The following is a 57,671-nucleotide window of genomic DNA, read 5'->3' as shown; positions in this document are numbered from 1 at the left end:
AGTTCACCGTCGGCGCCCCGATGCACGCTCTGGTCGCCCCGCTGGAGTTCATCGCCGCCGGCACCTACAACGAGAACTCCCGTCGGCACCTGCTCGACGGGCTGGACTTCGCCCAGGTGGTGACCACGTCCTATCTCACCCAGGTGCTCGGGTCGCCGACGCCCGCCTTCGCACTGCCGTTCCTCACCGACGTGCCCGGCACCGAGGAGCTACGCGGCTACCTCGCGCTGCTCTACACGCAGGTCGCCGCGATGCTGCACCAGCGGGTCGTGCCACCGCGCTCGCGCCTGATCAGCAAGAACTATCTCGCGGCCGGCCTGCGTACCTCGGTGTCGGGGCTGCGCGCCCAGCTACCCCCACGCGCGCAGAGCTTCCTGCACGAGCAGCGCGACCGGATCACCGAGATCCTGCTGGCGGGCTTCACCGATCGGGTCGCGCACTCCCTCCACGCCGACGCCCTGCTGGACACGAGCCTGCGCAACCCCGCCGCCGGCAGCGTTCGTGACTACCTGCGGAACGCGCTGAGCCCGGCGGGGGCCGACAACGTGCCGATCAGTCAGAAGGACGCGGTCAGCATCAGCGGCTCCTTCGCCATGGACGACAACGGCGGGGCGCTTTCGACCCCGCTGGCCGTCGTCGAGGTGCGCCACCTGGGTGACTTCACCATGGACGAGTCGCAGCTTCACCGGCACCTCACGTCCTTCGATCACCTCATCCGCGCCGGGTACGAGCGCGAGCCGGCGGACTGGAACCGTCCCTCGGCGCTGCGGGCGCGGGTGCTCGCCGCGGTGCGCCGCAGCCAGGCGGGCCTGGCCGTGCCGGCCTCGGTCGGCCGCCTCCGCACCGCGCTGATCGACACGCCCGCGCTGGCGGCGGACTGGCTGACCTCCGACGCGCGACACCCGCAGGCCCGGCTGGCCGACGCCGACGGGGTGCTGCTGCTGGAGCTGGTTGCGGCGGCGATGGCCGGCGACGACGTACGACCGCTCCTGGAGCCGGCGCTGGCGGTGGCGCTGCGGTATGCGCGCACGCTGAACCTGGCTCGTCAGCGCGTCCTGGACCGCCACGCGGAGATGCTGGTGAACGCACGTGACCAGTGGATCGAGGTCGTCGGGGCCCTGCACGAGCACCGGTTCCCCGACGGCCCGGTCCCGGACCTGGCCGCGCTGACCGCCGACGACCCGTCGGACGACCAGATGTCCGACGACTACCTTTCCGACGACACGGTCTCCGAAGACTCGACGTCCGACGACGAGGCCAGCGACGACGACACGATGCCGATGTCCGACGACGAGGAGGCCGACGACGACCCGATGCCGATGGACGCGGACGAGGGCGCGTACACCGGGCAGACCGCCGCCGACGCGCCGCTGCGGCTGCGCGGAGGCTCCGGCGACGGCACCGACCCGTCGCACGACGACCCGGAACCCGAGGGACCCGGCACGCCGGCGGCCGACGAGCCGCCCGCCACGCTCGGGACGCCGCCCGGTGGCAGCCGGTCGCTGGAGCACACGGATCCGCTGCGCCCGCCTCAGGAGCATCCCGACACCCGCTACACCGTCGAGCAGTACCTCCAGACGTTCTGGGATCCCACTCCGCCCGCCGCCGGGGAACTGACCTCGGCGGACATCCCCGTCGTGGTGCTGCGCGAGCGGGCCGCCGACGTCGGGCCGCAGTTCGTCGAGGACCTCGCCGACCGGGGCGTGCCGGCGATCCTCGAGACCGTCGACGCCGATCAGCGGCGCCAGTACTGGGGCTACCTGCCCCTCTGGGCCGACGGCTCGCTCCAGAACCCGGTCACCGACGATCTCCCGCAGCTCGTCGAACACCTCCGCTCGCGGTACCTCGACCAACTGGCCACGATGGCCCGCGCGGTGACCGTCCGACGCCTGACGGCCGGTGAGAGCGCGCTGAGCACCGCCGACCTGTGGCGCGTCGTGCACGCCGCCGTCGACCGGGCCGGCGGTTTCCGGGTCGGTCCGATCCGGGCGGAGGACCGCCTGCTGGAGCCGGCCCTCGACGTACGGATCCTCGCGGACGGACGGGCCGCCGTCGACATCGACGAGTTCCACCCGGCCGTGGATCTGCCGCAGCGCCTCAACCGGGTGGCCGCCGAGGGTCACCGGGCCGACGTGGCCGGGCCGCCGGCCCTGATCTTCACGAACGCGACCTACGACGACGTCCACTATCTGGCCCGCCCCGGCGTCATCCTGGTCGTTCGCCAGGACGAGGGCGACGGATGGCTCGCCGTCTACCAGCCGATCAACACCGGCGACCTGGTCCAGGTGCGGAACGACGACCTACCGGCGCTGATCGACGCCACCCGGGCGGAGGAGCGACGGGACCTCGCGGGGGCGGTCGAGGAGATCCAACGGCGCGTGTGGGCGCTCGGCGGTCGGGTGCGGGTGACGCCGGAACTGATCGATCAGGCCCTCTGGACGGCCAACCGCGCGGACGACGCGCCGCCCACCGGCGCCCGCAACTACTCCTTCCTGGTCGCCGCCGGGATCCTCGACCTCCACGACCCGCGGAACGACGGAACAGGTCGGTCCTGGCAGCCACCCCGCGAGGCGTTCGTCGCGTACGGCGTCGGTGAGCACGCGGCGTTCGTCGCGGCGGTCGTGGCCGCCCGCGAGGACCTCCAGGGGTTCGTGGGCTGGACCGACGAGGAGGGGGAGATCCTCGATCAGCTCGACGACGACCCGGACGAGGGGGACGGGCTCGAGTACGGCACGGACGCGCTGGGCATCCTGGCGGCCACCGTGCGCGGACGAACCGCGTCCTTCGTCCGCGACCTGCCCGACAGCATCGTCGACCAGTACTGGCGCCGGTTGTCGGGCGGGCTGCCCGACGCCGACGCTGCCGACCCCGCCCGGTTGCGGGCCTGGCTGATCGATCAGGTCCGGGCCGACGAGCCGCACCCGGAACTCCAGCCCGTCCTGCTGACCCTCCTCGGACGCCTGATCGACCGGCCGATCCTGGTCTGGGGCCAGGCGGGGCCGCCCGCCATGTACTGGCCCCCGGGTCAAGAGGAGCCGCCGATCCATCTGGTCCGCACGCCCGCGACCAACCAGGGCCCGTGGGGCCACCTGGAGCGGTACGCCGTGGCAACCGCCCGCGGCGCCGTGTACGACGGGGAGCCGCTCAGCGCGGACGGGATGATCGAGTGGGCGGCCCGGCGGTGGGTTCGTTCGGTGACCGTGCCGATCGACCGGCTCACCGGCGCCACCACCCGCCGCGACGCCGTCATCCCGGTCAACACCCGGAACGACCGCACCGCCCGCGTCCTGGCCCGCACCTACACCGTCTACCCGGACCCGGACCCGGCCGCCGAGCCGGCCGACGACTTCCTCGACCTGGAGGGCGGGTGGGGCATCCGGGACGTCGGCGAGGGCGCGTGGGTCTGCCCGACCACCGCGGCCGACGACGCCCCGCCGCCGGTACGGGCGCGCACCATCGTCCTGGGCTCGGACGCGCCGCACGCGCCGCCGGTCCCGGACCGGATCAGGCGACGGGTGCTCAGTCAGATCCACCTTCAGGACCTGGCGGGCACGGTCGAGGTGGTCGCACCCGGACGGCCACGCTGGTGGGCCTACGTCGGCCCCACCCTGAGCAGGGTCGACGTCCCACTGGCACGGATTCCGGCGGGATTCGTGCTGGGCTCGGCCGCCGACCCCCGGATGGACGTCGCCCGCCGGCTGCCGGAGGGCGTCCGCGCCCGACTCGTCGTGGTGGGCCGGTTCGCGCCCGAGGACGTCATCGCGGCCGTGTCCGAGCTGTCCCCGCCGGAACGGCTGGGACTGGCCGTGGACCTGCGCCTCGCCGATGCCCCCGCGGCCGGACCGGGCCTGCGTCAGCTGGCCGTCGACCTCGCGTCCCGGGTGGACGTGCCGGTCGTCCTGCCGGTCGACGAGCTGGCGGCCGGGACCGGCCTGCCCGCCGAGCTGACCCTGGTGCCGACGGACCACCTCGGTCGGCGGACCTTCGCCGTGCTGGCCGCGGCGGCGGAGATCCGAGCGGTCGACTACGACGGCATGCCGGCCGACGTACACCCGATCGTCAGCGCCGAACCGACGGCGCCGGACACCTACCGGCTCTCCGACGGTTGGGAACTGGAGACGATGCCGGGCCGGCGGCTCTGGCTCCGCCCGGCCGGCACCCCCACCGCCCTGCGTGCCGCGGTGCGCGGCAGCGACGCCACCCCGCGGTTCGCGGTCGCCCACGGCGACGTGCCGGTGCCGGCCGGCGTCTGGACGACGATCGACCAACTCGCCGCCGCCATCCCCGACGCGACGTTCGAACGGATCGACACCCGGTCCGACGAGGTGGAGGTCACCGTCGACGGTGCGCCGGACCGGCCCGCCGGCCCGTGGACCCTCTACCTGCATCCGGACGGCCGCACGGTGGATCCGGACTCGACGGACGCGCTCGCGGAGGCGGTCGACGCGATCAGAGCCGGGGCTCGGGCGAGCGCGACGGAGATCGTCCGAGTCTCGATCGAGGGCGTCGGCCACCCGGACGACGACGCGGCGGCCACCGGCGCCACGGTGCGGCGGACCAACGCGCTGCGACGCATCCTCGACGAGGCGGTCGGCGATCAGCACCGCCGCCTGGTCCGCACCCGGACCCACCGCGAGGTACGCCCGGCGGGGTCGGACGCCGAGCCGCTGGCGGTGTCGGTCCGGGCCGTCCGGCACGACATCGTGGTGCGCGGCGGCCGGAGCCTGGTCGCGACCCGAGCCCCTCGACTCGGTGCCGGACTGATGCGGGCGTGGCGTCACGCCGGCGCCGGCGCCGTGGTGCTCGACCCGGGCGACGTGGAGGCGCCGGGCAACGCCGGCCGCGCCGTCGGCGACCGACTCCGGCAGATGACCGAGATCGCGGTGGCGCACCACACCGGGTCGACCACCGGCCTGACGGTGCTCGCCCACCTCGTCGAGGAGCGCTCGGCAGCGGGTCCCCCGCTGGCCGTCCTGGTCGCCGGCGGTTTCCCCTTCGCGCATCCCACCGGCCGGCAGGAGCGACTGAGCCTGCTGACCGCCGCCGACTTCCTGCGCGACGTCCACACGCTCGCGAACCTGCCGTCCTTCTTCGCGTACCGGCCCGTCCCGAACAACCCGCCACCCGGCCGGCAGGACCCGAGGCTGGCGCCGGCGCCCGGGGCGCCCGCCACCCTGCCCGCGGCCGAGGACCGGCTGACCCTGGTGCTGGTGGACGCCTCGCTGGAGGCGGTCGTGCGGTTCTACCTCACCCTGGTGCGGGAGAACGAGCTGCGGCGGCTCGCCCGGCGGCCGTTCGTACGGACGCTGACGGTCGTCGACCACACCACCGGCAACACCCACCGCTCGGTGTTCGAACCCCTCCCCCCCGATCGGATCGCCGAACTGCGCACCGCGCGACTGCTGACCCGGGTACGCGACGGGCTCGGCCTGCTCCGTCCACGGCCCGCCAGCGCGGACGCCACTCCCGCCTACCAGGACTTCGAGCCACCGCCATCGACGTCGATGTGGCCACTTCCGATCGGTGGCCGGACCGGAGAGGTGGACCCCTGGCGGCAACGGGCCCTGATGGGCGTGTGGCCGATGCCCAATCCGACCAGGCCGGTCTACCAGATCGAGGCGGAGGCTCGCTGGGTCGGCCTGCTCGCGGACGGCGTCGATCCGTCCATCGAGGTCATCGTCGTTCACCACCGGGGCCTGCCCACCGGACTCTGGGTCAACCACGCCCTCCGGGTCGGTCGGTCCCGGGCCCAACTGACCGACCATCCCGTCGTCGCGGCGCGGGAACTCCACCGCCATATCAGCGAGAGCCACGGCAACTGGACGGCGCTGGCGGAGGGACGCTGGGCAGACCACCTGGAGTCGACGGGCAACCTGGCCGACCTGCGCCTGCTCCACCGCCTGGCCGCATGGGAGGGCAACCGGAACGTGCGGCACCTGCTGCTGGACGAGCAGCACGGCGACCGGCCGGAGGTCGTGGCGGAAGCGGTGGCGGCCGGACTGCCCGGCCGGTATCCGTCGACGTTCCTCCAGGACCAACTGCTCGGATTCGTCGACGTGCTGGGCTGGGCGGCGGCGCGGCACGTCGTGGTCGAGCGTGGCGAACTCACCGCCGCCGGCGACGCGCTGCGGATCGACGGGGAGCCGCTGACCGTCGCCGGTTACCTCGACCGGTTGCCCGACCCGGCGGACGGGCGTCCGCTTCTCGTCGTACTCGCCGACGCCTTCCCGCGCGCCGCCGACGGCGGGCCGTTCGTGCGGGCCCTGAGCGAGCAGGTCCCGGTGGTGCTTCCCGCTGCCCTCTCGGTGCACGGCATCATCCTCAACGGCTGGCGCGTGCACACGCCCGCCGGCCCGGGCTGGCACGTCGTCGACAGCCTCGCCGGCGTCGCCCGGACCACGGTGCTTGCCGAACTGGCCCGGCGGGCCCGGGGCGGCAGCCCGACCGACGACGAGGTCGCCGGGTTGCGCCGGCTGTTCGCCGTCACGCCACCGGCGCCGCCCGACCGCGCCGGGCACGGTTCGCCGGAGGTCGGGATCGTGGTCGGCCGCGATCTCGCCGGGGGCCCGCAAGAGTGGCACTACTGGGTCCGCAACCTGCTCACGGTGTCGCAGACCCGCCCGTTCCTGGTGCTGGACGACCGAACCGTGTCCCCCGACGACGTCTTTCTCCGGGTGCCGGCCACGGCCGTCCGGTCCGTCGTGGTCGGTCCCGCGGAATCGGTACGCGTCGTCGACCTGCGAGCGGCGGTGGACGGCGTGGTCGATGTCGCGCTGCTGCGCACGGAACTCGCGGAGCGGCTACCGCTGTCGGACCCGTCAGCCTGGGCCCGGGCGCGGGCGGCCGGCCTGGTCGCCGCGCTGCCACCCGACCCGCCGGGCGCCGTCCATCCCGACGATCCGTCCCGCGAGGCGGTCTCGCCGCTCGTACGCCGGGCCCGCGTCCGCGCCGCGACCGTTCGCGGCGCGGCACCCCTGGTCCTCGTCCGCGCCCACGGCCACGTCGAGGGCGCCCGGCTGCCGGCCGCCGACGGCGCTCCCGAGGTGCTGATCGTCGAGCAGATGCGGGGAATAGCGGCGATGACCCGCTACCGCCGGTCGGGGACCGTGGTGACCGACCTGACGCGCGTGACGCCGTCGTCACCCCCGAACCAGGTGCTGGAGGCGCTCCTCGACCGGGGGAGCGTCGTCGTCGAGGCCGGCGTGGTCGACGGCGCCACCATCCGGATCCCGACCGGGCCGACGCTCACCGCCGAGGACTTCGTCGACGAGGTGGAGTGGACGGATTCGCCGCGCATCCTGGTACTCGCCGCACCCGTCGCCGGCGACGCGCCCTTCCTGACCAGGCTGCGCCGACTCGGCCTCATCGTGATCAACCGCGACGCCGGTGACGGCAACCCGTGGCGGGCCACGGTGCCGGGGGCGGCCGGCCGACCCGTCGACGTCGTCCACGACGACCTGTCGCGCGTCGTGCACACCGTCATCCTGCTCGGTGACGGGGACACCCACCGGCCGCTCGTGGCGCTGATGGCCGAACACCTCCCCGCCCCCGAGGGCTGGGCCAATCTCGCCCTGACCGGCGCCGAGGCCGCCCAGGTCCAGCGCGGCGAGGCCGTACGGCGCACGCCCTGGTCGAGACGGTCGCGCACCGTCGTGGCGGTCGCGCCGGAGGTCTACCGCGAGGTGCCCCTCGCCGCCGTCGACGGCGGCGAGGCCGGCCGGGCCCGGTTGACCCGTCCCCGGCCGCCGCTGACGGCCTGGACGCGCGCGTTGCCGGCGCGGCTCGACCATCGGGTCCACGTCGTCGACCCGGGTGCCGTCGACGCGGGAACGTCACCGGCGTACCTCGTGATGCAGACGCTGAGCCGGCCGCTGCCGGCGGTGCCGACGGTCGGCGAGCCGGGCGTCCCGTGGGTGGCCGTCGTGCCCGGCCAGGACCCGGAGGCGCGCACCGCGGTCGCCGCCGAGTTCGCCCGCGCGGGGATTCCGGCGGTCACCCGGGCGGACGGCACCTGGAGTCTGCACGTTCCGCCGTACCTCGATCCCCACCTGCCGGCCGGACCGACGGTCCAGGCCGGGCTGTCCCTCGCCGACGGCATCCGCACCGCCCGGCAGGCCGCCACCCGGGGTGGGAACAGGTACCAGGCCGAGGTGCACGAGTGGTTGCGGTTGTTCGCTGCGGTGGCCGGCGCGACGGCGGCGGCTCACACCACCGCTCCGTACGTGTTGCCGCACGACGATCCGACGGTCGGCCTCCAGCGCACGCCCGAGCCGTGGGAGGTGGCGCAGCGCATCCACCGGGAGCGGACCCGACAGTCGACGGAGCCGGTCGACCCCTGGACGGCCGCCGCGGAGGAGACGGTCCACGGGGGACTGCGGGTCCTGGCCGACTGGCGCGGGGTCGCGGTGCTCCAGAACGTCGCCGTCGACTGGGGACGCCTCACCGCGACCGGAAACCGGATCGGGATCGCGCACCACGGCCGGCCCGGCCCGGTCGATCTCGCGACCCACCTGGCGGCGGAGGACGCCGACGGTCGGGGCCGGGTGACGATCATGCCGCGCCTGGGCCTCCCGATTCAACGGCCCGACGTGGCCCGGCGGCTGCTGGCCGGTCTCGGCGCGGGCACCGTCGTGGTCACCTGGGACAACGACAGCCGGCGGTGGGCGGTCGTGATTCGGGCCGGGGTCACGGGGTTGTCGGAGCAACTGCCCGACGCGGCCGACCACGCATACCTGCTGCTGCTGGCGATACGAGCTGGTCAGGGGATCGGTCCCAACAGCCAGGAACAGCGCTATCTCCGCACCCGGTTCGTCGGCGTCGAACCGGACGCGGACGCCGTCACCGGCGGCGAGGTCACCGTGGCGGTGCCGACCACCGCCCACCGCGCCGGTCGTCGCCGGCGGCCCGACGGCGACGACGGCTACCTGGCCTTCGTCGAGCAGGACGGCGGGGACGACCGCACGGCGGTGCGGGTCAGCGCCGACGCCGTCCGTCGGGTCCCCTTCGGCAGCCAGGTGATCGTTCTGCTGCGGACCGCGCATCCGGGCCCGGGCGAGGCCACGGCGCGCATGCCGCACGTCCCTCCGGTCGCGCGGCCCAGGCGGGCGAGGCCGGCACCGCGCACCGATCGGGACGACCGGCCGCCGGTCCGCTTCGGCGACCTCTTCCGCGACCGGTTCGGGGACGAGGCCACGGCGGACGGGACGACGGCGCACGGGACGACGGCGCACGGGACGACGGCGGTCACGCCGCCGGATCGCCGGCCGCGGCCGTCCGGGTCCGGCGACACCCCGCAGCGGCCCGCGAAGGACTCCGCAGCCACGGAGACCCCGCCCGACGCCGCCTCGAACACGTCACCGCCACCCATGCCGGCCGCGCCGCCCCGGCCCACCGCGGCCACCCCCGGCACGCCGGCCGCGGCGCATGTCGAGGTACCGGTGCTGGGCGACGGCAACTGCGCCGACTACGCGCTGATCGTCGCCGCTCCGGAGGCGGTCCTCGGTCTGGGTGGTTGGACCCGGGAGCAGCGACGGCGGCTGCGGGGCCTGGTCACCGGTCGGCACGACCGGACCGCCCACCCGCGTGGCTTCGGCCGCGCGGAACTCGGCGACATCGCGCAGGGCCTGCGGCTCCGGCTGGTCGCCTTCATCGACCAGATGGACGACGCGACCCTGGTGTCGTTCCTGGAGGGACATCCGACGGAGGCGCCCGACCTGCGGGAGGCGCTGTCGGACGCGGTCTACGCCGACTGGCGCACCGACGACGGCGACCTCGTCATGCCGCTGATGACCCACCTGCTCCGCCGCACGATCGTCATCGAACAGGATCGGCACACCGTCACCCTCTCGCCGCCCGAGCCGAGCGCGGAGCCGCCGATCCGGCTGCGCCGGACCCACGAGACACCCGACGCGCACGCCGGACGCCGCGGGCCGGACGGGACACCGCTGCTCATCGAGCACTACGCCGCTCTGGTGCCGGCCACGCCGACCCCGCCGGCCCCGGTCGCCGACACCGACGGCGACGCCTCGGGGGATCCGTCCGGCGACGAGGGCGGACGTCCGGGGGTGGCGTCCGCCGGGCGGCTCCGCGTTCCCCTCGGCGGGCGCCCGACGGCCCCGACGACACGGCCACCGGATCCGGCCACCGCCCCGACGCCCTACGCCACCGTCGGCGACTTCTCCGCGGCCAACGTCCCGTTCGTCGACGTGATCACGGAGCCGGGCCGGATCGGCGACGACGGGATGATCCGCAGCGCACGGTCGGACGTGCCGATGGACCCGGCCGCGTACGTCGACTCGCTCGGCCCCCTGACCGGGCAGACCGTCGTACGCTTCGCGCACGCCGGGCTCCGGACGGCGGTCTTCGCCACGGCGGTCGCCCGGCGGGGACCGATCGCCCTCTCCCACTTCGTCCTCGGCGGGAACGGGCGGTGGCTCGTCCAGGTCATGGAGTACGCGACGGACCAGCTCCGCATCCTCGACGACGACCGCGCCGGCCCGGTCACCGTGCTGGCCCGGCGGATCCGCGAGGCTGACCTGACCGCCCTGCGCGACCACATGCGGCTGGAGCAGGACGCCGCGGGAGTCACCGGAGAGGTCGACCGCGAACGGGTCTTCCAGATCGCCCGCCGGCTCAACGACGGCGGGCCGCCGTTCCTGGACGCCCCTCCCCCCACGGCCACCCCGACCGAGACTCCGGCCACGTCGGCCGGCACCACGGCCGCCCCCGCCGAGACGCCGGCTGCCGGCCCGGCCGCACCGCCGCCGGCGGCGCGACCCCGGCCCACGCTGAGCCGCTCCCTCACGCGAGCGGCCCGGGCCGAGTACGAGACGGTGCTGGCCAGCCTGCGCGAGCACATCGCCGGCAACCGGCGGGCCGAAACCAGATCGCGGACCCTGGCGATGTACACGACCGTCGGCACGGACGACAGCGTCACCGGGATCCGGGACCTCACCGCCGTCCTCCGCCGCCTGCTCGACCGCTACCGGACGGAGGACCTCGGCCCGGCCGACGACTCGACCGCACCGAGCGGGCAGCAGCCACCGCCGCCCTGGTAGTAGGCGGGTGACCGCACCCGGTCCGGTCGGTCCTACGCCCCCCCCCGGGCCGGCCAGCGGCGCTGGCTCGTCGACAACGGCCGGCAGGCCGGCGACGCCGCTTCGTCGGCGACGTGGTGGCACGGCGCCCCACCACCCGGACGTCGACGCCGCCCTGGACCTCGCCCAGTTCGCCATCGTCCCCGATCCCGGCAGCGGCCAGATCGACGTCACCGCCCACGCCGACGCGCTCCGCCGGCCCGGCTACGACGACGAGCCGGAAGGCGACTTCTTCCCGCACACCCTCAACCGCGTCCTGCGCTGGGCCGGCCGACTCCCCCGGGCGCCCGACCGCACCCTGCACATCGACCTTCAGGTGCTCACCCAGGGAGGAGACAGCCCGGCGACCCTGTACCCCGACGACGGCGGCCCGGTGACACACGTCCTCGTGCTCGTCAACGGACACCTGCTGCCCACCCGGATCCGTCCCTCGACGACACCACCGCCCCGACGATCCACCCGCCCGGTGACGGTGGGACCTGACCCGGCCGTGCGATGAACCCGCCGCCCGTGCCGTCCGTTGTCAACCGGTCAGGTCCCACCGTCGCCGGGGCCGACCGAGAGGGGGCACGGTTGACCATCCCGGTACCGCTTCCGGCCCGGACGCCCGCGCCCGCAGTCGACGCGCCTCCCCCGCTCAACGACACCCCCGAGGAGCTGACGTCGCGGGCGACCGTGCTCGATCCGGGCCGGTGGGCGGGCCGGTGGGGCGGGCTGGCCACGCTGACCGGCCCGCCGACCGTGACGTCCGGCGACCGGGCGGCCGATTCCGGCCCCCGGGCGGCGACGCCCGACGCTCCGGCGCCGGCGAGCCCGGCGCGGACCGGGTCCGGTCCGCCGCAGCCGACCGGGGCCTCCGGCGTACCGCAGTGGGTGGACGCCGGCGAGTGGGACGCCGAGGGCCGCGCCCGGCTGCGGCGGGCGTTGACCGACCGCTACGACGCGTACGCCCGGGTGGTCACCCGCACCCTCGCCGAGGAGCCCGGCCTGCGCGCTGCCGGTCACAGCGCCGACCTGGTCGGCGACCTGGTGGCGCTCTGCGCCTACGTGGCGGACCCGGCGGCGGTGAACCACGCCCTGCGGGGGTCGGGCGAGCGGCCGCCCGGCGCGGCGGCGCTGCTCGCCCGCGGCGCGGCGAGCGGGCTCTGCCGCCTGCCCACCGTCATCGGCCCGGTCTACGCCACCACCAGCGCGCCGCCGGCCCTCGACTACCGGGCCGGCGACGAACTCGTCGAGCCGGCCTTCGTCGACGTGCGACTGTCCGGCGGGGCCGGTCCGGACGTCGCGGTCGAGTACGTCATCTGGTCGGTCAGCGCCCGACGGATCGACCCGTTCACCTGGCCGGCCCGGCCCGCGGCCGCCTTCCCTCCGGGCAGCCGCTTCGCGGTGCTCGCCGTCGACGATCCGGACGGCGACGGCCCCGTGCGGGTGCTGCTGCGCGACCGTACCGGGGAACGCCCCGCGGCGGCCGGTCGAGGCGAGGAGATGCTGCGGCGGCTGCGCGCGAACGCGACCGGCGCCGGTCTCCGCGGCCCGGTCACCATGGACTTCCCGATCGGCCTGGACGACCGGGGTCACCGCTTCGTCCCGGACCGGCCCGCCGACGCGACGCCGGCCCGGCTCACCGCTCCCGTTTCCGGAGGTTCGCGACGATGAATTCCAGTGTGGTGTCGGTGTCGCACACCGAGCCGGGCGGGCTGCCCCGGATCGCCGACGCGCTGGCGGTCGCCGGCCCGGGCACGACCATCGTGCTCCAGCCGGGCACCTATCACGAGGAGCTGCGGATCGTCGGGGACGTCACGCTGGCCGCCGAGGACGGCCCCGGCACCGTGACGCTCCAGGCGCCGGACGCGGTCGCCCTCTTCGTCGGCGCCGGCCGGGTGGAGCTGCGTGGCATCACCGTCGTCGGAGGTGGCGACCGGTTCCCGGCGGTGCAGGTCACCGGCGGGTCGCTGCGGATGTCGGACTGCGAGCTGACGGCCGACGGGCTGGTCGCGCTGCACGCCGGTGACAGCCGCCTGGACCTCGACGGCTGCGTGGTGCGCAACGCCGCCGGAGCCGGGCTGCTGCTGGAGAGTGGGATGACCGGGACGGTGCGGGCGAGCACGGTCCGGGACGTCGGCGGCGCGGGGGTGGTGATCTCCTCCGGCGCCGACCCGGAACTGGTGGACTGCACGCTGACCGGGACGGCCGGACCGGCCGTGCTGTCCGCCCGCGCCGGTCGGGGCAGCCTGACCGACTGCGTCGTGTCGGCGGTCGCCGGACCGGCGGTCGCCGTCGAGAGCGGCGGGGCGGTCCGGCTGCTGCGCACCACGATCCGCGACTCCGCTGGCCCGGCGCTGGTCGCCACCGGCGGGCGACCGACGCTCGAGGACTGCGTCGTGCGGGGCATCGACGGGCACGGGGTGGTGATCGCCGGGGACGCCGACCCGACGCTGCGGCGCTGCCGGGTCGAGACCACCACCGGGCACGCCCTGTTCGCGCTGGAGACCGCCACCGGCCGGCTGGTCGAGTGCCAGCTCGACGCCACCGCCGCGGCGGCGGTCGCGGTCACCGGCAGCGCCGCGCCCACGCTGGAGGGCTGCCGGATCACCACCGCGGGCGACACCGCGGTGGTGTTCGACGACGGTGCCCGGGGCACCCTGGCCCGGTGCGCGGTGAGCGGTGGACGCACCGGCGTGCTGGTACGCACCGGAGCCGATCCGGTGCTCGACGACACGACGGTCGCCGACTGCCGGGAATACGGCGTGCAGGGCGTCGACGGCGGGCTCGGCACGGTGCGCGGCTGCACCGTCGAGAGCTGCGGCGAGGCCGCCGTCCGGGTCGCCGGGGCCCGGTTGGTGCTCACCGACTCCCGACTGCGCGGCGGCCCGTACGGACTGGTCGTCGCGGGGGACGGCCAGGCCACGGTCACCTCCTGCGAGGTCGGCTCGGCGACCCGGGCCGGGATCGTCGTCGAGGCGGCGGGCGACCTCGACCTGCGGCGCAGCCGGGTCAGCGGCGGGGACCTGGTGGGCGTCCGGTTCGCGCCGGGGTCCAGGGGCGCGCTGGTGCGGTCGGAGGTCGTCGACAACGGCACCGACGGGGTGCTGCTGGAGACCGGCGAGCCGGTCGACCTGGCCGGCTCCACCATCACCGGCAACCGGCGGGAGCAGATCCGCCGGGTGGGGGCGGCGACCCACCCCAACCGGCGGGAGGCGTCCCGGCCCGGCGACCGCCCGGACCTCGACCCTGCGCCCGTGGTGCCGTCGCCCGACCCGGAGCCGGACCGGCGGACCTCGAACCCGGCCCGTTTCCCGTCACCCGCCGGGCCGGAGGTCGAACCGGGCGCCGACGCGTCCGACCACACCGACGCCGTCGCGCCGCTGCTGGCGCAGTTGCACGCGCTGGTCGGCCTGGCGGCGGTCAAACAGGAGGTGGCCACCCTGGTCGGGCTGCACCAGGTGGCCCAGCGGCGGGCGGAGGCCGGGCTGCCCCGCCCGCCGATGTCGAGGCATCTGGTCTTCGCGGGGGCGCCGGGCACCGGCAAGACCACGGTGGCCCGGCTGTACGGCCAGATCCTGACCGCCCTCGGGGTGCTCGAATCCGGCCAGCTCGTCGAGGCGTCCCGGGCGGACCTGGTCGCGGAGCACATCGGCGGCACCGCGGTGAAGACCACCAAGAAGTTCACCGAGGCGCTGGGCGGCGTGCTGTTCGTCGACGAGGCGTACACGCTGAACCCGATCGAGGGCGCGGGCGGGCACGACTTCGGCCGGGAAGCCGTCGACACCCTGGTCAAGCTGATGGAGGACCACCGCGACGAGGTGATCGTGATCGTCGCCGGCTACTCGCCGCAGATGCGGCAGTTCCTGGCCGGCAACGCCGGCCTCGCCTCACGCTTCTCCCGCACCGTCGAGTTCGACAGCTACAGCACCGACGAACTGATCACCATCGTCGACCGGCTCTGCCGCACCCACCACTACGTGCTGGAGTACGACACCCGCGCCGCGTTGGCCGGGCTGTTCGACGCGATGCCCCGCACCGAGTCGTTCGGCAACGCCCGGGTGGCTCGGAAGATCTTCGAGGAGATGATCGGCCGGCAGGCGTACCGGCTGTCCGCGCAGGGCGCCAGTGACGGGGTGGAGCTGGCCCAGTTGCTGCCGCAGGACCTGGGCGCCGCGCCGGCCGCGACCGCCGGCTCGGACGCGGCCGGCAGCGCCGCGGTGGACGGCCTGCTCGCCTCGCTGCACGCGATGATCGGCCTGGAGGCGGTGAAGCGGGAGGTTGCCGACCTGATCGACCTGCTGGCCAACGTCCGGGTCCGGATCAGCGCCGGGCTGCCCGCCCCCGCCGTCTCCCGCCACCTGGTGTTCTCCGGGCCGCCGGGCACCGGGAAGACAAGCGTCGCCCGGCTGTACGGCCGGCTGCTGGCGGCCCTCGGGGTGCTCAGCGGCGGGCAGGTCGTCGAGGTGGCGCGCGCCGACCTGGTGGGCGAGTACATCGGGCACACGGCGCACCGGACCCGGGAGGCGTTCGACCGCGCCCGCGGCGGCGTGCTGTTCATCGACGAGGCGTACACGCTCACTCCCCCGAACGCCCACAACGACTTCGGTCGCGAGGCGATCGACACGTTGGTCAAGCTGATGGAGGACCACCGCGACGAGGTGGTCGTGATCGTCGCCGGGTACGACCAGGAGATGGCGGCGTTCCTCGCCGCCAACGCCGGCCTGGAATCGCGGTTCACCCGGCACATCCACTTCGCCCAGTACACGCCGGACGAGCTGCTGGCCATCTTCCAGAGCCTCGCGGCGGCCAGCGGGTACGAGTGCCCGCTGGACACGCTCGACGCGCTACGGGCGCACTTCACGGCGGTGCCGAAGGGCCGGTCCTTCGGCAACGGCCGGTACGCCCGTCAACTGCTCGACGAGGCGGTCACCCGGCAGGCCGGCCGGCTCCGGGGGCGTACCGACCTGTCGGTGGAGGAACTCCAGACGTTGCAGGCCGTGGACGTGAGCCCGACCGCGACGGCCTGACCCGGGCGGCGGCCCCGTCCCGCTGAACCCACGCCGGTCGGCGACGTTGTGGTGCGGGGAGAATTCAGCGAGGGAGACCACCGTGCGCGACCACCAGGATCCCCTGGACGACCGGGACCGGACCGAGCTGCGGCCCGGGCGCGACACCGCCGACCTGGAGGTCTCCGGGGACACCCGGACGCCCTCGCCGGATCTGTCGGCGCCGTGCACGTCGGGCACGGCCGCCGCGCGGGTTGCGCGGTCCCCACACCTCGAACGTCGATCATGCTGATGATCTACCGAAACCCCACACCGGTGTGGGAGCCTGTCCGGCGTACGCGCGCCCCGTACGCCGGCACGGGACGGCTCTACTGCCAGGGGCCGCTGCGGCAGATGAACTGGGTGGTGCCGCTGTACTGGGTCGTGCTGCCGTCGAAGTAGCTGTAGCTGGCCCGCACGGGGTGACCGAGGTTGCTGGCCGGGCAGGCGGCGAAGAGGGTCGACCCGGCAGTCGTGAAGGTGCCGACGCTGCCGGAGTACCAGGTGATGCTCCAGGTCGTCGTGCCGGTGCTGCTGCCGTCGCAGTAGAACTGCGAGGCGCCGGACTCGCAGAAGGGCGCCGGGGCGGCGGCGAGGGCCGGGGTGGCACCGGCGGCGGCGAGGCTCAGAGCGGCAAGGGCGGACCCGGCAAGAATCTTGACGGTGGTACGCATGGAACTCCTCCCAACGTAGCCAAGGTGTGACTCAGTGCAACGCCAGCCTAGCTGCCGCATAGACGTACCTGGATTAGCTGTTCGGTCGATCAATCAGCTGCGGCCAGCGGTCGTGGTGCACCGCCTCGGCGAGGCACTCCAGCCGCACCTGGTGTAATCGGCGTCTTCGCTGGTAGTGGGCTGTTCTGGCGCGGTACTGGTGTCGCGTCGCGGTCCCGTCCGTCTGCGGCAGCAGCGGCGGGACCGCGCGGGGGTCGCCGTGATCGTCGACGGCCGCCATCACCGGGTGCGCCGTGGCCACGTCGCCCGGCGGCACCGCACGGTCCCAGCGGTCCGCGCTGATCTGCACCGCCACCTCCATCGAGACGCAGCCAGCCCAGGTGATCCGGGCGTCGACGTGGACCACGTCACCGACGTGCACGGCGCGCCGGGGCAGGCGCTGATCATGATGCTGAGCGCCCGACCCCGGTACCCGCCGCATGTCCTCACGCCGTGCAGATCGGACTCCCACGCTGACCACTTCGTCTAGCTGCACCCAATCTGCTCCCACTTGTCAGGCCAGGCCATCCAGCAGCCGACCTCGGACAGGCGCCGTTCCGGCGGCGCGGGGCCTGAGTCGGATGCTCTGCCGCCGGCCGGGCCGTCAGCCAATATCCTCGACCATGAGCCCGGCTTCCTCCGGCACGTCGAACGCTCGGGGCTCGACCGGTCCGCGCTCGCTGCTCGACTCGAGAGGCACGCCCATGCTCGGCACAACCGCACCCGTCACGTACCTCATCGTGGACGGGGAAAACATCGATGCCACTCTCGGCAACAGTGTCCTGGAGCGCCGGCCGGCCCCTGCGGAGCGACCCCGGTGGGAGCGTCTGCGGGATTTCGCGCGGGACACGTGGCAGCAGCCGGTGAAGGCACTGTTCTTCCTCAACGCCTCGGGTGGCGGTCTGCCGATGCCCTTCGTCCGGGCCCTCCTGAGCATGGAGTACCGGCCCATTCCGCTCGCTGGATCATCGGACCAGAAGGTGGTGGACATCGGCATCCAGCGGACGATGGAGGCTATCGCCCGGCGCCCGGGCAATGTCATGCTCGCCAGCCACGACGGCGACTTCCTACCGCAGGTCGACGAGCTCCTACGAGGTGATCATCAGGTCGCGATCGTCGGGTTCAAGGAGTTCCTCAACGCCGGCTTCGCCGACCTGCCGGGCCTGCATGTGTTCGACATCGAGGAGGATGCGGACTGCTTCACCAACGTCCTTCCTCGGGTGCGCATCATTGACCTCGAGAGCTTCGACCCTGAGCGCTTCTTGTAGGCCGGACCACATCCGCGGACCGGCCGCAAGGGCTGTGGTCGCCGTGCCTACGCGCGCCACCGAGACGATGCCCTGACCGATGAGCGCGGCGCCGCACCCTCAATCCGTCAGTGAACGACCGATACTTCTCGCCACAACCGCGCGCTCAGCGGCATGCGTGGATGGCCGGTAGGCACGAAACCGGCACGCGACGGGGCCGTTGGCGTCCTGTGCCATGCTTCGGGACGCGTTCGCGCGGAAGGGGCACGTTCATGTCCGACAGCAGCACCGGTGCCCTCCTTGCGGCGGGCCGGACGGCGCTGAGGGCTGGTCGTTTCGTCGAGGCGTTGGAGTCCTACGAGCGGGTGCTCGACCACCACCAGCCAGACGCGCGGCCGGGGTGCGACGACGCCTGTGAGGCGGCGCTGCGGGGTCTGGTGATTGCCGGCGGCGGGGTCGAGGTTGAACCGGAACGGATGCGGCGGTTTCTGGCGGCGGCGCTGCCGCACGCCACGACCGGGTCGCAGATCCTCCTGGATGCTGCCCGGGTCTGCCAGCGGCTCGGTGAGGTCGACCAGATGCTGGCCATGCTGTGGAAGGCGCGCGCCCACAATGCGCACCGGGAGGTCGCCGACGTCCTCGATGAGCCGGCGTTCGCGGCGCTCGTGGCCGACGACAGGTTCCGGGATCTCGTGGAGGGTCTGCCCGGTGCGAGTGGGAGGGGCGACGGACGCCACCCCTGCACCGGAGGGTGGGTGTCTGGCCTGCACCGGCACACGATGGCCAGGCTGGCGGTCGGTCCGGCGCCGCGGGTCGTCGAGATCCGCGAGTACGTTGACGCACTGCAGCGGATCGAGTCGGGCTCGCGGGGCCGTTGGCGAGGCGTCGGCGCGTGTCTGGACACCGAGGTCGCCGAGGCCGCGGCCTTCTGGGCGCGGCATTGCGCGGGTGAGGAACTGCCCGCCGAGTCGCGTTACCGCTCCGACCTCCGCGTTCTGGAGGCGGGCATCCGCGCGGCTGTGCGTCGGTACGACAAGGAGCTGGCCCCGGCCTTGTATGCCGAGTGGCGCCGCCGCAACTCGCGGCGTCCGCCGGGCAAGCACGGCCGGCTCGGGTCGTTCATGGACGGCGTGGTCGACGACTGCCCGCAGTGTGTGCAGGATATGCAGACGCTGGCGGACGGCGGCTTCGACGACGCCTACGCCGAGTTGGTGCGCGTGGGCCGGCCCGCCGAGGCATACACCGACGACGAGGTCGCACTCATCGCGTGGGTGAGCGCGGGGCGCCATCCGGGCAAGCGCCTGTTTGCCCAGCGCGACCGCAACTTGGTGTGGTACACCGACCTGCGCTACGGGTACGAGGCCATCGTCTTCGACGGCACGTCGATCCAGCCGTCTCCGCTGCCGTGTGTGACCTGGCCGGCGTCCGACGCCGGCTTCGTCGCCGAGGCCACCGGCTGCGACGAGCGCGTCGTGGCCTGGTCCGGCCGGCACACCTACCGGGTGGCGCAGCGCTACGGCCGCCACGTCCTGTTGATGACCAGCCAGTACTTCACCTCCCGCGGCGGGGCCGAGATGACCGGCGTGGTGTGGCTGTCGCCGCCCTCACCGCAGCAGGCGTCGGCCTTGATGCGCGACATCGCCGCCTCCGCGCCCAAAGGCTTCAAACGGCTGCCAGTGTGGTCCGACGCCAGGCACGGGGTGATCATGCGCCGCTACGACGACCAGACCGAGGTCGGCGTCTGGGGAGACCGGTGGGTCCGCGGCAGCGTCAACCCCAAGCTCGGTGAGGAGTTCGCCAGCGAGGCATCGGCAATCGCAGCGTTCGAGGCGATGGAGATAGCGAAGTTGAAGGCCGGCGAGACTGTCACCAACTTCTGGCTCTGGCACCCGGATCGGCCGGACCGCTGAACGTGAACGGGCCCGCAGGTTGTCCGGCAACGGCTCGTGGCTGCTGGGCCCCCAGCGGCCTTGGCTGGCGGCGGCGTCCGGCCAGCGACCGCCAGCCGCCTCGCCCGGGTCGTGGCGATCCGCTACCCCGGCGGGTTGCCACCGGGGTAGCGGCCAGACCGGTCTGACCCGGCACCTTAGGTCGACGAGCACCGGGTTGCCGTCCGGGTCGACAAGCATGAAGCTGGCCGGGCCGGTCGTTGACTCGTCGGCTGCCGTCACTGGCTCCAGCCCTCGCTGCCGCACCTGCCGCTGCAGCTCACGGACGTCCGTGAAGCTTGCCAGAGCAGTGCCGCAGCACACCGCTGACGGCATCGCCATGAGTGTCACAGGGCCATATCGCACAGGGCGCCGAGCTACATGCTCCGTGGACAATCAGCATCCACGATCGGTCGATCCAGGGCTACGCCGACCGCCGCACGGTCCAGCAGTCGCCGAACGGCGGCGAGCTCGCGACGACGCCCGATCTGGCGGTGGGGAGCAGGCCGGCCTCACCCCTGCGCCGTCGCCGCCCGTGAGCCGGTGGGGGAGGCCGTCAGCCGGAGGTGACGCGGAACACCGGCCACCCGATTTCGGTCCGCCACCGTTCGGAGTGCCCCGTGTCGCGCGGTCCTACCAGGTAGGTCTCGTGGACGGGTCCGTCGACACCCAGGGCGTGGGAGGCGACCCAGGCGCCCAGTCGGCCGTAGGTGACGTCGATGTCGTCGTGTGGCCCACGGTGGACCGTGACGGCGAGGTCGGCCGGCGGGAACTCGACAACCTCGATCCGGCCACTCGCGCGCGGGCTGCGGACCGGCCGGAAGACCGTCATGAGGCCGATGCCGTCGGTGAACAGTTCGTTGGCGTACCGCCCGCCGGAGGGCCCGGTGCGCTCGGTCGGCGGGAAGGACTCGTCCAGCTCGGTCATCGCCATGTCGAACCAGGCGAGCGCGTTCCCCTGTCGGACCTGGGCGCGGACGGCGACCACGGTCCGAGCGGGGACGGAACGCAGTTCGACCTCGGGTGCGTCCGCGTCCGGACGCAGCAGCTGGCGTAGCGACACGACGGCGGCTCGCGTGCGGTCCAGCTCGGCCTCGAGTCGCCGTAGGTGGCCCGCGATCAGCTCGGTGCGCCGTTCCGGGTCGTCGGTGGCGAGGATCGATCTGACCTCGGCCAGGGGCACGTCGAGCTGGCGGAGCCGGTGGATGACCTGCGCGGTCGCGATCTGATCGGGTTGGTAGTACCGGTAACTCGTGTACGGGTCGACGGTGGCCGGCACCAACAGCCCGGCCTCGTGGTACCGGCGCAGGGTTCGCACGCTGAGGTGACTCATGGTGGCGAACTCGCCGATGGTCAAGCCTTTTCGCATCATCACCGCACCCGTCTCGCACCAGGCGTGCATGTCATCATTCCGTACGCCGGAGCGACGGGCTCGCACAACCGGTCGAGTCCGGCTCCGATCCGCCTGCGGTTCGCCTCCGAGAACGTGCGGACCGTACCGGAGATCCAGGCTTTCCCGAGCGACACGGGGCTCACGGTTCGATCGTGAGCCGGGTGATCAGGTTTCCGGCCAGGACGAATCGGTAGTGCAGGGTCGCGGAGCCGCCCGGGAAGTCACCCTCCAGGTGCTGCGCGACGTCGAACCGCCCCTCACCGACCCGGTGAGCACCGACGAACTCCGTGGTGTACGTGTACTCACTTCCCCCGTTGACCAGCCAGCTCCGGATCTCCGCCACACCCCGGTGGCTACGGCCCTCGTCCGTCACCACCGCGTCCGCAGCGAACGCGCTGACGGCGGCGTCCGCCTCCCGGGCCTCGTGCGCGGGAAGGAACCCCGTGATCACCGCCGGCAGATCGTCCCAGTTCAACTCAGTTGCCCCTTTCGAGTTCATCGCCATGCCCCCAACCATCAGGTCTCCCTCCGGGGGAAGGTCAAGAATGCCGATCGGAGTCACACTGACCCTGCTTCGCACCGGAACGCGTTCAGCCGACCACCCGGCCCTGCCCGGTTCACCGAACCACGCACCCACGTCCACGAGCAGGCCCAGCGGACCGGGCGCCGACCGGCCATGGCGTCACCGCCGGCACCGGCACCGCGCGCCCCCGGTGCCGCCGTGGTCAGAAGACCCGCGTTCGGCGCGGCCCGGACCGAAGGCGCGCGAGCGGGCCGACGGCGCCCTCTCGTCCAGGTTGCCGGGGTACGCCCGACAGGTCGATGTCCATGACGGCGGGGCTGCCGTCGACCTCCTCGAACTCCGCGTCGGCGCACCGGACCCGTGCCAGCTCCCGGCCGGTGACCACACCGACCCGGGCCTCGTCGAACGCCTCGGGGAGATCCGTGACGAGCCAGACCGCGTCGTCCCCGTCGACGACTGTCGCTGTCGCGGCCCCCGACAGCACCCACGGCTCGCGCTCACCCGCGAACGGTCGGGCGCCGGCGGTGTAGGCGTTCGCGCGGGCGTACACCGGTTGTTTCACGTCGAGGTACTTCTGCTGGTCGCTGGGTGGCTGGTCGGCGAGACGGGCCAGGTACTCGTCGAACGACGCGGGATGGCCGTCGTATCCGGCGGTGCCGGCCAGCGGTGGCCCGGCGCCCTCCGCGCCCGCCCCGTAGGCCGCGCCCGGGTCGCCGCCCAGGAAGAGGTTCCCGACGTACCTGTCGTCGCCGCCGTAGATCACCGCGTACCCGGCGACCTGGGTGCTGTGCGGCCGGTGATAGGGCGTGGCGCGGTCCAGCACCGGCTCCAGCCGCACTGTGCCACAGATCAGATTGTGGACGAAGGCGCCTCCCTGACTGAACAGCTCCAGCGCGGCGGGCGAGGCGAAGATGTTGTGCTCGACCAGGTAGGGACCGTGGCTGACCTCGACGAAGAGGTCCCGGCAGTTGTCGTGGTAGACGTTGCGGGACAGCCGGGTGCCCTGCGCCTGCCAGTCCAGCCAGGTGCCCAGCGAGCAGCCGTGGATCCGGTTGTGCCGGATCACCACGTCGATGGCGGCATGCAGCTTGATGCCGGCGATCTCGTATCCGTGGAACTCGCGCTTCACGCCGATGCGGTGGATGTGGTTGTCCTCGATCGTGGAGAACGCGCACCCGAGGTGACCGACTATCGCGTTCTGGCCGCAGTCGTAGATCGTGTTGCGTCGGATCACGTGCGAGCCGATGTGCTCGCGGTCCCACCCGATCTGGCGGGCCGCGAAGACCGACTCCAGCTGGTACTGGTAGCCCGGCTTGTCGCCGCGCAGAGCCGAGTGGTTCTGCCCCGTCGACCCCTCCTTCCCGATCGAGATCGCCGCGCACTTGGCGTCATGGATCACGTTGTCCTCGATGACCCACCCCTTCGCCCAGTGGGGTCCGATCAGGCCCGGCTGGTCGGCGGTCGGCGGCGCCCACGGGCTGGCCGCGTGCGCCAGCTCGAAGCCACGGACCGTGAGGTAGTCCAGGTGCGGCTGTTCCGGGTAGAAGACGCTGCGACGTACGTTGATCTCCACCAGCTCCGTGTTCGGGTCGGCGCCCTGGAAGTTGGCCCAGATCGTCGTCCGCTCGCCGACCTCGGCGTACCAGACGAGCTGGGTCTGGTCCGGATCGCCGACCGGACGGGTCACCCTGGTCCAGTCGTCGACGACCTCGGTGCGCCGGGGTGGAGCGTCGACCTCCGCCCGGCTCGCCACCTCGAAGAAGCTCACGCCGTTCAGATAGACGTCGCCGAGGTGCCGGCGTGGCGCACCCTCGCCGTACACGATCCAGTCGCCCGCCACCTCCTCGGCGAACGGGTTGAACGCGCCGAACAGCGCGTTGTCGACGACCGCCCGCCACACCGTCCCGCCGAGCGGCTCCCAGCCCGTGACACGCTCCGATCCCTTGATCACCACGTGCTCGCCGGGCGCGGCCTGGTAGGTGATGCGGCGGGAGTCGCTGAGACCGCCGCGGCGTGGCCTCACCCACTCGCGGTACTCCCCCGCGTGCACCACCACGGTGTCACCGGGCTGCGCGACGCCGGCCGCCCGGTTGATCGTCCGGAACGGCCGTTCGGCGCTGCCGTCGGCGTGATCCGAACCGGTGGTCGCCACATGGAATACGGATGTCATCCGGGGAGTCCTCCTGACGAGTGGTCACGTAGCTGTCGACACGTTCGCGCCCGGTCACGTCCGGACCGGCAGGTCGAGCCGGGACGGGTGGGCGCCGTCGTGGGAGATCTCCTGCCGCGCCCGTACCGTGGTGGTCGCGGTGGCGGCGGGTTCGCCGCTGCCGGGATTGCGGGCGTAGCGCGGATGCGCTCCGGAGCTGACCTGCACGGCGACGCGGTGGCCGGCGGCGAAGCGGTGGAACGCCGGCCACAGCGGCACCGCCAGCTCGACGAAACCGTCCCCGTCCGGTCGCGGGTCGGTGGCTGCCGTGCCGACGCCGCCGAGGCGGCGGATGCCGTCGCACACGCTCATCGAGCGGCCGTCGGGGTGCCCGTCGCAGATCCGGACGAACACGTCCGCGCTGGCCGCCGTCGAGCGGAACCGCACGTGGGCGATCGGCTCCCCGGCGAGGACGACAGCGTGCGCCAGAGGTGGACCACGGAAGACGACGACGTCCGCGCGGCGTTCGTGAGCGCTGTTGTCGACCGGGCCGGGACCACCGAGTGCGGGTGTGGGCCGGTCCGGATCGTAGGTGTAGCAGGTGCTGCCCCCGGCCGGGACCGCCGCGTCGAGCAGCCCGGACGGATGCAGGTGCCACCGCTGCACGACGGTGCCCGGCGGCGGCCACGCGGGTAGGTCACGCCACTGATCCGCGCCGGTGAGGAAGGCGCGCACGGGCGCCGGCCGGGCCGCGGGCGCGCCGGCGAAGTGGTCCTTGAGGAACGCGATCGACTCGGCGAGGAACGGACTCCGGTCGTCGCGGTGGCCCCACGGGCCGATGGTGAGCCGAGGCGGGCGACCGGCCGCGGCGAGTTGGGCGTAGTTGCGCAACTGCCAGGGAAGGAAGATGTCGTACCAGCCGGTGGCCATGTACACGGGTGCGGTGACGTCGGGCACCGACGCGGTGTGCGACTGCCGGGTCCAGTAGTCGTCGGAGCGGCTCTCGTGGGCCAGCCAGTCCTGGTACCAGCCGATCGGGTGGCCCGCCACCACGGTGTCGGCGCGGGACAGGGGCAGGACGTCGAAGGCTTCGGCCAGCTTCCGGTCCGGCCACCGCGCGAGCCGCGCCCGGACCAGGGCGCCACGCATGCCCCGCAGCGCCATCCGGCGCGACCAGCCGAGCGAGCCGCCCAGCGAGAAGGCGCCGTTGTTCCAGGTGACCGCGCCGAAGTCGGCCATCGTGACGTTCAGGCACAGGGCGTCCGGCGCGTTCCCCGGGTCGTCCCGGCACATCCGTCCCGCCACGGCCCACTGGACGTAGCCGAGGTAGCTCTCCCCGTACGTCGCGACCGTGCCGGTGAACCAGGGCTGGCGGCGTACCCACCGGTGGGTGGCCATGCCGTCGCGCTGCTCGTCGAGCTGCGGCCGGAAGCTGCCACCGGAGCCGCCCGTGCCGCGGCAGCTCTGCACCAGAACCGTGAACCCCTCGCCCGCCAGCGCCGGCGCGTGGGTGAGGGAGCCGTGCCGGCCGTACGGCGAGCGGACGACGACAGTGGGCAACGGCGGTTCGACCGGGCCGAGCGGCAGGTAGAGGTCGGCGCGCAGCTCGACACCGTCGTCCATCGGCACGCGCAGCCCGCGCCGCACCGTGAAGGCGTACGGCGGCTCCGTGGCCGCGTGGCGACGGGCGCGCCGGAGCCGGCCGGACAGTCGGTGGCGGAGGCTCGTCATCACCCGGCCCCGGTGCCGGCGGTGATCGAGGATACGACCGGCTTGCCGAGACGGTTCACGACATCGACACTCATGCCGTGTCCGCCCACGGTGAGTCCCTCAGCTACCGCAACCCGATCCTTCCGGGTTTCTGGCCCGATCCGAGCATCTGCCGCGCCGGCGACGACTACTACCTGGTGTGTTCGAGCTTCGAGTACTCGCCCGGTGTGCCGATCTTCCACAGTCGGGACCTGGTCGGTTGGCGCCAGATCGGCAACGTGCTCGACCGCGCCGACCAGCTTCGGTTGCCTCCCGACACGCTTGCCTCGCGGGGCATCTACGCGCCGACGATCCGCCACCACGACGACCGGTTCTGGGTCGTCACGACGAACGTCACGCTCGGTCGGCACCTGATCGTCACCGCGACCGATCCCGCCGGCCCGTGGTCGGATCCGGTCTACCTGGACCTGCCGCACGTGGACCCGTCGCTGGCGTGGGACGACGACGGCACCTGCTGGCTGACGGTGTCCGGGGTCGAGTCGTACCGGATCGACCCGGATACCGGAGAGGTCTTCGAGGGGCCGGTGCCGATGTGGTCGGGAACGGGTGGCCAGTACCCGGAGGCGCCGCATCTGTACCGGGTCGGTGACTGGTGGTACCTGCTCGTCTCGGAGGGCGGCACCCACACCGGCCACGCGGTGAGCGTCGCCCGCGCGCGATCGCCGCGCGGGCCGTTCCAGCCCGGGCCGGCCAATCCGATCCTGACGCATCGCGGTACCGACCGGCCGGTGCAGGCGACCGGGCATGCCGACATGGTCGAGGCCGCCGACGGCAGCTGGTGGATGGTCCTGCTGGGCATCCGGGCCAAGGGGCACTGGCCGCCCTACCACGTACTCGGGCGGGAGACGTTCCTGGTGCCGGTGCACTGGGTCGACGGGTGGCCGGTGGTCGAACCCGTCGGGTCCCCGACCGGCTCGGCGGGGACGTGCGGGCCCGCCGACCGGGACGACTTCGACAACGAGCGGCTGGGCGCACAGTGGATCTCTCCCCGGGACCGGCCCGCCTCGGCCTGGTCGTTGACCGACCGGCCCGGCTGGCTGACCCTGCACGCGACCGGCGACAGCCTCGACCGGAGCGGCGCCACCCTCGTCGGCCGCCGCCAGCAGCACCATGACTGCCGGGTCAGCGTCCGCGTCGATCCCGGCTCCGGCCGGTCCGGCCTGACGATCAGGATCGACGAGGCGCACCACTACGACCTGGAAATCGCGCGGGGTCGGGCTCGGGTCATCGGCCGGGTCGGGCCGTTCCGCCAGGTGTTCGGGGAGTGCCGGGTGCCGGCGGGGGCGGTGACCGTGGCGCTGAGCATCCGGAGCACCGACGTGCTGCCGCCGACGATCACCTCGTCCGACGATCTCGCGCTGGCGGGCCAGGTGGGCGTCGTGGCCGCCGGCAGTGACACGATCAGGTTCGAGGTCGACTCCGGAGACGGCTGGGCGTACCTGGCGGAGCTGGACGGGCGCTACCTGTCCACCGAAGTCGCCTCCGGCTTCACCGGACGGGTCATCGGCATGTACGTCACCGAGGGAACCGCCGGGTTCGACTGGTTCGACTACCGGCCGACCGGCTGACGGGACCGGCGCGCTCACCCCTTGAACGCGCCTTCCATGATGCCCTGCACCAGACGTCGTCCGACGAAGACGAACAGCACCAGCAGTGGGAGGGTGGCCAGGAAGGAGCCGGACATGGCCAGGCCCAGATCGATGTCGCGGTTCTGTTGCAGTGCCTTGATGGCGATCTGGACCGTGTAGTTCTCCGGCGACTTCAGGACGATGAACGGCCACAGGAAGTCGTTCCACGCGTAGACGAACGTGAACAACCCCAGCACGTACGCCGCCGGGCGGACCAGCGGGAAGGCTATCCGCCAGAAGATCTGCCAGGTGGTCGCGCCGTCCACCCGCGCCGCCTGCATCAGCTCGTCGTCGATGGTGCTCCCGATGTGCTGGCGCATCCAGAAGATGCCGAACGCGCTGACCAGCCCGGGAACGATCACCGCCTGAAGGCTGTCGACCCAGTTGAGCTGAGAGATGATCAGGTACTGCGGTACCACGGCCAACTGCGCCGGCACCGTCATGGTCAGCACGACGATGAGGAACAGCGTGTTGCGGCCGGGGAAGGACAGCTTGGCGAAGGCGAAGCCGGCCAACGCGCAGAGCAGCGCCTGTCCCACGGCGATCGTGCCGGCGACGATCAGGCTGTTGAGCAGGGACTGCACGAACGGCACGATGGTGAGGACCAGCTCCGCCAGGTGCAGGAAGTTGCCGCCGGGCGTGATCGTCGGGGGCAGGGTCGTCGCGGTGGCGGAGTCCGTCGTCGCCACCACGAACATCCAGTAGAGCGGAAAGACGCTGCCGAGCGCCGTGAGGGTGAGCAGCGCGTACACCGGGATCGGGACGCGGTTGGCCGAGCGCCTTCTGGCCCGCCCGGGCACGGCGGTGGAGGGTGTGGGCTTCATGGGCGCTCCGAGCGGATGCGGGTGGCCAGCAGGTAGTTGAGTCCGGAGAAGGCCACCACGATGACGAAGAGCGCGACGCCGACCGCCGCGCCGTAGCCGAAGTGGAACTGCCCGAAGGACTGCTCGTAGAGGTAGAGGGTGACGGTCTGGCACTGCCGTGCCGCTCCGCACGTGAGTCCGCCCACCGGGTTGGCCAGCAGCGGCTCGGTGAAGACCTGCAACCCGCCGATGGTCGACGTCACGACGGTGAACGCGATGATCGGCCGCAACGAGGGGATGCTGATGTGCAGGAACTGCTTCCAGCCGTTCGCGCCGTCGGCGGCGGCGGCCTCGTACAGTTCCCGGGGGACCGCCTGGAGCGCGGCGAGGTACAGCAGGGTGTTGTAACCGGTCCAGCGCCAGGCGATCATCGTGGCGATCATGAGGTGGCTGCCCCACAGCGAGGCCGTGAAGTCGATGTGGTCGAAGCCCAGCAACCCGAGGAACCAGTTGATCATGCCGTAGTCCCGGTCGAACATCTGGGCGAAGACGATGGTCGTGGCCGCCACCGAGGTGACGTAGGGAACGAGCACCGACATCCGGAACAACGCGGCCAGCCGCAGCCGCGCGTGGTTGAGCAGGTGCGCCAGGCCGAGCGCCAGGAGCAACTGCGGCACCGTCGACAGCACCCAGATGCTGAACGTGTTCCGCAGCGCCCCCCAGAAACGCGGGTCGTGCAGGAGTTCGGAGAAGTTGTCCAACCCGACGAAGCGGTGCTCGCCGATGGGATCCCAGTCGAACAGGGAGATGTAGAAGGTGAACAGCAGCGGGAAGAGGCCGAAGATCAGAAAGAGCACGAAGAACGGTGAGATGTACGCGTACGGGGCCAGGGACTCCCGTACGCCCTGCCGGATCCGCCGCCGGCGATCAGGCCGCCGGACGTCCGGTGCGGCCGTGGCCGGGGTGAGCATGGTGGTCAAGGCGTCACCTTCCCGATGGGCGGCAGCCCTCCGTCATTCGCGTACGGCGTTCTTGACGTTTGCCAGCGCGGTGTTCCAGGCGTTGGCCGGGTCCACCTTGCCCTGCTCGACGCTGGTGAGCGTGTTGAGGAACTCGGTGCCGACGGGACCGTCCTGCGGACCGAAGTAGAAGGGCTTGATCCCCACCACCGACTGGGTGTAGATCTTGCCGATCGGCGCGTTGCTGAAGAACGGGTCGGTCTTCCCGACCAACTGCGGGTCCGTGTAGACCGACGGCGTGGTGGGCAGCGACCCCTGCATCAGGAAGTGGTCCAGTTGCCCCTTCGGCGACTGCATCTCGGAGATGTAGTTCCACGCCGCCTTCGCGTTCTTGGCGCGCTTGGGGATGGCGAGGAAGCTGCCACCCCAGTTCCCCGAGCCACCGGGAATGGTGGCGATGTCCCACTTGCCGTTCGTCTCGGGGGCGTTCGTCTTCATCTGGCTGAGCATCCAGGACGGTGAGCACACCACCGCGTAGTCGCCCTTCTTCATGGCCGCGGTCCAGCCGGACGAGAACGACCCCTGCTTGGCGGAGATGCCCGCGCCGAAGGCCTTCAGCGTCACGTCGAACGCCGCCTTGACCTGCTCGTTGTCGTAGTCCAGTTCGCGGTCGGCGCTGTAGTAGCGCTGGCTGCCCTGGTTGACCGCCTGGAAGAAGACGCTTGTCGGCGTGTTGTCCACGAACGGCTTCCCGGTCTGCTCGACGTATTTCCTGCCGACGTCGATGAACTTGTCCCACGTCGGCCAGAGCTTGGCGACCTCGTCCCGGTCGGTGGGCAGGCCGGCCGCCTTGAACAGATCGGTCCGGTAGGCGACCGCCAGGCCGCCGACGTCGGTCGGCACACCGATGATCTTGCCGTCCTTGGTCGTCGACTGTGCCATCACCCAGTCGAGGTAGTTGCCCTTGATGTCGCCCGCGCCCAGCGTGGTGAGGTCCACGAAGTTGTCCGGGGACTGCATGAACTTCGGCAGGTCGTCGGCCTGGATCAGCACCAGGTCGGGCACCTTGCCACCGGCCAGCGCGGCGGTGAGCGCCTGCGCGGTCTCGGTCGTGCTGCCCACCTCGGTGACCTTGACGCGTACATCCGGGTGCGCCTTGGTGTAGACGTCGACGTCGGCCTTCTGGTTGATGTTGGCGAACGACCAGAACTCGAAGGTCTTCGGGTCGGACGTGCCACCTGATCCCCCACAGCCGGCAAGGACGAGCGCGACGGTGGCGATGACGACTGCGGTGCTCCGGACGCGTTTCAACGGCCCTCCATCGGTGATCGTGAGCGGCGGTGGTCGGGTGACCGCGGCGAATCAGGGCGACGGGTTTCCACCAGCGGGGCACACGGGCGGAAGCCGACGGACGAGCTCGTCAACGGTCAGCCGCGGCCATGTCGTCGCCTCGGAAAATTATCGAGATATTTACATGTGATGATTCGTTTGCTGAGGCTACTCAGTGCTCAGGTCATCCGTCAATGACCTCGCTGCCAGCAGGAGCGCCGGACGGCAGGCCAGCTTTCCGACCGGCACAACACCGAAAGTTTCGGAGCGAGGAGCGCGGCTCCGTCCGGAGGAAGCAACCGGGCGACCTTCCGGACGCTTCCGGACAGCGACCTGACGCCCGACGGCGATCTTCGCGGCTGTCCGCGATCTTCCGCGATTCCAGGTCGCCGGCGGCTGGTCGTTCCGCTCCCGATGCCGCTCCCGCTCGGTGCGGTCAGCGCGTGGACGCCGATCAGTCCGTGACCGACGCCGTCGGCCCAGGAGGCGACGGCGCCCGGATCTGGCCGGTCACGGGCCACCCGGTGACCACGTCGAGCAACGCCCTTGAGCCACACGTCGATGCAGGACTGACCACTTCGGGCTCTCTGGGCGTTCACACCAGATCTCTGTCCCACATCTCCGCAGGCCAAAGCCCTCTCCACCCCACCGGGTCCGGTGAGCTCTCACCACCCGACCGAGCTGGACGGCTGCGACGGCCACCAACTCCCGGTCGCCGGTGGCGGTGGGCATCGCCCGATCCACGGCCAGCCACGCCAGCTCAGCGTCACCGAGCTTGACCAGAAGAGCGACGGTGACCCGATACGCTTCGACCAGCGGCCCACCCGTCGTCGGTTGACATCGGCTCGCCCCGTCCACCCGTGTTGCTGCCACCGTTGCTGTTGCCAGCAGCAGGGCCGTGGCGTCGGAGTGTGGGTCTGCTACGCCGATAGATGACATTCGAACAGACACGGGATGCGTCCGAGGCCGTTCCAGCGGATCGGAGCCGGCCGGGTCATCCTGCTGGGCCATTCGTACGGCGCCTTCCTGGCCGCCACCACGAGGCCACCACGAGGCCGCCACGAGGTCGACACCAGCCGCTCAGGCGCGGCAGCGTCAACCCTGCGTGGCGGCCTCGTGGTGGGCTGCAGGTAGCACGCCCGGTCACACGTCCGCGGTGGCGTCGATCCGGGAGTCAGATGAGACCGAGAAGCTTCGCAAGGTCGTGGGCCTTGTTGCCGCCCAGTTCGAGACGCCCGATGTCGAGCTGGAACACGTCGGTGACGACGGCGTGCAGCAGGTGGACGAACTGCTGGTAGTCAGGCTGCGTGAACACCGCCGGGTTCACCAGGTCGGCGGGCACGTGGTACGGCCGTACGATCTGCGGCGCGGCGCCCTCGAACTGGCCGATCTTGTCTTTGACCGAGACCTTCTTGGTCGTCTCGCCGTCCCCTCCGGTGGTCGGGCCTCCGGTCGTCGCGGCCTGGGTCAGGGCCGGGTGGCCCACCCCGAACTCGAAGCTGTACACGGTCGCCGAACGCCCGTTGCCGAGCTGGCCCGTGGCCTTGTCCGCGCTGAAGTCGATCTGCGTGCCGTTGGCCAGCGTCATCGTGAACGTGTCCCGGTTCGACACGACCGTCAACGCCGGGACGACGTCCTCCTGCTTCAGGCGGTTGATCACGGGCTTGACGTGGTCCAGCGCGTGCAGCATCGTACGGCCCACCGCGTTGTCGGCCGAGTCGTCCGTGAGGAGCCGCCGCAGCAGCGCCTGACCGGTCGTGGTCGTCAGTGCGGTGGTCTTCAACTGGCACTGAGCCGCCAGGCGCAGCCGTCGGCCCTCGCCGTCCTGGTGCGTCCTGCCCTTGAGCGCGAACAGGTACGTGCCCCCGGCGTCACTGCTGCGGTGCCGCCGGCGCAGCACGATCCGGTTGGCCAGCAGATCGTATGGGCCGGGCAGGTCGAAGTAGGTGTCCTCGTACACCTTCTGCTCACCGGTCATCTTGAGGATGCCCAGCCGCTTCTGCATCTCGCCGTCGTCGTGCAGCTTGTTCATGGCGACGATGACCTGGTCGAGGTCGCTCTCGCGGGCGAGCCGGTACTCCGCCTCGCACTCCAGGGTGGTCATCATCTCCTTGCCGCCCTGCAGGATCTCCTGGAAGGTGTTGAACACCGGGCGGCTGGTGTTGAGCTTTTCGCTCATGTTCCAGGACGTGTTGCGCCGGTTCTCGGTGCCGGCCAGTTCCAGCAGGGTGTACGGGACCAGCCGCAGCTTGCCGGAGCCACCCTTCTGGTCCAGCCCGCCGCTCTCGTGGCGTACCCCGTTGACCTGGACCTTCTGCTGGTCGGCCACGCCGAGCCACTGTGCACGCAGGCCCAGCTCACGGTACCGCTGGATGATCGTGTGAGCGGTCACCGGGCCACCCGAATTGATCTTGAGAATCGTGGCCAACTGCTGCAGCGTGTACTCGACCCGGATCTCCCAGTGGTTGTAGTCCCACGTCGGCTCGATCACCACCACCAACAGCTGCCGCTCGCCCGGCTTCTTCGTGTCCGCGGTCGGCGTCTCCAGGTAGATCGGGACCAGGTCGTGAGGCTGCGCCATGTACCGCGGGTTGCCCGTCACGCTGAAGTGCAGCTTCAGGCCCTCGTTCGACAGCAGCGCCGGCGACTCGATCTCCAGGTGCGCGGTGCCTTCCCACTTTCGGTACGACTTCTCGATCGCGATCGCCGGACCTTGCTGACCGAAAGCCTCCTGCTGCCCCCGCGCCCAGGTCTCGATCATGAACAGTGGCGTCTTGTACACCTGCCGGTCCATCGCCGAGACCAGGTCATCGCCGCAGACCCGGTTCTCGCTGTCGGTCGGCCGGGTCGGTTCCACCTGCGGCCGCGGCAGCGCCTTGATCGCCACCGTCTGGTCGTAGCGCAACTGCCCAGCCGTACGCTCTGGCTGCACCGCCCACACTCCTCCTGCCGGCCCCGCTGTGATCTTCACCGCGGGCACTGACCAGAGATTAGGTGAACGGCCGAACACATCCTGTCACCATTGCGACCCCCGAGCGAGAAAGGGGCGGCAGCCGGTTCGGCTGCCCGCCGAGATCACGGTGGCGGAGGAACAGGCGCTCTCCCCTACCGACAGCCGTGCGGGCGAGGCGGTGCGTCAGCCCTTACCACGTGGCGGGGCGTGCCCGCCCGCTACGGGTCCCGGCAGTCGATCTACACCCGTTTCCGCAGGTGGGCCCTGGACGGCACATTCGAGCGGATGCTCGCCGGGTCCCGGCCGGTGGCACTCTCCAGGCCGGCCAGCTGCTCCTCACCCGGTTGACCAGCGGCCGCGGCAACACCATCACGCCACGGGCGCTCGCCGCCGACGCCCAGGGTCGCATCTACGTCGGCGGCTCCGCAGCCGCCCAATCGCCGACCGGGGCAACCTGACCATGAACGGCCGCCGACTCGAGGACTACGCCGGCGGCGACGCCTGGTTCCTCGTCACCGCGCCCGACCTGCGGCGACGTCTGCTGTGGACAACATGGACCGACGGCGGCACCGGCGAGGTGCGGGCCGTCACCGTCGACGGCCCGGTGGCCGCGGTCGCCGCCCACGCCGACAAGCCCGCCTTCTACACCACCTCGCCGCTGCAGGCAGCCACCGGCGGTGGCTACCTCGCGGTGCTTACCCGCCCGGCGCTGAGCACCCGCCGCTCGCGCGGCTCGGACGACGGAGGCGCGGCGGGCCGGCGCGGGATGGCCGCCTCTGGGTGAGCGGCCCGAACGGGCACCGGCGTGGCGGGGAGGTCGTGGCCGCCGACCTCCCCGCCACGGTTCAGCGCGCACGCACTCCCGACTCGGTGGGCAGGCCGGCGCCCACCCAGTCCTCGATGCCCTCGGCGTACTTCCGGACGTCGGTGTAGCCGAGGGCGGTGAGACGGTCGGCCACCCGGCCACTGTTCGGGCAGGAGGGGTTGGAGCAGTAGGTCACCACTGTCGCGGCCCGGTCGGGCAGCAGCTCCGCGGCCCGGTCGCTGACGTCGGCCTCCACCAGCGCCACGGCGCCGGGCAGATGCTGTCGGGCGTAGTAGTCGCCCCCGAGGGCGTCGACGACGGTGACGGTTCCGGCCTCGATGCGGTCGCGCAGCTCGTCTCGGGTGATGCGGGTGGTCATGACAACCTCCAAGTAAATGGACTACAGTCCGCTTGTGTCTCGAAACGATAGCGGACCGCAGTCCGCTTCTGCCACCCCTCCCCCGGATCTCGTCGTGTTGCGCACGACACCGCCGCGCGAGCGGTCGGACGCGGCCCGCAACCGGGCCGCCGTCCTGGAGGCCGCCGCCGCACTGTTCCGCGACCACGGCGTCGAGGGTGTCTCCATGGACGCGGTGGCGTCGGCCGCCGGTGTCGGCAAGGGCACCCTGTTCCGGCGGTTCGGGGACAAGGCGGGGCTGGCCACCGCGCTGCTCGACACCCAGGAAGGCGCCCTCCAGGAGGCGATCCTGTTCGGCCCCGCTCCGCTCGGCCCCGGCCCCGGCCCCGCCGACGCGCCGCCCACCGCGCGGGACCGCCTGCTCGCCTTCGTCACCGCCTACCTCGACTACCTGCTCGGCCACCTGGACCTGGTCCGAGTCTCCGAGACCGCGTCCCCCGGCGCCCGTTACCGGATCGGCGCGTACCGGTTCTGGCACCGGCACGTGGCGCTGCTCCTCGCCGGCCGACCGGATCCGGACGCGGACGCGCACGCCCTGCTCGCCACGCTCGCCGCCGAGCACGTCCGGGCCGTCGTCGAGGACATCGGGGAGGACCGGCTCCGCGCGGCGAGCCGGCGCCTGGCCTGCGCACTGACCGGCTGACAGCGCGGTCACGGCGCGCCCGGACCGCACGACCATCCGCGCCAACGTGGCGGAATGGCCTCCTCCCCCGCGACCCGGGCACGTGGCCTGGAGACCCGGCAACGGGTGCTCGTCGCGGCGATGGCGGAGTTCGCCCAGCACGGGGTCGACGGCGCCCGGATCAACCGCATCGCGGAGCGGGCGTGGGCGAGCAAGGAACGGATCCACGCCTGGTTCGGCGACAAGGACGCGGTGTTCGCCACCGTGATGGAGACCGGCCTGAAGGAACTGTCCCGGGTCGTGCCGATCACTCCCAACCTCGTCGGCTACGCGGTCCGGCCGCACGACACGTTCGCCGCGCGGCCCGACCCGCAACGCATCGCCGCGTGGGCGTGGCTGCACGAGCGCGGACACGCCGAGCCGGCGTCGGAGAAGCGCGTGGCCGGCTACCGCCACAAGATCGAGGTGATCCGGGACGCGCAGCGCGCGTCGGCCCGATCCGCTCAGCCGGACGCATCCGCACCAGGTCACCGACCCGTAGATCGGCCGTCTCGCCCCCGCCGGCGTCCAGGCGCGTCGCGCGTTCCGGGGCGACGTCGAGCAGCGCGCGCACCGACTCGGCGGTGCGGGCGGTCGCGAATGCCTCCAACGCGCCGGAGATGGCGAAGATGAGGATCAGCAACGCCCCGTCGAACACCTGGCCGATCCCCGCTGCGCCCAGCGCGGCCGGGATCATCATCATCGCCCGACTCGCCGACCATCCACGCCTCCCAGCGGGATCCAGACCCCAGACGAACTGGTCACACTCCTACACGGGAGGAAGGTGGGCCTGCGCCGCACCTGACCCCGTCAACCCGTCTGTCTATCGACGACGATGACGACGAGACGTCTCGGGCCGTGTACGCCCTCGATCCGGTTCAGTTCGATGTCACTTGTGGCGGACGGACCGCTGACCCAGGTCAAGGGCCGGGTCCCGTCGAGCCGGGTGATCGCCTCCGGCACGGTGCCGACGACCACCGACGCCGGTACGACGCAGATGTGCACGTCCGGCACCAGGGTCAGGGCGCGTCGCCCCTGAGTGGGTCCGCCGTCGAGCACGATCGTGCCGGTCTCCGCGATCGCCACCGCGCAGCCGGTCAGCACCCCGTCGCAGCCGTCCAGCTCGTTCACGGAGAGCACGGGCGAGTCGGCGCGCACCTCGACACCGGTCTCGATCAGCCACTCGTGGGGCAGGTCGGGCGGTACGGCCAGCGTCCCGACCGCCGCGTCCCGTAACTCCGCCGCCACCACGGGCGCGAGCGCCTCCGGTGCGACGATCCGGACCGTGGCCCGGTAGTCGCCGACCCGCTCGGCGAACAACCGCACGACGTCCACGCCGTCGGCCGTGCGCGCGTACCGTCGGGGCACCTCGACCTCGGCGTCCGGCGCGGCGGCGAGCGCGCCGCGTACCCGACCCAGGATCTCGTCGCGGGCGTTCACTCGGCCGTTCCCCTCCGGTTCCGTCGCCACCAGGTCCGGAACGACTGCCCCGGGGGTACGGGGGTGTCGCGTGTCCGGGTCCAGGCGGCCAGCGGCCCCGGCAGCCGGCCGATCCGCCCGCGGCGGCCGAGGAGCGCGCCGGCGAGGGCGGCGAGGCGCTGCGCGGCGGCGAGCCGGCGCGGGCCGGCGAGCGTCCACGCCGCGGCGCGCATCACCGTCCGTTCCGGCGACAGCGGACCGCGCGTCGCGTCGACCGCCCGGGCCCGCAGGTGCACGAGGGCGGCGGGGATGTCGATGCGCACCGGGCACGCCTCGTAGCAGGCCCCGCAGAGCGTGGACGCGTACGGCAGGCTGGCCGCCACCGGGTCGTCGCGCATGCCGCGTAGCTGCGGGGTGAGGATCGCGCCGATCGGCCCGGGGTACGGCGATCCGTACGCGTGCCCGCCGGTGCGTTCGTAGACCGGGCACACGTTGAGGCAGGCGGAGCAGCGGATGCAGCGCAGCGCCTGCCGGCCGACGTCGTCGGCGAGCACGTCGGTGCGGCCGTTGTCGAGCAGCACCACGTGGACCTCCCGTGGTCCGTCGCCGGGATGCACGCCGCGCCACGTCGAGGTGTACGGGTTCATCCGCTCCCCGGTGGAGGAGCGCGGCAGCAGTTGCAGCATCACCTCCAGGTCGGCCCAGGTCGGCACCAGTTTCTCGATGCCGACGACGCTGATCAGGACCTCCGGCAGGGTCAGGCACATCCGGCCGTTGCCCTCCGACTCCACCACGACCAGGGCGCCCGACTCGGCGACGGCGAAGTTCGCGCCGGACACGGCGACCCGGGCGGTGAGGAACTTGCGCCGCAGGTGCCGGCGGGCGGCGGCGGCGAGCGCGGCCGGGTCGTCGGTCAGGTCGTCCGGGGCGTCCGGCATCTCCCGCCGGAAGATGTCCCGGATCTGGGACCGGTTGCGGTGGATCGCTGGGACCAGGATGTGGGAGGGCAGGTCGTCGCCGAGCTGCACGATCAGTTCGGCCAGGTCGGTCTCGTACGCGGTGATCCCGGCCGCGGCGAGCGCGGCGTTCAGGTCGATCTCCTGGGTGACCATGGACTTGACCTTGATCACCTCGTCGGCGTCGGCGGCGCGGACCAGGTCGACGACGATCCGGTTGGCCTCCGCCGCGTCGCGCGCCCAGTGCACGACGGCCCCCGCGGCGGTGGCCTGCTCCTCGAACCGCAGCAGGTAGCGGTCCAGGTGCCGCAGCGTCCGGTCCTTGATCGCGGCGCCGGCGGCGCGCAGGTGCTCCCAGTCCGCGCGCTCGGCCACCACGGCCTCCCGCTTGGCCCGGATGGTGGTGGTCGCCGTGCGCAGGTTGGCCTGCAACTGCTCATCGGCCAACGCCGTGCGGGCGGCCTCCGGGAAGGCCGGCATGCCCAGCCAGGTGGCGCCGCTCACGAACGGTCCCCCGCCGCGAGGATCTCGGCGTAGTGCATGACCCGCACCCCCGACCGGGCCCGCGACAGCAGACCGCCGACGTGCAGCAGGCAGGAGTTGTCGGCGGCGGTGAGGACCTCGGCGCCGGTGGCGAGCACCTGCCGCACCTTGTCCCGGCCCATCGCCACCGACACGTCGGCGTTCTTCAGCGCGAACGTGCCGCCGAATCCGCAGCACTCGTGGGCGCCACCGAGGTCGACCAGGTCGAGCCCGCGTACGGCGCGCAGCAGCGCCTGCGGACGGTCACCGAGGCCGAGCATCCGCAGCCCGTGGCAGGTCGGGTGGTAGGTGACCCGGTGCGGGAACCGCGCCCCCACGTCGGTCTCACCCAGCACGTCCACGAGCAGCTCACTGAACTCGTACACCCGGGGCGCGGTGTGCGCGACCGCCTCGGTCAAACCGCGGTCGCCGGCGACCTCGGCGACCCGCCGGTGATGGTCGCGCACCATCGCCACGCAGGACGCCGACGGCGACACCACCACCTCCGCGTCGGCGAAGTCGTCGACGAACTTGCGCACCAGCGGCACGCACTCGCGCTGGTAGCCGGTGTTGAAGTGCATCTGTCCGCAGCAGGTCTGCCCGGCCGGGAACGTCACCTCGTGGCCCAGCCGTTCGAGAACGCGCAGCACGGCCCGGCCGGTGCCCGGGGCCATGGTGTCGTTGACGCAGGTGACGAAGAGGGCGATCCGCACGGTCAGCCCCTTTCCCGGAACGGCGGGTTCACGGTAGCCGGTAGACGCGTCGCGCGGTGTCGCCCAGCACGGCCGCCCGCTCGGCCGTGCTGGCGTCCCGCAACAGCTCGTCGGCGAGCGCGAGCACACCGCGGTAGCTACCGGCCAGCTCGCACACCGGCCAGTCCGAGCCGAACAGCACCCGGTCGGCGCCGAACTCGGCCAGCACGTGGTTCGCGTACGGGCGGAGCCGGGCCGCGTGCCAGTCGTCCCGGTCCGCCTCGGTGGTGAGGCCGGAGAGCTTGCAGACGACGTTCGGGCAGCCGGCCATCGCCGTGATCCAGGACGCCCACGGCTCCCACTCCCCCGCCGCGACCGCCGGCTTTCCCGCGTGGTCCACCACGAAGCGGACGTCCGGCAGGCACCGGACGGCGGCCAGCGCGGCGGCCCGCTGTGGGGCCCGGACGAGCAGGTCGTAGGCGAGCCTCCGGCGGCCCAGCGCGGCGAGGCCCCGGAGCACGTCGGCCCGCCGCAACCAGTCCGGGTCCGGCTCGTCCTCCACCTGGTGGCGGACCCCGACCAGCGGACGCGAGCGCAGGCGGTCGACCTCGTCGCCGACGTCGGGGCGGGTCAGGTCCAGCCAGCCCACCACGCCCGCGACCAATCCGTCGCCGGCCCCCGCGACCGCCAGGAACTCCTCGGTCTCGGCCGGGGACGACACGGTCTGCACGAGCACGGTGGCGCCGATCCGGTCGCCCGCCGCGGCACGCAGATCCGCCAGGGTGTACGCACGGCGGATCGGGGCGAGCGCGGCGCCGGCCAGCCACGGGTACGTCCGGACGGCCGGGTCCCAGAGGTGGTGGTGCGCGTCCACGATCACGACTCGATCAGCCCTTCGGCGACGAGGTCCGTCCACAGCGCGTCGGGCACCGGCGCGGCGGCGAGCGCCACGTTCCGCTCGACCTGGGCCTCGGTCTTCGCGCCGAGCACCAGGGTCGCGACGGCGGGATGCCGCGCGACGAAGGCCATCGCCGCCTGGGGCAGCGTGACGCCGTGTGTCCGGCACACCTCGGTGATCCGCAGCGCCCGGGCGTACAGGTCGTCCGGGATCGGCCCGTAGTCGTAGTTGCGGCCGGGCGTCTCGGTGGCCAGCACGCCGCTGTTGAACACGCCGGCCGCGAGCACCCCCACCCCCCGCTCCCGGCACCGGGGCAGCAGGGTCCGCGCCGCCGACTGGTCGAGCAGGGTGTAGCGGCCGGCGAGCATGACGGTGTCGACGTCGGTCTCGGTGACGAACCGCTCCAGCATCTGCCACTGGTTCATGCCGACGCCGATCGCGCCGACCACGCCCTGGGCGCGCAGCTCGTGCAGCGCCGGGTACGCCTCCTCGACCGCCTGCCGCCAGTGGTCGTCCGGGTCGTGGATCAGCACCACGTCCACCCGGTCGAGCCGCAGCCGGGCCAGGCTGGACTCCAACGACCGGCGTACCCCGTCGGCGCTGAAGTCCCACCGGCGCACGTGGTCGGCCGGCACGTCGAACCCGCCCGCCTCGTCGCGGAGGTGGGCGGTGTCCGGCGACGGCACCAGGACCCGGCCGACCTTCGTGGAGACGGTGAACTCGTCGCGGGGCCGGCCGGCCAGCACCGCGCCGAGGCGGCGCTCGGACAGGCCGAGGCCGTAGTGGGGGGCGGTGTCGAAGTAGCGGATGCCGGCCCGCCAGGCGGCGTCGACCGCGTCGCGGGCCACGTCGTCGGCGACGGTCCGGTACAGGTTGCCGATCCCGGCCGCGCCGAACCCGACCGTGGTGACCCCTACCGTCGAGCGACCGAGCTGGTTGGTCTCCATGACAGCCCCCGTCAGTCCTGTGCCTTGCCGCTGGTCAACCGGGCCAGGACGAGCGCGACCAGGATGACCAGGCCGTTGACCGCCTGGATCTGGTCGGGCTTCACCTGGGCCAGGGTGAGCACGTTCTGGATCAGGCCGAGCAGGACGACGCCGCAGAGCGCACCGACCAGGGAGCCTTTGCCGCCGTCGAGGCTGATGCCGCCGATCACCGCGGCGGCGAAGACCGTGAAGATCATTCCATTGCCCTGGTTGGCGGCGACCGAGCCGAGCCGGGCGGAAAGCATCAGGCCGGCCAGCGCGGCCAGCGCGCCGGCGACGATGAACGCGGTCCAGACGACCCGCTCCACCCGGATGCCGGCGGCGCGCGCGGCGTCCGCGTTCCCGCCGACCGCGTAGAGCGAGCGCCCGAACCGGGTGTAGCCGAGCACCACCACGCCGACCGCGAACGCGACGACGACGATCCAGATCGACAGCGGGACGGTGAGGATCCGCAGGCTGCCGAGGTTGTCGATGGTCGGCACCCGGTTGGCCAGGTTGGAGATGGTGGCGCCACCGACGATCGCCAGTTGTAGGCCGCGCAGGGCGATCAGCATCGCCAGCGTGACGATGAACGCCGACAGCTTGAAGCGGACGACCAGCAGTCCGTTGAACACCCCGATCAGCGCGCCGAACAGCAGTGTCACCGGCAGCACCGTCCAGGTCGGCCACGGGGCGCCCAGGGCGGTCGTCTGGCCGACGACCAGGAAGACGGCCACCGCCGGGGCGATGCCGACGATCGATTCCAGGGACAGGTCGAACTTGCCGACGATCAACACCAGCGCCTCGGCCAGCACGAGCAGCGCCAACTCCGTCTGGTACTTGAGCACGGTGTCGACGAGGTAGGACTTGGTGAGGAAGATGTCCGGCTTGAGGGTGTAGCCGTAGATCAGCAGCGCGATGATCGGGGGGATCAGCGCGAGGTCGCGCAGCCGCGCCAGGCGCAGGCGGGTCACCGCGCGGGGGCTGCGCTTCGGGGGCTGCGGCGGCGCCTCCGGGGCGCCCACCGCGAGAGTCTCAGACATCCTTCTCACCGATTCCTTCGATCTCGGCCACGAGCACGGCCTCGTCCCAGCCACGGGTGTGTTCGGCGACGATCCGGCCGGCGACCATCACCAGGACCCGGTCGCACACCCGCAGATCATCGATCTCGTCGGAGACCAGCAGGGCGCCACGACCCCGCCGGGTCTCCTCGTCCACCACGCCGAGCAGGGACTCCTTCGACCGCACGTCCACCCCGACGGTCGGCTGCACCAGCACCAACACCTGCGGGTCCCGGGCCAGCGCCCGGGCCATCACGACCTTCTGCGCGTTGCCGCCGGACAGCTCACCGACGGGCTGCCGCGGACCGGCGGTGTGCACGTCCAGGTCGGCGATCGCCCGCCGGCCCCGGGCGTCGCGGCGCCCCGGCAGGACGACGCCGAACGGGCCGAGCCGGTCCGCGACGGTCATGGTGGCGTTCTCCGCCACCGACAGCCCGGGGACGAAACCGTCGCTGTTGCGGTCCGCCGGCAGGTAGCCGATCCCCCCGCGCAGGGCCGCCGGGACGCTCGCGGCCCGCACCGGCCGGCCACCGACCAGGATCCGCCCGGTACGGGGGCGCAGCCCCACCACTGCCTCGGCCAGCTCCCGCTTGCCGCTGGCGACGGAGCCCGCCACGCCCACGATCTCGCCCCGCCGCACGGTCAGGTCCACCGGCTCGGCGACGGCGGGCACCCCGACCGCCTCCAGCGTGAGGACCGGTGCGGTGTCGGGCGGCACCGACGGCCGGTCGTGGCCGACCTGCACCAGGCCGCGCGCCTCGCCGATCATCGCCTCGACGAGCCGGGCGTGGTCCATCTCGGCGACCGGCGCGGTCACAATGTGCCGGGCGTCGCGGAACACGGTCACCCGCTGGCAGATCTGGTAGATCTCCGGCAGGTGGTGAGAGATGAACAGAAACGTCACGCCCTGCTTCTTCAGGTCGGCGAGGCGGTCGAACAACCGGGCGATCGCCCGTGCCTCCAACTGCGCGGTCGGCTCGTCCAGGATCACGAACCGTGCGCCGTGCGACAACGCGCCGGCGATCTCCACCAGTTGGCGCTGCTCGACGGTCAACTCCTTCGCGGGCACGTCCGGATCGACCGGCACGGACCACGAGTCCAGCAGTTCCGTGGCCGCCCGGCGCAGCCGTGGCGGGGAGAGCAGCCCCCACCGGCCGCGCGGCTGCCGGTCGAGGAAGAGATTCTCCGCGACCGACAGGTCACCGACCACCGACGGCTTCTGGTAGACGCAGGCCACGTGCCGGCGCCAGGCGACGCGGTCGCCCAGCGGTGGCGCGGGACGCCCACCGAACCGGACCTCGCCGGCGTCCGCTCTGAGCAGTCCGGTCAGGACGCCCACCAGGGTGGACTTCCCGGCCCCGTTGCGCCCGACGAGCGCGTGCGTCTCGCCGGGCAGCACGGTCAGGTTCCCGTCGGCGAGCGCCACCGTGGGGCCGAACCGTTTGGCGATGCCGACCGCCTCGACGAGCGGCGTGGATCCGTCCTCCGCCATCAGTGTCCCTCCGATCCGGGCGGTGGGCCGTGGAACGCCGGCCGGCCCGGTGACCGGCGGCGTTTCCACGTACCGCGCTACTTCTTGTTGCCCCAGAGGGCGGGGTCGTCGACGTTCTCCTTCGTGACCAGCGGCGCCGGGAGCTGGTCCTCGTAACCGTTGGGCAGCTTGACGACGGTGCTGCCGTGGTCGGTCGGGCCCTCCTTCGGCGTGACCCCGGCCATCGCCTGCTTGGCCCAGTACAGGCCGTACTGCGCGTACGCGTCGGCCGGCTGGGACACCGTCGCGTCGATCTCGCCCTTGCGGATCGCGTCGAGTTCCTGCGGGATGCCGTCGTTGGAGACGATGAAGATGTGCTTCGGGTCGGTCGGCGGCACGAGCCGGTTACGCTGCTTGAGCACCTGGAGGGTCGGGTCGAGGAAGACGCCGCCGGCCTGCATGTAGACGCCCTTGATGTCCGGGTCGGTGGACAGCCGGGTCTCCAGCGCGGCCTGCGCCTTGCTGCCCTCCCACTCGGTCGGCTCCTCGAACACCGTGATGCCGGGGAACTTCTGCGTCATGCACTCCTTGAACGCCTCGGAGCGGTCCCGGCCGTTGATCGAGGAAAGGGCGCCCTGGAACTCGACGACCTTGCCCTTGCCGCCGAGCTTCTCGCCGAGGAACTCGCACGCCCTCGTGCCGTACGCCCGGTTGTCGGCGCGGACGACCATGTAGACGTTGCCGCTGTCCGGCCGGGTGTCGACGCTGACCACAGGAATCTTCTTCTGCGCCAGCTCGTCGAGCTTCGGCCCGATGGCGCCGGTGTCCTGCGGGGCCATCAGGATCGCCTTGGCTCCCTGGGTGACCAGGCTGTCGACGTTGCTGATCAGCTTCTGGACGTCGTTCTGGGAGTTGGTCGGCCCGGCGACCTGGACGCCGACCTCGGCGGCCTTCGGGGTGACGTAGCCCGCGTAGGCGTTCCAGAAGTCCGAGTCGGCGCGCGGGAGGTCGACACCGACCGCACCGGTGCCCCCGCCGCCGGTGGCGGGGGCGTCTGCGGAGTCCTTGCTGCACGCCGCGGTGGAGGCGAGCAGCGCCGCGGCCATGGCGACGCCGAGCATCCCCCGCGCGGTCGTTCCTATCGTCATGGGTTTCCTCGATTCACTGGCAGGGAAGGATTTTCGCGGCCCGGGACCGCCGGGGCGGCCGGGCGGAGGCGGAGGCCGTGCGCGCCGCCGTCGACGGCGAGTACGGTCCCGGTGGTGGCGGCGGCCAGCGGGCTGGCCAGGTAGGCGACTGCGGCGGCCACCTCGTCGGCGGTGACCAGCCGCCCGGTGGGCTGGCGGGCCCGCAGGGCGGCGAGTTCCGCGGCCGGGTCGGCGGTCGCGTCGAGCAGCCGGCGTACCCAGGGGGTGTCGGCGGTGCCGGGGTTCACGCAGTTGACCCGGATCTCCTCCGCCACGTGGTCGGCGGCCATGGCCAGGGTCAGCGCCTGCACGGCGCCCTTCGTCGCGCTGTACAGCGCCCGGTCGGGCAGACCGGTGCTGGCCGCGATCGAGCCGATGTTGACCACGGCGGCGTGGGCGGACGCCCGCAGGTGCGGCAGGGCCGCCCGGGTGACCCGAATGATGCCGACCACGTTGACGTCGAAGACCCGGTGCCACTCGTCGTCCGGATTGGCCCCGATGGTGCCCGTCGCGCCGACGCCAGCGTTGTTGACCAGGATGTCGATGCCGTCGAGGTGCCGGGCCGCGGCGGCGACCGACTCGATCACGGAGGCGTCCTCGGTAACATCGCACCGGAGGCCGTGCAGCGGCGCCGGTACGGCGGTGGGGTCCAGGTCGAGGCAGGCCACAGCGGCGCCCCGTTCGGCGAGCAGCCGGGCGGTGGCCAGGCCGATACCGGAGCCGCCTCCGGTCACCACCGCCCTCAGGCCGGCGAACTCCGCGTTCATGACGGTCCCCTCCCGGTCCACACGGGACCGTCCGGATAGGCGTAGTCGGTGAGCGTCCGGGCGTGCAGCATCGCGCTGAACCCGGCCGACCGGGGAGCGACGTAGTTGCCGTTGCGCATGGTCACCGGGTGGATGAAGTGCTCGTGCAGGTGGTCGACGAACTCGATGACCCGGTTCTCCATCGCGCCGGAGACCGCCACGAAGTCGAACATGGACAGGTGCTGAACCAACTCGCACAGGCCGACGCCGCCGGCGTGCGGGCACACCGGCACTCCGAACTTCGCTGCGAGCAGCAGAATCGCCACGTTCTCGTTGACCCCGGCCACCCGGGCCGCGTCCAGTTGCAGGTAGGAGATCGCGCCGGTCTGCAACAACTGCTTGAAGACCACCCGGTTCTGCACGTGTTCGCCGGTGGCGACCCGCACGGGGGAAATCGCCCGGGCGATGGTGGCGTGCCCGAGCACGTCGTCCGGGCTGGTCGGCTCCTCCACCCACCACGGGTCGAACCGGGCCAGCTCACGTACCCAGGCGATCGCCTCGCCGACGTCCCACCGCTGGTTGGCGTCGACCGCGATGCGGACGCCCGGGCCGACCGCTTCGCGGGCGATCGCCATCCGGCGTACGTCGTCGCCGAGGTCGGCGCCCACCTTGAGCTTGATCTGGGTGAAGCCCTCGGCGACGGCCTCCTTGCAGAGCCGGGCCAGCTTCGCGTCGTCGTATCCGAGCCAGCCGGGTGTGGTGGTGTAGCCGGGATAGCCGTGCTCCAGCAGGGCGGCCTCCCGCCGGGCCTTCCCGGGCGCCGCGCGGCGGAGGATCTCCAGCGCCTCGCCGGGGGTGAGCGCGTCGGTGAGGTACCGGAAGTCGACCAGGTCGACGACCTGCTCCGGGGTGAGGTCGGCGAGCAGCTTCCACACCGGCTTGCCCGCACGCTTGGCCCGCAGGTCCCACAGCGCGTTGACCACGGCGGAGATGGCCATGTGCATGACGCCCTTCTCCGGGCCGAGCCAGCGCAGCTGCGAGTCGTGCACCATCTCCCGCCAGATCCCGCCGAGGTCGTCCAGCGTGGCGTCCAGCGGGCGCCCGACCACGTACGGCTCCAGCGCGGCGATCGCGGTGGTCTGGATGTCGTTGCCCCGGCCGATGGTGAAGGCGAAGCCGTGGCCCTCGTGCCCGTCCGCGTGGTCGGTCCGCACGATCACGTACGCGGCCGAGTAGTCGGGGTCCGGGTTCATCGCGTCCGAGCCGTCGAGCTCGCGGGAGGTGGGGAACCGGACGTCGTAGGTTCGCAGGCTGGTGATGCGGGCGGTCATCCGGCCGCCGCCACGGTCTGGCGCTGGGTGCCGAGGCCGTCGATCTCGACCTCGACGACGTCGCCGGCACGCAGGTAGGGCTTGGGCTCGGGCAGGCCCAGCGCCACGCCGGCCGGGGTGCCCGTGTTGATGACGTCGCCCGGTTCGAGCACCATGAACCGGCTGACGTAGCGGATGACCTCGGCCACCCCGAAGATCATGTTCTTGGTGTGGCCGTTTTGGCGGCGGTGCCCGTTGACGCTCAGCCGCAGGCCGAGATCCTGCGGATCGGGAATCTCGTCGGCGGTGACCAGCCACGGCCCGAGCGGGTTGAACGTCTCGCACGACTTGCCCTTGTCCCACTGGCCACCCCGTTCGAGCTGGAACTCCCGCTCGGAGAGGTCGTTCGAGACGGCGTAGCCGGCGACGCAGGCCAGCGCCTCGGCCTCGCTGTCCAGGTAGCGGGCGGTGCGGCCGATGACGACCGCGAGTTCGACCTCCCAGTCGGTCTTCACGCTCGCCCGGGGGATCAGCACCCGGTCGTTCGGTCCGACCACCGTGTTCGGCGCCTTCAGGAACAGGATCGGCTCGGCCGGCAGCTCCGCCTCGATCTCCGCCGCGTGGTCGGAGTAGTTCAGCCCGACGCACACGATCTTGCCGGGACGCGCGATCGGTGCGCCGATCCGCAGCACGGGGTCCGCGATCACGGGTAGCGCACCGCCCAGGACCGCGGCGTGCGCCGCCTCGATGCCCCCTTCGGCGAGGAAGGCCCCGTCGATCTCGGCCACCACACCGGAGAGGTCCACGAGTCGACCCCGTGCGTCCAATGCCGCCGGACGTTCCTGGCCGACCGCCCCCACTCGAAGCAGCTTCACTCCACACCCTCCGGCAAACATCGGATCTGTTGCCTGGTTTGTATAGTGGAGTTACCGGTGTGTTGCAAGAGTCAGCCGAGCATTACCCGGGTAAAGATCCGATGACCTCACGTCCGCAGGGTGCCAAAATAGACCCACCCTCACCCGTCGACCATGACGTTGACCGCGTCGGCCGTCCGATTTGTCGCCGCCAACTTCATGATCAACCGCGCGCGGGAGGGTGGGCGGGGGCAGGGGGTTACGGGTGGTCGGGTTCGCCGAGGGCGTTGCGGAGCCACAGCTCGACGCCGGCGATGTGCACCGTCGCCCAGGCCCGCGCCACCTCCGGCTGACGCGCCTCGATCGCCTCGCAGATCGCCTCGTGCTGCTCCCGGGTGCGGCGCACGGCGCCCTCCTGGGTAAGGCCGCGCCAGATCCGGGCCCGGGTCGTCGGGCCGGACAGGCTGTCGATCAACGAACACAGCACCTTGTTGCCCGAGCCGGCCGCGATGTGGTTGTGGAACCGCAGGTCGTTGGCGACCAGCGCCTCCACGCTCGGCGACTCCCCCAGCTCGGCCAGGATCGCCCGCAGCCCAGCGATCTCCGCGTCCGACATCCGCGTCGCGGCCAGCTCGGTCGCGGCGGGTTCGAGGGCGCGGCGCACCTCGAGGAACTGGAGCACCGTGTCGTCCTGGTGGAAGTCCACGACGAAGCCGATCGCGTCCAACAGCAGGGCGGGCTCCAGACTGGTGACGTAGGTGCCGTCCCCCTGCCGCACGTCCAGGACCCGGATCAGCGACAACGCCTTGACCGCCTCCCGCAACGAGTTGCGGGACAGCCCCAGCCGCTCGGCCAGGTCGGTCTCCCGGGGCAGGCGGGATCCTGGCGCCAGCTCCCCCTCGACGATCATCGCCTTGATCTTGTCGATCGCCTCGTCGGTGACCGGCACCCCTGCCTCCTCGCTGAACATCCGATGTCTCTCAGCGTACCCGCCGGAGGTCGCCGAGCCGGATCCGGTCGTCCGCCACAGAGGTCCGAACGGCCTGGTGCCGGTCGGGGCCTCCGACGAAAGGGGGCGCGCGCCAAGGCACCCAAACGTTGGATGTATTGACCGCGAACTCTTGCTCGCGAACGGGGCCACCGGTAACGTCCGCGAAACACATCCGATGTATGGACGACCAAGGGGTTGCCATGCCTTTCTGGACCAGAAAAGCTCCACCCCGCGGCACCGCGCTGCTCGCCGTCACCGCCGTCACCGCGTTCGGGCTGCCCGGTCCGCTCGCCGGTCCGGCGGTCGCGGCGGCCGGTCAGCCGTCCGCGCCATCGCCATCGCCGCCGTCGAACGGCATGACCCTCTGGTACGACAAGCCCGCCACCGACTGGGAGTCGCAGTCGCTGCCCATCGGCAACGGCCCGCTCGGGGCCTCCGTGTTCGGCGGGGTCGGCGCCGAGCAGCTCCAGTTCAACGAGAAGTCGCTGTGGACCGGCGGTCCCGGCTCGCCCGGCTACAACTTCGGCGACTGGACCACGCCGCGTCCGGGCGCGATGGACGAGGTCCAGCAGCGGATCAACGCCGACAAGCGGGTCGACCCGTCCTGGGTGGCCGGCAGGCTGGGGCAGCCGAAGAGCGGGTTCGGCGCCTACCAGACCTTCGGCGACGTGCGCCTGTCCTTCCCGGACGCGCCGGCCGACTACACCGACTATCGCCGGCAGCTCGACATCTCCGACGCCACGGCTGGCGTCGCCTACACCGCCGCCGGGGTCCGCCACACCCGCGAGTACTTCGCCTCCGCCCCCGACAACGTCCTGGTCGCCCGAATCACCGCCAGCAAGCCGGGCAGCGTCGGGTTCACCGCGTCCGTCGCCACGGCGTCCAACCGGTCCCGGAACCTTTCGGCCGCCGACGGGCGAATCACGCTCAGCGGACGCCTCAACGACAACGGACTGCGCTTCGAGTCGCAGTTGCAGGTGATCAACTCCGGCGGCACCCGGGTCGACAACGGCGACGGCACCGTCACCGTCACCGACGCGGACGCGGTCACCCTGATCCTCGCCGCCGGCACCGACTATGCCGACGACTACCCGACGTACCGGGGGGTCGACCCGCACCCGGCGGTGACCGCGCGGGTCGACGCGGCGGCGGCCAAGCCGTACCGGGCGTTACGCGCCACCCACGTCCGCGACTACCAGCGGCTGTTCCAGCGGCTCAGCCTCGACATCGGCCAGAAGATGCCGGCGGTCCCGACCGACCAGCTCCTGCTGAGCTACCGCCGGGGGCGGGCGGACGCGGCGGCCCGCAAGGCCCTGGAGGTGCTCTTCTTCCAGTACGGCCGCTACCTGCTGGTGGCGTCCTCGCGGGCCGGCTCGCTGCCGGCGAACCTCCAGGGCGTCTGGAACAACTCGACCAGCCCGCCCTGGTCATCGGACTACCACACCAACATCAACTTCCAGATGAACTACTGGCCCGCCGAGACGACGAACCTCGCCGAGACGGCCCTGCCGTTCTTCGACTACGTCGACGCGATGGTGGAGCCCGGTCGGGTCAGCGCGAAGAAGATCTACGACAACCGCGGCTGGGTGGTGCACAACGAGACGAACCCGTTCGGCTTCACCGGCGTGCACAACTACCCCTCCTCGTTCTGGATGCCGGAGGCCGGGGCGTGGCTGGCGCAGCACTACTACGAGCACTACCGGTTCACCCGGGACGAGATGTTCCTGCGCGAGCGGGCGTACCCGCTGATGAAGGAGCTGGCGCAGTTCTGGCTCGACGAGTTGGTCGTCGACCCGCGTGACGGCAAGCTGGTGGTGAGCCCCAGCTTCTCGCCGGAGCACGGCGACTTCTCGGCCGGCGCGTCGATGTCCCAGCAGATCGTGTGGGACCTGCTGACCAACGTGTCGGAGGCCGCCGCGACGGTGCGCGAGCCGGACGCCGCGTTCCGCGACCGGATCGCCGAGACGCTGACGAAGCTCGACCCGGGCACCCGGGTCGGCAAGTGGGGGCAACTGCAGGAGTGGAAGGAGGACTGGGACGACAAGGGCGACACACACCGGCACGTCTCGCACCTGTTCGGGCTCTTCCCGGGTCGGCAGATCTCTCCGCTGACCACGCCCGACCTCGCGAAGGCGGCGAAGGTGTCGCTGAGCGCGCGGGGTGACGGCGGCACCGGCTGGAGCAAGGCCTGGAAGATCAATTTCTGGGCCCGGCTGCTGGACGGCAACCACTCCCACAAGATGCTCTCCGAGCTGCTCAAGTCGAGCACGCTCGACAACCTGTGGGACAACCACCCGCCGTTCCAGATCGACGGCAACTTCGGCGCCACCTCCGGAGTGGCGGAGATGCTGCTCCAGAGCCACACCGGCGTCGTCGACGTGCTGCCCGCGCTTCCGGACGACTGGGCCGACGGGTCGGTCCGCGGTCTGCGGGCCCGCGGCGACGTCACGGTGGACACCGAGTGGCGCGGCCGCACCGCGACCCGCATCGGACTGACCGTCGGCCACAGCGGCCCGCTGCGGGTACGCAGCACCATGTTCGACGGCCGCTTCCAGGTCACCGACCTCACCACCCGCCGCAAGGTCGACGTCACGCGGGACGGGTCGGAGATCCGGTTCACCGCGGTCGCCGGCCACCGGTACGCGGCCGAATCGATCGCACGGGTGACGATGCGGACGCCGGCCACCGTCGAGCCGGGCAAGCCGTTCCCGCTCACGGTGACCGTGTCGGCCACCGCCCGGACCGTGCCGGCGGGCGAGCTGACGTTGCGGCTGCCGGACGGCTGGACCTCCCGGCCGGGCACCGTCCGGGTGCTGCCGGTCCTCGCCGGCCGGTCCCGCACCTACACCTTCCAGGTGACCCCGACCCTCGGACCGGAGAAGCGGCAACCGGTACGGGCCGTGCTGAGCGGCGACGGTTGGCGGGTGGAGTCGTTCGGTCGGGTGACCGTCGAGATCGCCGCCGCGTGCGCGGTGCCCCCGCCCGAGGTGCCCCTCCTCGCCTGGGATCCCCGAACCGGCTCCACCGTCGAGGACTCCTCCCCGAACGGCCGGGACGCCACGGTCGTCGGCACCGCCGGCTACGACAAGAGCGCACCGACGTGGGACGGGCTCACCCTGGACGGCGACACCTACCTGCGTACCGCCCCCACGTCGCTGGGCTTCCTGCGGGAGGCCACCTTCGCCGCCGAGGTGAAAATCACCACCTCGGGCGGTTACCGCCGGCTGTTCGACTTCCAGCCGGCCGGTGACGCCGGCGCGGACGGGGTACTGATCGATCTCACCCCGACCAACGAGGTGCGGTTCATCGGTGCCGGCCGGAGCGTGACCACCGGCGCGACGCTGCCGACCGGCCGCTACGTCAGCCTGGCCGTGGTGATGGACCGCAACGGCACCGTCACCGTGTACGTCGACGGCAACGCCGCCGGCACCGCGCAGGTGCCACCGAACGGGATCAACGGCTGCGTCACCCGGGAGCTGCGCTTCGGCGCCGACCAGGAGGGCGGCCAGCGACTGGTCGGCGCCGTGGACCGGGTGGCGATCCTGCCCGAGGCCCTCATCGCCGACGACGTCGCCGCCTGGCAGAACCTGACCTTCGGTGCCGGCGCCTGCCGGACGCCGGAGCCGGAGTCGCCGGTCGCCGCCTGGGATCCCACGTCCGGCGCCACCGTCCGGGACCGGTCCCCCTACCAGCGGAACGTGACGGTCGAGGGCACCGCCGGCTACGACAGCGGGGCACCCACCGGTAGCGGTCTGGTGCTCGACGGCACCACGTTCCTGCGGACGGAACCGTTGTCGCTGGGCCGCCTCACCGAAGCCACCTTCGCCGCCGAGGTGAAGGTGACCACCAGCAGCGGGCAGCGACGGCTGTTCGACTTCCAGCCGTCCGGCAACCCCGGCACCGACGGGGTGCTGATCGACCTCGACTCCAGCAACCGGGTGCGCTTCATCGGCGCCGACACCAACGTGACCACGAACGCGACGGTGCCGATGAACCGCTACGTCAGCCTGGTCGTGGTGCTGGCCGACGACGGCACGCTGACCGTCTACGTCGACGGCGCCGTCGCCGGCACCGCCCAGGTCTCGGCGGACGGCATCAACGGCTGCGCGGTACGGCAGCTCCGGTTCGCCGCCGACCAGGGCGGCGGCCAGCGGCTGACCGGGGCGGTGGACCGCGTCGCGGTCTTCGCCCGGGCCCTGACGCCGGGCGAGGTCGCGGACTGGCAGTCCCGGGCGTTCGGCTGACGCCGACGCCGTGCACGCGGGGTGGGTGCCGAGGGCACCCACCCCGTGCCGGCGCTGGCGGGCGCGGTGGCCTCTACGCTCGACGGCGCGGTACGACCGCGACGCCACCGGCCGCCGGCGGTGGACGAGAGAGGGTTACCGAAGCGTGAAGAGGCTGGTCGAAGCGGCCCAGGCCGGTGACCGGACGGCACTCGCCGAGCTGACGACGAGGGCGCTGCCGTCGGTCTACCACCTGGTCCGCAGCGCCCTGGGGGACCACGCCGAGGTGGACGACGTCGCGCAGGAATGCATGATCCGCATGATCCGTGGACTGCCGGAGCTGCGTGATCCGGACCGATTCCGCTCCTGGCTGGCCACCATCGCCTACCGACAGGTCAGCGACCACCTGCGGCGGCAGCCGCCGGTCGAGCCGCTCGCCGAGCCGGACGCGCTTCCGCACACCGGTGGTGACGTGGCCGACCGTACCGTGGTCGCGGTCGCGCTCAGTGGGCAGCGCCGGGAGCTGGTCGAGGCGACCCGCTGGCTGACGCCCGACGACCAGCACCTGCTCGCGCTCTGGTGGCAGGAGGCGCTCGGCGACCTGAGCCGCGCGGATCTGGCCGAGGCGCTCGGGATCGGCGAGCCGCACCTGGCGGTGCGGCTGCAACGCATGCGCGACCAGTTGGCGACCAGCCGGACGATCGAGGCCGCGCTGCGCCGGCGCGCGACCTGCCCGGAGCTGGGGACGCTGGCGCGGACCTGGCCCGGCGAGCGCTCGCCGGTGTGGCGCAAGAGGTTCGGCCGGCACGTCCGGGGCTGCGTCCGGTGCGGCAGCCACCGCGCCGGGCTGGTCCCGCCGGAGCGGCTGCTCCACGGCCTGGTCGTGGCACCGGTGCCGGCAGCCCTCGTCGCGGCGGTCCGGGCCGCGGCCGAGGCCGGACCGGTGACGCCCGCGACGCCGGCGCACGGGCTGACGTACAAGCTCACCTCCCACAAGCTGGCCGCCGCCGCAGCCGCGGTGACGGCGCTGGCGCTGGGGGCGATCTGGTACGCGGTGTACGTGACGCCCGACCCCGGCCCGGTCCCCGCCGTGGCCGCTCCGGTCGCCCCGCCCTCCGCCGCACCGGCGTCCCGGACACCGGGCGGGCCGTCCCCGACCCCGACGGGCAGCTCGGCCGCGCCCCGACCCGCGTCGGTGACCGGCGTGACCGTCGCGGACATCTTCGTCGCGCCGGACGGCGACGACGACGCCGACGGCAGCCTGCAGCGGCCGTTCGCGACGCTGAACCGGGCGGTCGAGGTGGTCCGGGCCGGGCAGACCATCGCCCTGCGCGGCGGCGTGCACCGGCTCACCCGGCCGGTGGAGATCGACACCGACGGCACCCGTGCCCGGCGGATCGTGCTGAGCGGCTACCGCGGTGAGCGCGCGGTGCTGGACGCGGCCGGGGTCGCGCCGGACAAGTACGCGGTGACCCAGCGCACCGCCTTCTGGACCGTCCAGGACCTGGAGGTGCGCGGGTCCCGCAGCCACGCGTGGACGTGCAGCTCCTGCCGGTTCACCACGTTCCGGCGGTTGTCCGTGCACGACAACCACCGCTCGGGCCTGACGCTGCGGGATCCGGGTACGACCGGCAACCAGGTGCTCGACAGCGACTTCTACCGCAACTACGACCCGGCTGCCCGCGGTGGCGCCGGCATCGGGTTGGGCGTCAAGTTCGGCGACGGCGGCGGCAACGTGGTCCGGGGCAACCGCGCCTTCCACAACGCCGACGACGGCTTCGACTTCGGCGCCTTCCGGAGCCCGGTCACCATCGAGGACAACTGGTCCTACGGCAACGGCCAGAACCGGTGGAACGTCTCCGGCTGGGACAGCAACGGTTTCGGTTTCTCCCTCGGGGGCGGTGAGACCACGCCGTCGGCCGCGCACCGGGTGCGGAACAACGCCGCCTGGGACAACCGCGGCGACGGGTTCGGCGCCGAGGGCAACACCGGCGAGATGTCACTGGCCGACAACACCGCCTACCGCAACGGTGGCGACGGGTTCGACCTCGGCGGCGGACGGGGCACGGCGCGGGCCAATCTCTCGGTGGGCAACGGGGGGCGACCCGTCGTGCTCGGCCCGGGCGTCTCCGCCGACGGCAATTCCTGGGATCGCGGCGAGTGGCGCGATTCGTCCTTGCGCTCGGTCGATCCGGCGGTGGCGGAAGGACGCCGGGCCGCCGACGGCACCCTGCCCCGAACCGCGTACCTGGGCACCGCGGAAGGTGTCGGCGCCGATCTGGCCGGCTGACTCCGGAGGCTACCGCTCTCGGAAGTGGGCCGACGTGTGGTGCGGCGCGATTACGACTACCTCGGGTAGTCGCGCTGTGCCTCGGAAAGCCTGCGACGCATTCGAGACGAGCCGGATAACACAAACCGACGAACTTTTTCGAATAGCGGCGTTCAGGCAGCTCAAGACACCTCCCAAGCAGGCGCTGTCCAATGTCGGAGCCGGCTACATGCACGAATCAGTGGGTTAACCGAACTGACATATGGTGCCGGTTGTCGACATGTGCTTAGCTGTTCGGGCACGCGCCGGAGCCGGCAGCGTCGCCCATCCCGCAAGGATGGGATCAGGGCAGGACAGCACCCTGACCGTCATTCGCAAGGGCAGCGTATGACATCGCTCAGAGTCAATGTCTTTGCGCCACGCACGTCGTTGTTCGCACTCGCGGGAACAACATTCGGACCGGGTCTTGCAGGGCGGCACCCATGCCGTCCGGCAAACGGCGTCATCTCGTTTCACGTCCATTGAAGAGGAAGAGAATGTCCAGAAGAAGATTCTCCGGGCGGCGTCTCGTCATCGCCTCGTCGGCCCTCACCGCGGCGCTGGCGGTTCCCGCGGCGATCGTCGCCCTGGTGGGGCCGGCCGGCGCGGCCGTGACGCCGACCAACGGCGGCACCTACACCCTGGCCAACGGTTCCAGCGGAAAGTGCGTCGACGTGACCGGCGCCGGCACCGACAACGGCGTCCGCCTGATCCAGGTGCAGTGCGGGAGCACCACCCCGTCGCAGCAGTTCCGGGCGGTGTCGCAGAACGGCGCCTACGGCCTCACCAACGTCAACAGCGGCAAGTGCGTCGACGTGCCCAACTTCTCCAGCACCACCGGCGAACAACTCTGGCAGTGGACCTGCGGCGCCAGCACCAACCAGACCTGGACCCTCAGCCCCTCCAGCGTCGCCGACAAGTTCCTCATCCGCAGCACCTTCAACAACCTCTGCGTATCCAACAAGGACGGCTCCACCGCCGGCAACAACCCCATCGTCCAGGAACCCTGCTCCGACGTCGCCCGCATGCAGTGGCGATTCAACCCCGTCGGCAGCACCCCCACCAACCCGCCCACCACCCCGCCGCCGTCGGGTGGGCCGTACGCGAACGCGCCGGACGGGTTCGCCGGGGCGGCCGGCACCACCGGTGGGGCCGGCGGCACCACGGTCACCGTGACCAACCAGGCCGACCTGGAGCGCTACGCCTCCGCCAGCACGCCCTACATCATCCGCGTCGGCACCGCGATCACCATCAGCCCGTACGGCAAGGAGATCCCGGTCAAGTCCAACAAGACCATCGTCGGCGTCGGGAAGAACGGTCAGATCGTCAACGGCGGTTTCAACCTCGGCACCGGCACCAGCAACGTCATCATCCGCAACCTCACCATCCGCGACACCCGGATGACCTCCGACGACCCGGACGACAAGGACTTCGACTACGACGGCATCCAGATGGACACCGCCAACCGGATCTGGATCGACCACAACCAGATCGTGCGGATGAACGACGGTCTCATCGACAGCCGCAAGGACACCACCAACCTGACCGTGTCCTGGAACGTCATCGCCGAGGGCAACAAGGCGTTCGGCATCGGCTGGACCACCAACGTCACCGCCCGCATCACCATCCACCACAACTGGATCCACGACACCAACGTGCGCAACCCCAGCACCGACAACGTGCAGTACGCGCACCTCTACAACAACTACATGCAGAACGTCCGCGGCTACGGCAACTACTCCCGCGGCAAGACCAAGATGGTCATCGAGAACACCTACTACGACAAGGTCAAGGACCCGTACTACCGCGACGACACCGCCGAGATCCGGCAGAGCGGCAGCATCTGCGTGAGCTGCACCGGCCAACGCGAGACCGGCGGCTCCGCGTTCACCCCGTCGAGCTTCTACAGCTACCAGCTCGACGCCGCCGACCAGGTGCCGAACCTCGTCCGCACCTACGCCGGACCCCAGGCCGCCATCGGCCAGTGAGCACGACGGCGTGGGGCCGGGCAGCGGCCCCCGACCGGGCCGGCCCCACGCCGTACCCCTCGCCCCCACCGCGAAGACATCGAGGAACGAGACATGCAGAGATCCCTTCCGGGACGCCGGCTCGGCGTCCTGTCCACGGCCGCCGCCGCGGCGCTCGCCGTCCCGGTCGCCATCGTGGCGCTCGTCGGCCCCGCCGACGCCGCCACCCCGGTCGGCGGCGGCACCTACACCCTGGCCAACGGCTCCAGCGGCAAGTGCCTGGTGGTGACCGGCGCCGGCGCCGACAACGGGGTGCGGCTCGCCCAGGTCGCCTGCGACGCCGCAGCGCCCGCGCAGCAGTTCCGGGCGGTGTCGCAGAACGGCGCCTACGGCCTGAGCAACGTCAACAGCGGCAAGTGCGTCGACGTGCCCAACTTCTCCAGCACCACCGGCGAACAACTCTGGCAGTGGACCTGCGGCGCCAGCACCAACCAGACCTGGACCCTCAGCCCCTCCAGCGTCGCCGACAAGTTCCTCATCCGCAGCACCTTCAACAACCTCTGCGTATCCAACAAGGACGGCTCCACCGCCGGCAACAACCCCATCGTCCAGGAACCCTGCTCCGACGTCGCCCGCATGCAGTGGCGATTCAACCCCGTCGGCAGCACCCCCACCAACCCGCCCACCACCCCGCCG

39 protein-coding genes (1 of these 39 running past the window's edge) are annotated in these 57,671 nt (G+C 72.2%); 16 read left to right on the top strand and 23 right to left on the bottom strand.

Going from position 1 to position 57,671, the window contains the following annotated elements; genetic code table 11:
- From C8054_RS16350 to C8054_RS16335, 4 genes are all read left to right on the top strand, one after another.
- A protein-coding gene (locus C8054_RS16350; RefSeq protein ID WP_107157652.1) for a hypothetical protein crosses the window boundary here: on the top strand, positions 1-11,057 show its end. The gene continues 15,727 nt to the left of window position 1, outside the view; 11,057 of the gene's 26,784 nt are visible here — the last part of the coding sequence; the start codon falls outside the window, past its left edge; it ends in the stop codon at positions 11,055-11,057.
- A 7-nt stretch (positions 11,058-11,064) separates the two neighbouring features.
- The gene (locus C8054_RS16345) at positions 11,065-11,595 is read left to right on the top strand and encodes a hypothetical protein (RefSeq protein WP_107157651.1); all 531 of its coding nucleotides are present in this window, start codon (positions 11,065-11,067) and stop codon (positions 11,593-11,595) included.
- A 74-nt stretch (positions 11,596-11,669) separates the two neighbouring features.
- The gene (locus tag C8054_RS16340) at positions 11,670-12,752 is read left to right on the top strand and encodes a hypothetical protein (protein WP_107157650.1); all 1,083 of its coding nucleotides are present in this window, start codon (positions 11,670-11,672) and stop codon (positions 12,750-12,752) included.
- A complete protein-coding gene (locus tag C8054_RS16335) occupies positions 12,749-16,108 on the top strand; it encodes a right-handed parallel beta-helix repeat-containing protein (RefSeq protein ID WP_107157649.1) in 3,360 nt (1,119 codons plus the stop codon). The genes C8054_RS16340 and C8054_RS16335 overlap by 4 nt, the downstream gene beginning before the upstream one ends.
- A 347-nt stretch (positions 16,109-16,455) precedes the next feature.
- On the opposite strand, the gene C8054_RS16330 is transcribed toward C8054_RS16335, so the two are convergent.
- Together C8054_RS16330 and C8054_RS32790 are read right to left on the bottom strand one after the other, a co-directional pair.
- The gene (locus tag C8054_RS16330; RefSeq protein ID WP_107157648.1) at positions 16,456-16,800 is read right to left on the bottom strand and encodes a hypothetical protein; all 345 of its coding nucleotides are present in this window, start codon (positions 16,798-16,800) and stop codon (positions 16,456-16,458) included.
- A gap of 73 nt (positions 16,801-16,873) precedes the next feature.
- Positions 16,874-17,281: a hypothetical protein gene (locus tag C8054_RS32790; protein ID WP_233219672.1), complete on the bottom strand. Its 408-nt coding sequence runs from the start codon at positions 17,279-17,281 to the stop codon at positions 16,874-16,876.
- A 181-nt stretch (positions 17,282-17,462) separates the two neighbouring features.
- On the opposite strand from C8054_RS32790, the gene C8054_RS16320 reads away from it, so the two are divergent.
- Positions 17,463-18,107, top strand: coding sequence for an NYN domain-containing protein (locus tag C8054_RS16320; RefSeq protein WP_233219671.1), 645 nt, complete (start codon positions 17,463-17,465; stop codon positions 18,105-18,107).
- Between the two features lie 251 nt (positions 18,108-18,358).
- Positions 18,359-19,996 carry a hypothetical protein gene (locus C8054_RS16315; RefSeq protein WP_107157646.1) on the top strand — a complete coding sequence of 546 codons (1,638 nt, stop codon included), beginning with the start codon at positions 18,359-18,361 and terminating at the stop codon, positions 19,994-19,996.
- A 574-nt stretch (positions 19,997-20,570) separates the two neighbouring features.
- Here the strand turns inward: C8054_RS16315 and C8054_RS16310 are convergent.
- The 4 genes from C8054_RS16310 to C8054_RS16295 all read right to left on the bottom strand — a co-directional run bounded on the left by C8054_RS16310 (position 20,571) and on the right by C8054_RS16295 (position 25,810).
- Positions 20,571-21,386 carry a MerR family transcriptional regulator gene (locus tag C8054_RS16310; protein ID WP_233219670.1) on the bottom strand — a complete coding sequence of 272 codons (816 nt, stop codon included), beginning with the start codon at positions 21,384-21,386 and terminating at the stop codon, positions 20,571-20,573.
- Positions 21,387-21,546: 160 nt separating this feature from the next.
- Positions 21,547-21,882, bottom strand: coding sequence for a nuclear transport factor 2 family protein (locus tag C8054_RS16305; RefSeq protein WP_233219669.1), 336 nt, complete (start codon positions 21,880-21,882; stop codon positions 21,547-21,549).
- Between the two features lie 250 nt (positions 21,883-22,132).
- Complete coding sequence (locus C8054_RS16300) at positions 22,133-24,100, bottom strand: right-handed parallel beta-helix repeat-containing protein (RefSeq protein ID WP_107157644.1); 1,968 nt, start codon at positions 24,098-24,100, stop codon at positions 22,133-22,135.
- Positions 24,101-24,154: 54 nt separating this feature from the next.
- Positions 24,155-25,810, bottom strand: a complete 1,656-nt coding sequence (locus C8054_RS16295; protein WP_107157643.1) for a CocE/NonD family hydrolase — start codon at positions 25,808-25,810, stop codon at positions 24,155-24,157.
- Between the two features lie 77 nt (positions 25,811-25,887).
- Between C8054_RS16295 and C8054_RS16290 the strand changes: the two genes are divergently transcribed.
- Complete coding sequence (locus tag C8054_RS16290) at positions 25,888-27,417, top strand: glycoside hydrolase family 43 protein (RefSeq protein WP_107157642.1); 1,530 nt, start codon at positions 25,888-25,890, stop codon at positions 27,415-27,417.
- Between the two features lie 14 nt (positions 27,418-27,431).
- On the opposite strand, the gene C8054_RS16285 is transcribed toward C8054_RS16290, so the two are convergent.
- The 4 genes from C8054_RS16285 to C8054_RS16265 all read right to left on the bottom strand — a co-directional run bounded on the left by C8054_RS16285 (position 27,432) and on the right by C8054_RS16265 (position 33,500).
- Complete coding sequence (locus C8054_RS16285) at positions 27,432-28,301, bottom strand: carbohydrate ABC transporter permease (protein WP_107157641.1); 870 nt, start codon at positions 28,299-28,301, stop codon at positions 27,432-27,434.
- On the bottom strand, positions 28,298-29,251 hold the full coding sequence (locus tag C8054_RS16280) for a carbohydrate ABC transporter permease (RefSeq protein WP_107157697.1): 954 nt from the start codon (positions 29,249-29,251) through the stop codon (positions 28,298-28,300). The genes C8054_RS16285 and C8054_RS16280 overlap by 4 nt, the downstream gene beginning before the upstream one ends.
- A gap of 42 nt (positions 29,252-29,293) precedes the next feature.
- Positions 29,294-30,550, bottom strand: coding sequence for an ABC transporter substrate-binding protein (locus C8054_RS16275; protein WP_107157640.1), 1,257 nt, complete (start codon positions 30,548-30,550; stop codon positions 29,294-29,296).
- Positions 30,551-31,742: 1,192 nt separating this feature from the next.
- Positions 31,743-33,500, bottom strand: a complete 1,758-nt coding sequence (locus tag C8054_RS16265) for a hypothetical protein (protein WP_146179922.1) — start codon at positions 33,498-33,500, stop codon at positions 31,743-31,745.
- A gap of 228 nt (positions 33,501-33,728) precedes the next feature.
- On the opposite strand from C8054_RS16265, the gene C8054_RS33350 reads away from it, so the two are divergent.
- The 3 genes from C8054_RS33350 to C8054_RS16250 are packed head-to-tail and all read left to right on the top strand — an operon-like array spanning position 33,729 to position 34,305.
- Positions 33,729-33,869, top strand: a complete 141-nt coding sequence (locus C8054_RS33350) for a transposase (RefSeq protein ID WP_368854612.1) — start codon at positions 33,729-33,731, stop codon at positions 33,867-33,869.
- A complete protein-coding gene (locus tag C8054_RS33345) occupies positions 33,866-33,979 on the top strand; it encodes an SBBP repeat-containing protein (protein ID WP_368854611.1) in 114 nt (37 codons plus the stop codon). Before C8054_RS33350 ends, C8054_RS33345 begins: the two co-directional genes overlap by 4 nt.
- 2 nt (positions 33,980-33,981) lie before the next feature.
- Entirely contained in the window at positions 33,982-34,305 is a 324-nt protein-coding gene (locus tag C8054_RS16250; protein WP_107157636.1) for a hypothetical protein, read from the top strand.
- 61 nt (positions 34,306-34,366) lie between these two features.
- On the opposite strand, the gene C8054_RS16245 is transcribed toward C8054_RS16250, so the two are convergent.
- The gene (locus C8054_RS16245; RefSeq protein WP_107157635.1) at positions 34,367-34,705 is read right to left on the bottom strand and encodes a rhodanese-like domain-containing protein; all 339 of its coding nucleotides are present in this window, start codon (positions 34,703-34,705) and stop codon (positions 34,367-34,369) included.
- Between the two features lie 94 nt (positions 34,706-34,799).
- Between C8054_RS16245 and C8054_RS16240 the strand changes: the two genes are divergently transcribed.
- The gene (locus C8054_RS16240) at positions 34,800-35,387 is read left to right on the top strand and encodes a TetR/AcrR family transcriptional regulator (protein ID WP_233219668.1); all 588 of its coding nucleotides are present in this window, start codon (positions 34,800-34,802) and stop codon (positions 35,385-35,387) included.
- Positions 35,388-35,441: 54 nt separating this feature from the next.
- Positions 35,442-36,038, top strand: a complete 597-nt coding sequence (locus C8054_RS33255) for a TetR family transcriptional regulator (RefSeq protein ID WP_107157633.1) — start codon at positions 35,442-35,444, stop codon at positions 36,036-36,038.
- A 177-nt stretch (positions 36,039-36,215) separates the two neighbouring features.
- On the opposite strand, the gene C8054_RS16230 is transcribed toward C8054_RS33255, so the two are convergent.
- The 12 genes from C8054_RS16230 to C8054_RS16175 all read right to left on the bottom strand — a co-directional run bounded on the left by C8054_RS16230 (position 36,216) and on the right by C8054_RS16175 (position 48,456).
- Positions 36,216-36,845, bottom strand: a complete 630-nt coding sequence (locus tag C8054_RS16230; RefSeq protein ID WP_199199792.1) for a lactate utilization protein C — start codon at positions 36,843-36,845, stop codon at positions 36,216-36,218.
- Complete coding sequence (locus C8054_RS16225) at positions 36,842-38,260, bottom strand: lactate utilization protein B (protein ID WP_107157695.1); 1,419 nt, start codon at positions 38,258-38,260, stop codon at positions 36,842-36,844. Before C8054_RS16225 ends, C8054_RS16230 begins: the two co-directional genes overlap by 4 nt.
- Before the next feature lie 20 nt (positions 38,261-38,280).
- A complete protein-coding gene (locus tag C8054_RS16220) occupies positions 38,281-39,015 on the bottom strand; it encodes a (Fe-S)-binding protein (RefSeq protein ID WP_107157632.1) in 735 nt (244 codons plus the stop codon).
- Positions 39,016-39,043: 28 nt separating this feature from the next.
- On the bottom strand, positions 39,044-39,874 hold the full coding sequence (locus tag C8054_RS16215; protein ID WP_233219667.1) for an amidohydrolase: 831 nt from the start codon (positions 39,872-39,874) through the stop codon (positions 39,044-39,046).
- Positions 39,871-40,839: an aldo/keto reductase gene (locus C8054_RS16210; RefSeq protein ID WP_107157631.1), complete on the bottom strand. Its 969-nt coding sequence runs from the start codon at positions 40,837-40,839 to the stop codon at positions 39,871-39,873. Before C8054_RS16210 ends, C8054_RS16215 begins: the two co-directional genes overlap by 4 nt.
- Before the next feature lie 11 nt (positions 40,840-40,850).
- Entirely contained in the window at positions 40,851-41,900 is a 1,050-nt protein-coding gene (locus C8054_RS16205) for an ABC transporter permease (protein ID WP_107157630.1), read from the bottom strand.
- A complete protein-coding gene (locus tag C8054_RS16200; RefSeq protein WP_107157629.1) occupies positions 41,893-43,410 on the bottom strand; it encodes a sugar ABC transporter ATP-binding protein in 1,518 nt (505 codons plus the stop codon). Before C8054_RS16200 ends, C8054_RS16205 begins: the two co-directional genes overlap by 8 nt.
- 77 nt (positions 43,411-43,487) lie before the next feature.
- The gene (locus tag C8054_RS16195) at positions 43,488-44,537 is read right to left on the bottom strand and encodes a sugar ABC transporter substrate-binding protein (protein ID WP_107157628.1); all 1,050 of its coding nucleotides are present in this window, start codon (positions 44,535-44,537) and stop codon (positions 43,488-43,490) included.
- Positions 44,534-45,343, bottom strand: coding sequence for an SDR family NAD(P)-dependent oxidoreductase (locus tag C8054_RS16190; RefSeq protein ID WP_107157693.1), 810 nt, complete (start codon positions 45,341-45,343; stop codon positions 44,534-44,536). The genes C8054_RS16195 and C8054_RS16190 overlap by 4 nt, the downstream gene beginning before the upstream one ends.
- The gene (locus C8054_RS16185) at positions 45,340-46,653 is read right to left on the bottom strand and encodes an L-fuconate dehydratase (RefSeq protein ID WP_107157627.1); all 1,314 of its coding nucleotides are present in this window, start codon (positions 46,651-46,653) and stop codon (positions 45,340-45,342) included. Before C8054_RS16185 ends, C8054_RS16190 begins: the two co-directional genes overlap by 4 nt.
- Complete coding sequence (locus tag C8054_RS16180; protein ID WP_107157626.1) at positions 46,650-47,507, bottom strand: fumarylacetoacetate hydrolase family protein; 858 nt, start codon at positions 47,505-47,507, stop codon at positions 46,650-46,652. Before C8054_RS16180 ends, C8054_RS16185 begins: the two co-directional genes overlap by 4 nt.
- A 238-nt stretch (positions 47,508-47,745) precedes the next feature.
- Entirely contained in the window at positions 47,746-48,456 is a 711-nt protein-coding gene (locus C8054_RS16175; protein ID WP_233219666.1) for a FadR/GntR family transcriptional regulator, read from the bottom strand.
- A gap of 221 nt (positions 48,457-48,677) precedes the next feature.
- On the opposite strand from C8054_RS16175, the gene C8054_RS16170 reads away from it, so the two are divergent.
- The 4 genes from C8054_RS16170 to C8054_RS16155 form a co-directional block, all read left to right on the top strand.
- Entirely contained in the window at positions 48,678-52,721 is a 4,044-nt protein-coding gene (locus C8054_RS16170; RefSeq protein ID WP_199199790.1) for a glycoside hydrolase N-terminal domain-containing protein, read from the top strand.
- Between the two features lie 145 nt (positions 52,722-52,866).
- The gene (locus C8054_RS16165; protein WP_107157625.1) at positions 52,867-54,990 is read left to right on the top strand and encodes a sigma-70 family RNA polymerase sigma factor; all 2,124 of its coding nucleotides are present in this window, start codon (positions 52,867-52,869) and stop codon (positions 54,988-54,990) included.
- A 515-nt stretch (positions 54,991-55,505) separates the two neighbouring features.
- Positions 55,506-56,996 carry an RICIN domain-containing protein gene (locus C8054_RS16160; RefSeq protein ID WP_107157624.1) on the top strand — a complete coding sequence of 497 codons (1,491 nt, stop codon included), beginning with the start codon at positions 55,506-55,508 and terminating at the stop codon, positions 56,994-56,996.
- 93 nt (positions 56,997-57,089) lie between these two features.
- On the top strand, positions 57,090-57,671 hold a 582-nt coding region (locus tag C8054_RS16155), incomplete at its 3' end, for an RICIN domain-containing protein (protein WP_199199789.1).

The organism is Micromonospora sp. RP3T (assembly GCF_003027925.1).
Taxonomy (GTDB): Bacteria; Actinomycetota; Actinomycetes; order Mycobacteriales; family Micromonosporaceae; genus Micromonospora.
This window is presented reverse-complemented; position numbering and strand designations above follow the sequence as displayed.

Coding starts and splice junctions, on each gene's coding strand:
- C8054_RS16335 (WP_107157649.1), top strand. CDS start 12,749: ATGAATTCCAGTGTGGTGTCGGTGTCGCACACCGAGCCGGGCGGGCTG.
- C8054_RS16330 (WP_107157648.1), bottom strand. CDS start 16,800: ATGCGTACCACCGTCAAGATTCTTGCCGGGTCCGCCCTTGCCGCTCTG.
- C8054_RS32790 (WP_233219672.1), bottom strand. CDS start 17,281: ATGCGGCGGGTACCGGGGTCGGGCGCTCAGCATCATGATCAGCGCCTG.
- C8054_RS16320 (WP_233219671.1), top strand. CDS start 17,463: ATGAGCCCGGCTTCCTCCGGCACGTCGAACGCTCGGGGCTCGACCGGT.
- C8054_RS16315 (WP_107157646.1), top strand. CDS start 18,359: ATGTCCGACAGCAGCACCGGTGCCCTCCTTGCGGCGGGCCGGACGGCG.
- C8054_RS16310 (WP_233219670.1), bottom strand. CDS start 21,386: ATGATGCGAAAAGGCTTGACCATCGGCGAGTTCGCCACCATGAGTCAC.
- C8054_RS16300 (WP_107157644.1), bottom strand. CDS start 24,100: ATGACATCCGTATTCCATGTGGCGACCACCGGTTCGGATCACGCCGAC.
- C8054_RS16295 (WP_107157643.1), bottom strand. CDS start 25,810: ATGACGAGCCTCCGCCACCGACTGTCCGGCCGGCTCCGGCGCGCCCGT.
- C8054_RS16285 (WP_107157641.1), bottom strand. CDS start 28,301: ATGAAGCCCACACCCTCCACCGCCGTGCCCGGGCGGGCCAGAAGGCGC.
- C8054_RS16280 (WP_107157697.1), bottom strand. CDS start 29,251: ATGCTCACCCCGGCCACGGCCGCACCGGACGTCCGGCGGCCTGATCGC.
- C8054_RS16250 (WP_107157636.1), top strand. CDS start 33,982: ATGAACGGCCGCCGACTCGAGGACTACGCCGGCGGCGACGCCTGGTTC.
- C8054_RS16245 (WP_107157635.1), bottom strand. CDS start 34,705: ATGACCACCCGCATCACCCGAGACGAGCTGCGCGACCGCATCGAGGCC.
- C8054_RS33255 (WP_107157633.1), top strand. CDS start 35,442: ATGGCCTCCTCCCCCGCGACCCGGGCACGTGGCCTGGAGACCCGGCAA.
- C8054_RS16225 (WP_107157695.1), bottom strand. CDS start 38,260: ATGCCGGCCTTCCCGGAGGCCGCCCGCACGGCGTTGGCCGATGAGCAG.
- C8054_RS16210 (WP_107157631.1), bottom strand. CDS start 40,839: ATGGAGACCAACCAGCTCGGTCGCTCGACGGTAGGGGTCACCACGGTC.
- C8054_RS16205 (WP_107157630.1), bottom strand. CDS start 41,900: ATGTCTGAGACTCTCGCGGTGGGCGCCCCGGAGGCGCCGCCGCAGCCC.
- C8054_RS16200 (WP_107157629.1), bottom strand. CDS start 43,410: ATGGCGGAGGACGGATCCACGCCGCTCGTCGAGGCGGTCGGCATCGCC.
- C8054_RS16195 (WP_107157628.1), bottom strand. CDS start 44,537: ATGACGATAGGAACGACCGCGCGGGGGATGCTCGGCGTCGCCATGGCC.
- C8054_RS16190 (WP_107157693.1), bottom strand. CDS start 45,343: ATGAACGCGGAGTTCGCCGGCCTGAGGGCGGTGGTGACCGGAGGCGGC.
- C8054_RS16185 (WP_107157627.1), bottom strand. CDS start 46,653: ATGACCGCCCGCATCACCAGCCTGCGAACCTACGACGTCCGGTTCCCC.
- C8054_RS16175 (WP_233219666.1), bottom strand. CDS start 48,456: ATGTTCAGCGAGGAGGCAGGGGTGCCGGTCACCGACGAGGCGATCGAC.
- C8054_RS16170 (WP_199199790.1), top strand. CDS start 48,678: ATGCCTTTCTGGACCAGAAAAGCTCCACCCCGCGGCACCGCGCTGCTC.
- C8054_RS16160 (WP_107157624.1), top strand. CDS start 55,506: ATGTCCAGAAGAAGATTCTCCGGGCGGCGTCTCGTCATCGCCTCGTCG.